This is a genomic window from Pseudomonas sp. BF-B-26, assembly GCF_019956495.1.
Lineage (GTDB): Bacteria > Pseudomonadota > Gammaproteobacteria > Pseudomonadales > Pseudomonadaceae > Aquipseudomonas.
The window spans coordinates 55,434-108,334 of the sequence record NZ_JAHBDP010000056.1 but is presented as its reverse complement, the minus strand read 5'-3'; the positions used below and the strand labels follow the sequence as shown (position 1 = coordinate 108,334).

The 52,901-nt window shown below is 50.8% G+C and carries 49 protein-coding genes, 1 tRNA gene and 5 pseudogenes (1 of these 55 only partly in view); 21 read left to right on the top strand and 34 right to left on the bottom strand.

Annotation, left to right across the window (positions count from 1 at the left end; translation table 11 throughout):
* Window positions 1-81 precede the first annotated feature (81 nt).
* Window positions 82-1,764 carry a mercury(II) reductase gene (gene merA / locus KGB03_RS06305; protein WP_003425044.1) on the top strand — a complete coding sequence of 561 codons (1,683 nt, stop codon included), beginning with the start codon at window positions 82-84 and terminating at the stop codon, window positions 1,762-1,764.
* 12 nt (window positions 1,765-1,776) lie between these two features.
* Window positions 1,777-2,415, top strand: coding sequence for an organomercurial lyase MerB (gene merB / locus KGB03_RS06300; protein WP_003425042.1), 639 nt, complete (start codon window positions 1,777-1,779; stop codon window positions 2,413-2,415).
* 92 nt (window positions 2,416-2,507) lie between these two features.
* On the opposite strand, the gene KGB03_RS06295 is transcribed toward merB, so the two are convergent.
* From KGB03_RS06295 to KGB03_RS31300, 4 genes and pseudogenes are all read right to left on the bottom strand, one after another.
* Window positions 2,508-2,807 (bottom strand): plasmid pRiA4b ORF-3 family protein, encoded by a 300-nt coding sequence (locus KGB03_RS06295; protein ID WP_003425039.1) that lies wholly within the window; start codon window positions 2,805-2,807, stop codon window positions 2,508-2,510.
* 3 nt (window positions 2,808-2,810) lie between these two features.
* The gene (gene tnpC, locus KGB03_RS06290) at window positions 2,811-4,316 is read right to left on the bottom strand and encodes an IS66 family transposase (RefSeq protein ID WP_003425038.1); all 1,506 of its coding nucleotides are present in this window, start codon (window positions 4,314-4,316) and stop codon (window positions 2,811-2,813) included.
* Window positions 4,317-4,353: 37 nt separating this feature from the next.
* Window positions 4,354-4,698 (bottom strand): IS66 family insertion sequence element accessory protein TnpB, encoded by a 345-nt coding sequence (gene tnpB, locus KGB03_RS06285; protein ID WP_003425037.1) that lies wholly within the window; start codon window positions 4,696-4,698, stop codon window positions 4,354-4,356.
* Window positions 4,695-4,991: pseudogene (locus KGB03_RS31300) on the bottom strand (transposase); the annotation flags it as partial. The gene tnpB and the pseudogene KGB03_RS31300, both read right to left, overlap by 4 nt.
* 123 nt (window positions 4,992-5,114) lie before the next feature.
* On the opposite strand from KGB03_RS31300, the gene tnpC (KGB03_RS06275) reads away from it, so the two are divergent.
* Both tnpC (KGB03_RS06275) and KGB03_RS06270 read left to right on the top strand, forming a co-directional pair.
* Window positions 5,115-6,590: an IS66 family transposase gene (gene tnpC / locus KGB03_RS06275; RefSeq protein ID WP_411739963.1), complete on the top strand. Its 1,476-nt coding sequence runs from the start codon at window positions 5,115-5,117 to the stop codon at window positions 6,588-6,590.
* A 38-nt stretch (window positions 6,591-6,628) separates the two neighbouring features.
* A pseudogene (locus tag KGB03_RS06270) lies at window positions 6,629-6,751 on the top strand (hydroxyisourate hydrolase); the annotation flags it as partial.
* Window positions 6,752-6,801: 50 nt separating this feature from the next.
* Here KGB03_RS06270 and KGB03_RS06265 read toward each other — a convergent pair.
* The gene (locus KGB03_RS06265) at window positions 6,802-8,094 is read right to left on the bottom strand and encodes a PAS domain-containing protein (protein ID WP_223526585.1); all 1,293 of its coding nucleotides are present in this window, start codon (window positions 8,092-8,094) and stop codon (window positions 6,802-6,804) included.
* Window positions 8,095-8,184: 90 nt separating this feature from the next.
* Between KGB03_RS06265 and KGB03_RS06260 the strand changes: the two are divergent.
* The 3 genes and pseudogenes from KGB03_RS06260 to KGB03_RS06250 form a co-directional block, all read left to right on the top strand.
* Window positions 8,185-8,334: pseudogene (locus tag KGB03_RS06260) on the top strand (transposase domain-containing protein); the annotation flags it as partial.
* 31 nt (window positions 8,335-8,365) lie between these two features.
* Window positions 8,366-8,575 (top strand): annotated as a pseudogene (locus KGB03_RS06255) (type II toxin-antitoxin system RelE/ParE family toxin); the annotation flags it as partial.
* Window positions 8,572-8,853: an addiction module antidote protein gene (locus tag KGB03_RS06250; RefSeq protein ID WP_056788879.1), complete on the top strand. Its 282-nt coding sequence runs from the start codon at window positions 8,572-8,574 to the stop codon at window positions 8,851-8,853. The pseudogene KGB03_RS06255 and the gene KGB03_RS06250, both read left to right, overlap by 4 nt.
* Before the next feature lie 82 nt (window positions 8,854-8,935).
* Here the strand turns inward: KGB03_RS06250 and KGB03_RS06245 are convergent, their stop codons facing one another.
* The 7 genes from KGB03_RS06245 to KGB03_RS06215 form a co-directional block, all read right to left on the bottom strand.
* The gene (locus tag KGB03_RS06245) at window positions 8,936-9,721 is read right to left on the bottom strand and encodes a hypothetical protein (protein ID WP_223526584.1); all 786 of its coding nucleotides are present in this window, start codon (window positions 9,719-9,721) and stop codon (window positions 8,936-8,938) included.
* A gap of 56 nt (window positions 9,722-9,777) precedes the next feature.
* Window positions 9,778-10,098, bottom strand: coding sequence for a hypothetical protein (locus KGB03_RS06240; protein ID WP_223526583.1), 321 nt, complete (start codon window positions 10,096-10,098; stop codon window positions 9,778-9,780).
* An 85-nt stretch (window positions 10,099-10,183) separates the two neighbouring features.
* Complete coding sequence (locus tag KGB03_RS06235) at window positions 10,184-10,747, bottom strand: hypothetical protein (protein ID WP_223526582.1); 564 nt, start codon at window positions 10,745-10,747, stop codon at window positions 10,184-10,186.
* Window positions 10,748-10,818: 71 nt separating this feature from the next.
* Entirely contained in the window at window positions 10,819-11,511 is a 693-nt protein-coding gene (locus KGB03_RS06230; protein ID WP_223526581.1) for an SOS response-associated peptidase, read from the bottom strand.
* A gap of 114 nt (window positions 11,512-11,625) precedes the next feature.
* Complete coding sequence (locus KGB03_RS06225; RefSeq protein ID WP_223526580.1) at window positions 11,626-12,774, bottom strand: hypothetical protein; 1,149 nt, start codon at window positions 12,772-12,774, stop codon at window positions 11,626-11,628.
* Window positions 12,775-13,066: 292 nt separating this feature from the next.
* Complete coding sequence (locus KGB03_RS06220; protein ID WP_223526579.1) at window positions 13,067-15,706, bottom strand: DEAD/DEAH box helicase; 2,640 nt, start codon at window positions 15,704-15,706, stop codon at window positions 13,067-13,069.
* 2 nt (window positions 15,707-15,708) lie between these two features.
* Window positions 15,709-17,220, bottom strand: coding sequence for a site-specific DNA-methyltransferase (locus tag KGB03_RS06215; protein WP_223526578.1), 1,512 nt, complete (start codon window positions 17,218-17,220; stop codon window positions 15,709-15,711).
* Between the two features lie 184 nt (window positions 17,221-17,404).
* Between KGB03_RS06215 and KGB03_RS06210 the strand changes: the two are divergent.
* Both KGB03_RS06210 and KGB03_RS06205 read left to right on the top strand, forming a co-directional pair.
* Window positions 17,405-17,646, top strand: a pseudogene (locus KGB03_RS06210) (hypothetical protein); the annotation flags it as partial.
* Between the two features lie 8 nt (window positions 17,647-17,654).
* Window positions 17,655-17,879, top strand: a complete 225-nt coding sequence (locus KGB03_RS06205) for a DUF2188 domain-containing protein (protein ID WP_124356295.1) — start codon at window positions 17,655-17,657, stop codon at window positions 17,877-17,879.
* A gap of 88 nt (window positions 17,880-17,967) precedes the next feature.
* Here the strand turns inward: KGB03_RS06205 and KGB03_RS06200 are convergent, their stop codons facing one another.
* From KGB03_RS06200 to KGB03_RS06190, 3 genes are all read right to left on the bottom strand, one after another.
* Complete coding sequence (locus KGB03_RS06200) at window positions 17,968-18,555, bottom strand: hypothetical protein (RefSeq protein ID WP_124356296.1); 588 nt, start codon at window positions 18,553-18,555, stop codon at window positions 17,968-17,970.
* Window positions 18,556-18,649: 94 nt separating this feature from the next.
* Window positions 18,650-18,979, bottom strand: coding sequence for a hypothetical protein (locus KGB03_RS06195; RefSeq protein WP_223526577.1), 330 nt, complete (start codon window positions 18,977-18,979; stop codon window positions 18,650-18,652).
* A gap of 45 nt (window positions 18,980-19,024) precedes the next feature.
* Window positions 19,025-20,029, bottom strand: a complete 1,005-nt coding sequence (locus tag KGB03_RS06190; RefSeq protein WP_223526576.1) for a DNA adenine methylase — start codon at window positions 20,027-20,029, stop codon at window positions 19,025-19,027.
* A gap of 651 nt (window positions 20,030-20,680) precedes the next feature.
* Here KGB03_RS06190 and KGB03_RS06185 point away from each other — a divergent pair.
* From KGB03_RS06185 to KGB03_RS06175, 3 genes are all read left to right on the top strand, one after another.
* The gene (locus tag KGB03_RS06185; RefSeq protein WP_223526575.1) at window positions 20,681-23,353 is read left to right on the top strand and encodes a hypothetical protein; all 2,673 of its coding nucleotides are present in this window, start codon (window positions 20,681-20,683) and stop codon (window positions 23,351-23,353) included.
* Between the two features lie 59 nt (window positions 23,354-23,412).
* Window positions 23,413-25,989 (top strand): hypothetical protein, encoded by a 2,577-nt coding sequence (locus tag KGB03_RS06180; RefSeq protein WP_223526574.1) that lies wholly within the window; start codon window positions 23,413-23,415, stop codon window positions 25,987-25,989.
* Between the two features lie 932 nt (window positions 25,990-26,921).
* Window positions 26,922-27,173 carry a hypothetical protein gene (locus KGB03_RS06175; RefSeq protein ID WP_160049665.1) on the top strand — a complete coding sequence of 84 codons (252 nt, stop codon included), beginning with the start codon at window positions 26,922-26,924 and terminating at the stop codon, window positions 27,171-27,173.
* Here KGB03_RS06175 and KGB03_RS06170 read toward each other — a convergent pair.
* On the bottom strand, window positions 27,170-27,568 hold the full coding sequence (locus tag KGB03_RS06170) for a hypothetical protein (RefSeq protein WP_160049666.1): 399 nt from the start codon (window positions 27,566-27,568) through the stop codon (window positions 27,170-27,172). The genes KGB03_RS06175 and KGB03_RS06170 overlap by 4 nt on opposite strands.
* 283 nt (window positions 27,569-27,851) lie before the next feature.
* Between KGB03_RS06170 and KGB03_RS06165 the strand changes: the two genes are divergently transcribed.
* The 3 genes from KGB03_RS06165 (at window position 27,852) to KGB03_RS06155 (ending at window position 31,769) form a co-directional block, all read left to right on the top strand.
* A complete protein-coding gene (locus tag KGB03_RS06165) occupies window positions 27,852-28,115 on the top strand; it encodes a hypothetical protein (RefSeq protein ID WP_223526573.1) in 264 nt (87 codons plus the stop codon).
* Between the two features lie 108 nt (window positions 28,116-28,223).
* A complete protein-coding gene (locus KGB03_RS06160) occupies window positions 28,224-30,122 on the top strand; it encodes a hypothetical protein (RefSeq protein WP_223526572.1) in 1,899 nt (632 codons plus the stop codon).
* Between the two features lie 906 nt (window positions 30,123-31,028).
* Window positions 31,029-31,769, top strand: coding sequence for a hypothetical protein (locus KGB03_RS06155; protein WP_223526571.1), 741 nt, complete (start codon window positions 31,029-31,031; stop codon window positions 31,767-31,769).
* A 79-nt stretch (window positions 31,770-31,848) separates the two neighbouring features.
* Here KGB03_RS06155 and KGB03_RS06150 read toward each other — a convergent pair whose 3' ends face one another.
* The 8 genes from KGB03_RS06150 to dapA all read right to left on the bottom strand — a co-directional run bounded on the left by KGB03_RS06150 (window position 31,849) and on the right by dapA (window position 38,260).
* Window positions 31,849-32,742, bottom strand: a complete 894-nt coding sequence (locus tag KGB03_RS06150; protein ID WP_223526570.1) for a hypothetical protein — start codon at window positions 32,740-32,742, stop codon at window positions 31,849-31,851.
* Window positions 32,743-32,789: 47 nt separating this feature from the next.
* Window positions 32,790-33,281 (bottom strand): hypothetical protein, encoded by a 492-nt coding sequence (locus KGB03_RS06145; protein WP_020301998.1) that lies wholly within the window; start codon window positions 33,279-33,281, stop codon window positions 32,790-32,792.
* 57 nt (window positions 33,282-33,338) lie between these two features.
* Complete coding sequence (locus KGB03_RS06140) at window positions 33,339-33,650, bottom strand: hypothetical protein (protein ID WP_156890635.1); 312 nt, start codon at window positions 33,648-33,650, stop codon at window positions 33,339-33,341.
* Between the two features lie 920 nt (window positions 33,651-34,570).
* A tRNA-Ser gene (locus tag KGB03_RS06135) sits at window positions 34,571-34,660 on the bottom strand.
* An 83-nt stretch (window positions 34,661-34,743) separates the two neighbouring features.
* The gene (gene purC, locus KGB03_RS06130) at window positions 34,744-35,457 is read right to left on the bottom strand and encodes a phosphoribosylaminoimidazolesuccinocarboxamide synthase (protein WP_223526569.1); all 714 of its coding nucleotides are present in this window, start codon (window positions 35,455-35,457) and stop codon (window positions 34,744-34,746) included.
* Between the two features lie 28 nt (window positions 35,458-35,485).
* Complete coding sequence (locus KGB03_RS06125) at window positions 35,486-36,244, bottom strand: MBL fold metallo-hydrolase (protein WP_008153089.1); 759 nt, start codon at window positions 36,242-36,244, stop codon at window positions 35,486-35,488.
* Between the two features lie 4 nt (window positions 36,245-36,248).
* On the bottom strand, window positions 36,249-37,364 hold the full coding sequence (bamC, locus tag KGB03_RS06120) for an outer membrane protein assembly factor BamC (protein WP_218536398.1): 1,116 nt from the start codon (window positions 37,362-37,364) through the stop codon (window positions 36,249-36,251).
* 17 nt (window positions 37,365-37,381) lie between these two features.
* On the bottom strand, window positions 37,382-38,260 hold the full coding sequence (gene dapA, locus KGB03_RS06115) for a 4-hydroxy-tetrahydrodipicolinate synthase (protein ID WP_008153085.1): 879 nt from the start codon (window positions 38,258-38,260) through the stop codon (window positions 37,382-37,384).
* Window positions 38,261-38,589: 329 nt separating this feature from the next.
* Between dapA and KGB03_RS06110 the strand changes: the two genes are divergently transcribed.
* Both KGB03_RS06110 and KGB03_RS06105 read left to right on the top strand, forming a co-directional pair.
* Complete coding sequence (locus tag KGB03_RS06110) at window positions 38,590-39,150, top strand: glycine cleavage system protein R (protein ID WP_008034925.1); 561 nt, start codon at window positions 38,590-38,592, stop codon at window positions 39,148-39,150.
* A 10-nt stretch (window positions 39,151-39,160) separates the two neighbouring features.
* Window positions 39,161-39,634: a peroxiredoxin gene (locus KGB03_RS06105; RefSeq protein WP_008153083.1), complete on the top strand. Its 474-nt coding sequence runs from the start codon at window positions 39,161-39,163 to the stop codon at window positions 39,632-39,634.
* A gap of 129 nt (window positions 39,635-39,763) precedes the next feature.
* Here KGB03_RS06105 and KGB03_RS06100 read toward each other — a convergent pair whose 3' ends face one another.
* Together KGB03_RS06100 and KGB03_RS06095 are read right to left on the bottom strand one after the other, a co-directional pair.
* Window positions 39,764-40,834, bottom strand: a complete 1,071-nt coding sequence (locus KGB03_RS06100) for an AI-2E family transporter (RefSeq protein ID WP_046055715.1) — start codon at window positions 40,832-40,834, stop codon at window positions 39,764-39,766.
* Window positions 40,835-40,865: 31 nt separating this feature from the next.
* Entirely contained in the window at window positions 40,866-41,105 is a 240-nt protein-coding gene (locus KGB03_RS06095) for a sulfurtransferase TusA family protein (RefSeq protein WP_007930235.1), read from the bottom strand.
* Window positions 41,106-41,203: 98 nt separating this feature from the next.
* On the opposite strand from KGB03_RS06095, the gene KGB03_RS06090 reads away from it, so the two are divergent.
* A complete protein-coding gene (locus KGB03_RS06090) occupies window positions 41,204-42,637 on the top strand; it encodes a M48 family metalloprotease (protein WP_111450827.1) in 1,434 nt (477 codons plus the stop codon).
* Window positions 42,638-42,714: 77 nt separating this feature from the next.
* On the opposite strand, the gene KGB03_RS06085 is transcribed toward KGB03_RS06090, so the two are convergent.
* The 4 genes from KGB03_RS06085 to rpoE all read right to left on the bottom strand — a co-directional run bounded on the left by KGB03_RS06085 (window position 42,715) and on the right by rpoE (window position 46,488).
* Entirely contained in the window at window positions 42,715-44,142 is a 1,428-nt protein-coding gene (locus KGB03_RS06085) for a DegQ family serine endoprotease (protein WP_111450828.1), read from the bottom strand.
* Between the two features lie 181 nt (window positions 44,143-44,323).
* On the bottom strand, window positions 44,324-45,280 hold the full coding sequence (locus KGB03_RS06080; protein WP_192406625.1) for a MucB/RseB C-terminal domain-containing protein: 957 nt from the start codon (window positions 45,278-45,280) through the stop codon (window positions 44,324-44,326).
* Between the two features lie 8 nt (window positions 45,281-45,288).
* A complete protein-coding gene (locus tag KGB03_RS06075) occupies window positions 45,289-45,876 on the bottom strand; it encodes a sigma-E factor negative regulatory protein (protein WP_111450832.1) in 588 nt (195 codons plus the stop codon).
* 30 nt (window positions 45,877-45,906) lie between these two features.
* Window positions 45,907-46,488: an RNA polymerase sigma factor RpoE gene (gene rpoE / locus KGB03_RS06070; protein WP_007944079.1), complete on the bottom strand. Its 582-nt coding sequence runs from the start codon at window positions 46,486-46,488 to the stop codon at window positions 45,907-45,909.
* Between the two features lie 558 nt (window positions 46,489-47,046).
* Here rpoE and nadB point away from each other — a divergent pair.
* The gene (nadB, locus tag KGB03_RS06065; protein ID WP_008153071.1) at window positions 47,047-48,663 is read left to right on the top strand and encodes an L-aspartate oxidase; all 1,617 of its coding nucleotides are present in this window, start codon (window positions 47,047-47,049) and stop codon (window positions 48,661-48,663) included.
* Here nadB and KGB03_RS06060 read toward each other — a convergent pair.
* Window positions 48,632-49,084, bottom strand: a complete 453-nt coding sequence (locus KGB03_RS06060) for a protein YgfX (RefSeq protein ID WP_218536397.1) — start codon at window positions 49,082-49,084, stop codon at window positions 48,632-48,634. The two genes, nadB and KGB03_RS06060, sit on opposite strands and share 32 nt — an antisense overlap.
* Window positions 49,068-49,322 carry a succinate dehydrogenase assembly factor 2 gene (locus KGB03_RS06055; RefSeq protein WP_007944081.1) on the bottom strand — a complete coding sequence of 85 codons (255 nt, stop codon included), beginning with the start codon at window positions 49,320-49,322 and terminating at the stop codon, window positions 49,068-49,070. The genes KGB03_RS06060 and KGB03_RS06055 overlap by 17 nt, the downstream gene beginning before the upstream one ends.
* A 149-nt stretch (window positions 49,323-49,471) precedes the next feature.
* On the opposite strand from KGB03_RS06055, the gene KGB03_RS06050 reads away from it, so the two are divergent.
* Together KGB03_RS06050 and KGB03_RS06045 are read left to right on the top strand one after the other, a co-directional pair.
* On the top strand, window positions 49,472-50,413 hold the full coding sequence (locus KGB03_RS06050) for a YgfZ/GcvT domain-containing protein (protein ID WP_218536396.1): 942 nt from the start codon (window positions 49,472-49,474) through the stop codon (window positions 50,411-50,413).
* A gap of 34 nt (window positions 50,414-50,447) precedes the next feature.
* Window positions 50,448-51,269: an HDOD domain-containing protein gene (locus KGB03_RS06045; protein ID WP_111450836.1), complete on the top strand. Its 822-nt coding sequence runs from the start codon at window positions 50,448-50,450 to the stop codon at window positions 51,267-51,269.
* A gap of 115 nt (window positions 51,270-51,384) precedes the next feature.
* Here KGB03_RS06045 and KGB03_RS06040 read toward each other — a convergent pair whose 3' ends face one another.
* Together KGB03_RS06040 and KGB03_RS06035 are read right to left on the bottom strand one after the other, a co-directional pair.
* Window positions 51,385-52,770 carry a sensor histidine kinase gene (locus KGB03_RS06040; RefSeq protein ID WP_218536395.1) on the bottom strand — a complete coding sequence of 462 codons (1,386 nt, stop codon included), beginning with the start codon at window positions 52,768-52,770 and terminating at the stop codon, window positions 51,385-51,387.
* On the bottom strand, window positions 52,763-52,901 hold the 3' end of the coding sequence (locus tag KGB03_RS06035; RefSeq protein ID WP_218536394.1) for a response regulator. It continues 533 nt past the right edge of the window; 139 of the gene's 672 nt are visible here — the last part of the coding sequence; its start codon lies beyond the right edge, outside the window; it ends in the stop codon at window positions 52,763-52,765. The genes KGB03_RS06040 and KGB03_RS06035 overlap by 8 nt, the downstream gene beginning before the upstream one ends.

Below are 52,901 nucleotides of genomic sequence, written 5' to 3'. Positions count from 1 at the left end.
CCCCCGTTGCGCCCCGGGTGCCTGCCCACCACAGCCAAAACAGTAATGCCGCAAAGAGACCCATTTGAGGAAGTAAACGCTATGACCACACTGCGAATCCACGGTATGACCTGCGCCTCCTGTGCCGACCGCGTCAGAGATGCTCTGGAGGGAATCTCCGGCGTGCACCGGGCGGACGTCTCCTACGCCGGTGGGAAGGCCGAAATGACGGCCGACGCGGCTGTCAGCCGTGAACAAATGCAAGCCGCCGTCGAGGCCCTTGGGTATCAAGCGTCGTTCGAAGTCGCCTCGCTACAACCGCGCCCCGGCCAGCTCGATAAGGCGCTGGGCTGGTTGCGCAGCGACACCGAGGTCGGCAAAAACGGCGACGCGCTACACATTGCAGTCATAGGCAGCGGCGGTGCGGCAATGGCGGCCGCCTTGAAGGCGGTGGAAGCCGGCGCCCGCGTCACTCTGATCGAGCGCGGCACCATCGGCGGCACTTGCGTCAACGTCGGCTGCGTGCCGTCGAAAATCATGATTCGCGCCGCGCATGTGGCTCATTTGCGCCGCGAGAGTCCGTTCGATGACGGAATGCCCGCCACGCCGCCGACCGTCCTGCGCGAGCGGCTGCTCGCGCAACAGCAAGGCCTTGTCGACGAACTGCGTCACGCCAAGTACGAAGGCATTCTGGAGAGCACACCAGCCATCACCGTGCTGCGTGGCACCGCTCGCTTCCAGGACGGCCACACGCTCAGCGTCGAACTGGTCGAGGGGGGCGGGCGCGAAGTCGCGTTCGACCGCTGCCTGATCGCTACCGGCGCCGGTGCGGCCGTGCCGCCGATTCGCGGGCTGCAAGACACCCCCTATTGGACCTCGGAGGAGGCACTGGCCAGCGCCAGTATTCCGCAACGGCTCGCCGTGATCGGCTCATCCGTGGTGGCCTTGGAGCTGGCGCAAGCCTTTGCCCGGCTGGGTAGCCGCGTCACCATCCTGGCGCGCAACTCGCTGTTCTTCCGCGAAGATCCGGCCATCGGCGAGGCGCTGACCGCAGCCTTCCGCATGGAGGGCATCGACGTGCTTGAGCAGACACAAGCCAGTCAGGTGACCCACGCCAACGGCGAATTCGTACTGACCACCAACCACGGTGAACTGCGCGCCGACCAACTGTTCGTCGCCACCGGCCGCACGCCCAACACCCAAAGCCTGAACCTGGAAGCGGCGGGTGTACTGTTGGATGAACGCGGCGCCATTCAGATCGATCAGGGCATGCGCAGTAGCGCAGTGGATATCTATGCAGCCGGCGACTGCACCAACCAGCCGCAGTTCGTCTACGTCGCGGCGGCGGCTGGCACCCGTGCGGCGATCAACATGACCGGCGGCGAAGCTACGCTTAATCTCGATGCCATGCCGGCGGTGGTGTTCACCGATCCGCAGGTGGCCACCGTCGGTTACAGCGAAGCGGAAGCACAGCGCGCAGGCCTCGAAACCGACAGTCGCACGCTGAGCCTGGACAACGTGCCGCGTGCGCTGGCCAACTTCGACACGCGAGGGTTCATCAAGCTGGTCGCCGAAGCGGGTTCTGGTCGGTTGCTCGGCGTGCAGGCGGTGGCCCCGGAAGCGGGCGAGCTGATTCAGACGGCGGTGCTGGCTATTCGCAACCGCATGACCGTGCAGGAGCTGGCCGACCAGTTGTTCCCCTACCTAACCATGGTCGAGGGCCTGAAGCTCGCGGCGCAGACTTTCACCAAGGACGTAAAGCAATTGTCCTGCTGCGCTGGATGAATGGAGAGCACCATGAAATTTGCCCGCTACATTACCGAGATCGCCGAACGTCTCACCCCGACCAACCGGCCCAAAGGTTTTGCGGAGTTCTTGGTCGCGCTACTGGGTGAACTTGCCAAGGGACGCCCGATTTCGCGAACTACGCTTGCCAGGACTCTTGGCTGGCCCGCTGAGCAAGTGGCGGCTGTGCTCGAACAAGCCACCAGTACCGAATACGACAACGATGGGAACATCATCGGCTATGTCCTCACCTTGCGCGAGACGTCGCATGTCTTGGAAATTGACAACCGCCGGCTGTATGCCTGGTGCGCGCTGGACACCCTGATGCTCCCGGCGTTAATCGGCCGTACAGCTCGCGTCTCGTCGCATTGCGCTGCAACTGGAGCACCCGTTTCGCTTACGGTTTCACCCAGCGAGATACAGGCTGTTGAACCTGCCGACGTGGCAGTGTCACTGGTATTGCCGCAGGAGGCGGCCGACGTTCGTCAGTCCTTCTGTTGCCATGTGCATTTCTTCGCATCTATCCCAGCGGCAGAAGATTGGGCCTCCAAGCATCAAGGATTGACTATCGTAAGCGTCCAAGAGGCGTTCGGCGTGGGCCAGGAGCTTAATCGACATCTGTTGCAGACCCTTCCAATGAGAACATCGTGATTGGATTTCGACTCAATGTCCTACGGAGTGGGCATCGGATTTCTCTTTCCGACTTTGATCCGGTGATCCCAGCCATCGCCAAAGTCATAGACCTAGCGGAATGTCCTTTTCCCGTTCAACGCTTTGATCAGAGTCTTGCGGGTCTCCGAGTTCACGGGAGGCCCCCATCCATCGGAGTCGGGAATACCGTAACTCTCACCAGCTATTTCAAACTCATGCAGATGGTCATCGTGCCAGCCCATTGCGATCTGGATCACCGCGTGCAATTTGCCTAAGGTGATGTTCTCGGGCACCGCCACACGGCGCCAGATGGCAGGTTCGATCCACTTCAATTCAATGTGCAGTAGCAACAAATCAGGTTCGGGTTTTGGCAAGCGAACAGTTTTGACCATGGATCAGGCGGCCTCGCAGAGTTCCGTGGAGGCGAGAGAAACGTTCCAGGGCAGCAGTTCGTCGACCCGATTGATCGGGTGGTCGGCGATGCGCTCCAGCACGTGTGTCAAATAGGCTTGCGGGTTCAGGTCGTTGAGTTTGGCTGAACCCACCAGGCTGTAAATCGCAGCCGCTCGTTCGCCGCCGGCGTTGGAACCGACGAACAGATAATTTTTTCTGCCTAGCGCGACAGCACGTAGCGCGCGTTCGGCAGCGTTGTTGTCGATCTCAATTCGCCCGTCATCGCAATAGCGCACCAAGGCCTGCCACCGATTGAGGGCATAGAGAATCGCACCGCCCAATGCCGATTTTTTCGACAGTTGAGTCAGCGTCTGGTTGAGCCACGCGTGGAGTTGTTCCAGCAGCGGACTGGCTCGGCTTTGCCGAACCACTTTTCGCAGGTTGGGCGGTTGCCCTCGAATCTCGCTTTCGATGGCATACAGGGCCGCAATCCGTTGCAGCGCCTCGGCGGCAAGTGGTGAAGCCAGGTCTTTGTAGACCTCGTAAAACTTGCGCCGGGCGTGAGCCCAACACGCCGCTTCCTCAATGGTGCCCGTGGCATATAGTTGAGCAAAACCGGCATAGCCGTCCGCCTGCAAGATCCCGCTGAAGCGCTTGAGATGCGCGCGGGGATGTTGCCCCTTGCGATCCGGCGAGTAGGCAAACCAGACCGCCGCCGGTGTCGCGTCCCCCGTAGGTCGGTCGTCCCGCACGTACGTCCACAGGCGCGCCGATTTGGTCTTGCCGTTGCCCGGCGCGAGCACGCCAATCGGCGTGTCGTCGGCATGGACTTTGTGTCCGCTCATGACGTGGTGCTCAAGGGCGTTGATCAGTGGTCGCAGCAACTGACTGCTCTGGCCAACCCAGTCGGCCAGGGTTGAGCGCTCCAGCTCCACGCCCTCACGGGCGTAGATCTCGGACTGCCGATACAACGGCAAATGATCGACAAACTTCGAGACCAGCACATGGGCCAACAACCCTGGGCCGGCAAGACCTCGGGCGATCGGGCGACTCGGTGCCGGCACCTGGGCGAAGTGCTCGCAGCAGCGGCAAACCCACTTCGGACGGACATGGCGAATGACTTTGAAACGTGCCGGAACGTACTCAAGCACTTCGGACACATCCTCACCTAAATGGCGAAGCGTCCCACCGCAGCCAGTGCATTGCGACTCGGGCTGATGAACGTGGGTTTCGCGAGGTAGGTGTTCAGGCAATGGTTTACGGCGCGAAACTGCGCGAGGTGCCGGCTCGACTGGAGGTGTCATTTCGGCTTGGCTGATTTGCAGCTCATCAAGGCTCAACTGGAGCTGGTCGATCATCGCTTCCAGTTGCTCGGAGCTGCGACCGAACTGCGTACGACGCAGCTTGGCGATCATCATCTTCAAGCGCTCAATCTCTGCGTGCTGGGCAGCGATCAGCGCCTTCAAGGCTTGAAGATCATTCGGCAGGGAGTCGGTCACGAGGGTCATGCCCGAATATTACTGGGGATTTTTTCAGCGCGGCAAGTCAGACCGCGAGGACGGGTGCTGTACGAATTGGCCGGCGCCAATCAATGCCCTCCAACAGCATCGACAACTGCGCGGTCGTCAGCGACACGCTGCCGCTGGTTGCTTGCGGCCAGACAAAGCGTCCTTGCTCCAACCGTTTGCAAAACAGGCACAAGCCGTCGCCATCCCACCACAACAGTTTGATCCGGTCACCACGCCGTCCGCGAAAGGCGAAGATCTGACCGGAGAAGGGATCGGCTTCCAGTTGAGTCTGCACCATGGCCGCCAAACCGTCGAAGCCACGACGCATGTCCGTGACGCCAGCGGCGATCCAGATACGGGTTCCAGCGGGAGGGGCAATCATCGCACTAACTGCTGCAAGACGAGTTGCAGCGTCTGCGGGTCTGGTGCTCCGGTGATACGCAACTTGGCTTTTCCTACCTCAACTGCGATCTCGGAATGACACTCTGCCTGTGGCTGGAAGACTGGCGGCAGATCCATTGGCGCCTCGATCACCTGGACTGGCAAAAACGAAGCACTCTGGCTGACCGGGCCGAATAGCCCTTCTTGGTATTGCTGCCGCCAGCGAAAGACCAGATTGGCATTGACGTCATGTTCGCGAGCGATCAATGACACGGAGGCGCCAGGCTGGAAGGTGGCCTCGACGACTTGGCGTTTAAAGTCCAGCGGAAAGTTGGGGCGGCGACCGGCTCGACGGGCTGGGGCAACTGTATCCAAGATAGTGTCCACTAAAAAATGGTGTCCACTATCTTGGCCAATTTGGAGGGCTGTCAGGAGAGGGTGCTGGCCGGACGGTTACAGAAAATCCACCGTGATCAAACCATCATTGAGCAGCTCACACACGAAATCGCTTGGTACAAACGGCACAAGTTTGCCAAGCGTAGCGAGCAACTGAGCCCTGACCAGGGTAGCTTGCTGGACGACCTGCTCGACACTGACATCGCCGCCATCGAGGCGGAGCTGAAAGCTGTCAATCCCCCGGTTGCTCCAGCCGAACCCCGCCAACAGCCCAAGCGCACACCGCTGCCGGCACAATTTCCGCGCACCGTGATCCGCCACGAACCGGAGAACACCCAATGCGCCTGCGGCTGCCAGCTGCAACGCATCGGTGAAGACATCAGCGAAAAGCTGGATTACACGCCGGGCGTTTTCACCGTCGAACAGCATGTGCGTGGGAAATGGGCCTGTCGCCAGTGCGAAACACTGATCCAGGCCCCCGTGCCGGCCCAGGTGATCGACAAGGGCATCCCCACCGCCGGCCTTCTGGCTCACGTGATGGTGGCCAAATTCGCCGACCACTTGCCGCTATATCGGCAAGAGAAAATCTTTGGCCGTGCCGGCCTGGCCATCGCTCGCTCGACACTGGCGCAGTGGGTCGGACAAACCGGCGTGCAGCTCCAGCCGCTAGTCGATGCCCTGCGCGAAGCCGTGCTGGGCCAACGCGTGATCCACGCTGACGAAACCCCGGTGCAAATGCTCACCCCAGGCGAGAAGAAAACCCATCGGGCTTACGTCTGGGCCTACAGCACCACACCCTTCGCCGATCTGAAGGCCGTGGTGTATGACTTCAGTCCCAGCCGTGCCGGCGAGCATGCGCGCAATTTTCTTGGTCAGTGGAATGGCAAGCTGGTCTGCGACGACTTCGCTGGCTACAAGGCCAGCTTCGAGCAAGGCATTACCGAAATCGGCTGCATGGCCCACGCCCGCCGCAAGTTCTTCGATCTGCACGCTGCAAACAAAAGCCAGTTGGCCGAACAAGCACTGCACGCGATGGGCAGCCTGTACGAAATCGAACGGCAAGCACGGGACATGAGCGATGAAGAACGCTGGCGAATACGACAGGAAAAGGCTTCACCGATCCTCGATACACTGCATGACTGGATACTGGCCCAGCGTGATCTTGTGCCCAACGGATCGGCCACGGCGAAAGCCTTGGATTACAGCCTTAAACGCTGGCAGGCACTGACTCGCTATGTCGAGGATGGTGCTGTGCCCATCGACAATAACCAGGTCGAGAACCAGATTCGTCCATGGGCCCTGGGGCGCTCGAACTGGTTGTTTGCCGGGTCGCTACGCAGCGGCAAACGCGCGGCGGCGATCATGAGCCTGATCCAGTCGGCCCGCATGAACGGGCATGATCCGTATGCCTATCTCAAGGACGTGCTGACACGCCTGCCGACGCAACGGGCGAGTGAGGTCGGCCAACTGCTGCCGCATCAGTGGGCGCCTGCCTGAGTCGCGCAAGGTGAGTTCGGCGTACGCTTACCAAGAAGCATCAGTCGGCCACCTTCTTCCCTGAAGTGCCGGTGATTTTCGAAGCCGATGGCAGCGTGCCTCACTACCACATTCCGCTCCTGCTGAGCCCGTACGGCTTTTCAACCTATCGCGGCAACTGAGCATGCTGCAGCCTTGCCCCTGCTATGGGGCAAGGCTGGATTTATGCAGGCTATATTCCCACTGCAGGCGGCTCTTCGGCGGTTGATACCTGCGTCTGATTACGGCCAGTCTTTTTCGCCCGATAAAGGGGCTGGTCAACACGCTCGATCAGATCCGCCAGCGCCTCATCCGGCCGCAGCTCGCCCAGACCAATCGATAACGTGACAACTCCGACATTCTCGTGCTGGCTGTCCGCTACAGCCTGGCGACAGCGCTCGGCCAGCAGCAGGGCATGACTCAGATCGCAGCCGCCAAAGATCAGTAAGAACTCATCACCGCCCCAGCGAATGACACTGTCATTGGCCCTGAGCGCGGCAATCAAATTTCCCGAAACCGTTTTGAGTACCACATCACCCGTGCTGTGACCCCACTGATCGTTGACCTGCTTGAAGTGATCGATATCCGCCAGGGCAATCGACATGGGCAGTTTGCTGCCGCGCGACTGCATAAAGGCATTCTCCAGCGCCAGCTCTCCAGCCGTCCGGGTCAGCGCCCCAGTCAGGCCATCAAAACGCACCATCTCGCGGAACATCTGTTCTTCCAGAACCCTTGTGGTCAGGTCGCGAAAGATGCTGACGTAATGGGTGATGGTGTCGTTCTCATCGGTAAGCGGAGTGATGGTCTCGTCGCAGTAGATCAGCTGGTCATTCTTGCCCCGGTTCACAAAGGTGCCTTTGTATGAATGCCCCTGCTTCAGGGTGTTCCACATCTCTGTGTAGAAATCGGCATTCTGCTCCCCGGACTTGAGCATGCTGGGATTGCGACCGAGCACCTCGGTCAGGCCGTATCCGGTGATTTCTTCAAAACCCTTGTTAACAAACTCAATGGTGCCGCGACTGTCCGTGATGACGACACCATCATCGGTAGCGTTTAGTACACGGTCGAACAGCTGTGTGGCCTTCTGTGCGGCGATCAGGCCACTGATGTCCTGCTGAAGCGATAGAAAATGAGTGATCTCACCGGACGCACCGCGCACAGGCGAAACACTCCACTCGACAACGTACGGGCGACCGTCCTTGCGATAGTTGATGGTCGAACCCTGAAAGAATGTGCCGTCCGCCAGGCACTGACGAAGGCGCCTGATGACCTCGCCGCAAGTATCAGGCCCCTGAAGGATGCGCGGGTTTTGTCCCAGAATTTCTTCTTCGCCATAGCCAGTCATGCGCAAAAATGCGGCATTGGCATATACGATACGGTGCCCACCCTCGCCCTCGTGTGCCTCGGTAAGCAAAACGGCATTCACTGACTGATCCAGTGCCTGGGCAATCACGCTGGCTTCGATATGACTGGCGATACTCTTCATGCTGGACACAATTCATCCTGAATGGTCTCTGGAGTATGGCAGCCCGCCCATGCGCATGCATAAGCCTTTGCGCAGAAGCTTCTGCTCATACGCGCGGCAGCAATCATGAGCCTGATCCAGTCGGCCCGCATGAACGGGCATGATCCGTATGCCTATCTCAAGGACGTGCTGACACGCCTGCCGACGCAACGGGCGAGTGAGGTCGGCCAACTGCTGCCGCATCAGTGGGCGCCTGCCTGAGTCGCGCAAGGTGAGTTCGGCGTACGCTTACGAGGCGGGTAATTTTGGTGACTGTGAGCCGGTGGGCGAAGGCATCAGCGAAATGCGGATCTTCGTCGGGCCGGGATACCGTGTGTACTACACGCGCCGTGGCGAGGTCGTTTACCTGCTACTGTGTGGCGGCAATAAGTCATCACAGAAACGAGACATCAAGCTTGCCAAATCCATCCTCGATGAGATCGAGCAAGGAGACGTAAAATGAGAGAACTCAAAGCATTTGATGCATCCCAGTACCTCACCAACGAGGACGAGATTGCTCAATTCCTGACCATTTCTTTGGAAGACCCAAACCCTGACGTGTTCCTTCGCGCTCTGCAGGAAGTCGCCAAGGCTCGTGGCATGAGCCAGCTTGCCAAGGATGCTGGTATCAATCGTGAGAGCCTGTACAAAGCATTGGCACCGGGCGCAAAGCCCCGTTATGACACAGTGTTGAAGCTTGTGAATGCGCTAGGTGTGAAGCTGACAGCCCAGCACGTTTAGGCCCAATCCCTTCCGGACTGACCGGGAGCATGAGTAAATATAAAACCTCCTAAAAGGAGGCTTATTTTTTAATATAAGATTGTTATTTATACCTAATTTTACAATCCTCGTATATTTTATTATTTAGCCTCTCATAACTTAAAAGAGAAACTTCAGCTACATCTAGAGTACGAATGGATTCCTCATCGCACTTTATCAAATTATTGTTACACGAATTATCATTATACAGACCCTCTATGAATGCCGGAAACCTCCATGCGAGGTGCCCATAGCTTATAGAAATATCTAAAAAGTTTTTCAGCGACCTTCTAAAGCAGCAAGAAAAAACAAACGAACCATCCTTTCTTGATAAAATCAGATCTTTACGAAACCTAATAACATCCGAAGTGACATTTTTATCAGGCTCTTTGATTTCCAGCTCTGAAACTTCTGCTTCAAATCCATATTCTTCAAGCAGCCTCAAAAGAAAACAAGGAACATAAAAGGACTTAGCATATATATATTCAGAGTACCCTAAAACCCGATCCTTCTTAACCTCAAATTGATAACCATAATTTTCAGCTTTGATCCTTCGGATACTAGCAATTACCTCTACCAATTCTTCTCTTACTGATTCAGAATATGAGCTAAAAAATTCTGTTTTCAATTTAGTATATTCTTTAACTGAATTTTCTAACCAGTCATATTCAAGACCGTTTATAGCAAAATCATCATTTGAATCAATGCAGTCATCCTTATTATTCTTTGCGTCTATTAGATCTTCTTCAATAAGGAATGAAAAATCTAGATCGTCATTTTGCATTTCAGCAACTGGCTGAGAACCTTCAGGTAACGCACCTTTATTTTTTGTAGCTTTTCTTTTAGTCATAAATGGATAAATTGTTATACACACAATTATACCACTTTATAAAACCAAACTTCAATCTAGGAGGCTTGTAATTCAATTTCTTTTAAATATTTTATCTGCTTATGAGTTATTACTGTCTCGCCACGAAAAAGCAATACCTCTTTGTTCTTGAATCTTCGAACAGCAACCCCTACTTCTTTGACCAGATCCCAGCTCACCATCGAATCTAGTTTTACATCATAGTAGTCCAGAGAAATTACAGTTCTTCCTAAATAATCTTTGTAAGATAATCCATATACGCAATAACCGTAATCACGGGCTATATGCCTTAAAGAATCAATCAACCCTTCAAAATACCTAAGATATTCTTCATCAGATTTGAATTTAATTTTAGCCATAGTAAATATAGTTTTGTTTATGAGTCAAATTATACCAAACGGAATTAGCAAAAATCACCGTTAAGGATTTTCACTCAAAAATATTTCAATCTTTAGCAACACCAACTAGCAAGGTTAGATCGAATGCTAATCGTTGAAACCCTTCCTCTACCATTTTATAACCGCTGGTAAGCTCACGGTCGTAGGAAGTGTTATAGGCTATAAATCGACACTCATCGGTTTGGAAGCATTCAGAAAAGTTAATCTCAAGATTATGCTTAACAAATTCAGCTTCATCTTTTGCCGTATTTTCTTCAATACTGCTAAACACATCGATCTGAGCCATTAGCTCAACAAAGGTAAATGAATGAGGTAGGCAGGACCGCTTCTGGCAAAGCTGAATCATTTTCTTCTGTGCTTTTTCGGTAAGCACTTCGCCTATATTGAAGAAATCTAATTTACCGAGACACTCATAGTGCATCATTGAGTGGTATAGATTTTCACTTTCGAGAGTTTCAATGTTCAGCGCACGGAATAACAGCGAACCATCAGGCTCCATGTGCGTATTATTGGTATTAATATAGACTGGATAGGTTGCAGACTTCACCATCAAAATATAGGCAAAATCCAAAGCGGCTTTTTCCACAGGTGAATTGAATTTACGATTCATCTGAAAATTCCTTTTATGCTTCAATCACCTAGGCTTCACTGTTTCCGCTACACAGCCCTGTCTCTACTTGTTCATGTAATCGACTTAATCAGATACTCGCCTTTATTCTTCACATTGCCAACGTCTTTTGAGACGGGATACCACTCAAAATCTTCTGCAGGTTGCCCAAGGTCTCTTGCGATTTCCTTGGCGCGTTCTTTCGTCAGATCTTGGGAAAGCCATTCCCGCGCAAGCTCGGGAGAAAGAACCACGGGCCTACGATCATGTACGTCTACCATCCCGCCATCAGCATCCGCAGTGATGATTAAAAAGCCCGGTGGCTCATCAGGCGATGGACCTGGCTCTACCTGGGCCAGTCCAGCGAAGAACATAGGCTTGTGGCTCTTCAACCTGATGAAGAAGGGTTGCTTCTTCTCATCACCCGGTTCTTTGACCCATTCGTACCAGCCGTCAGCCATTACCAAGGCCCTGTGGTCAGGGAACAGATCCTTGTAGAACCTACCCTTCGCAATGGTCTCTATGCGTGCGTTGATAGGCTGCACAACCTTGGGCTTCGGCCAAGACACCTCCCTCTTCCAACCCCAATGCACTGGCGAGATCTGCGGGCCGTCAGGCTCGGCATGGATGATTGGCACATCAGTTGAAGGGGCGATGTTGTATCGCTCAACAGGCGTGGTGTCAGCGCTTGTGAAGAGGTCGCGTTGTGGATCAAGCTCCTGCACATACTCATCAAGGCTTCTAAACATCACGAATCGACCACACATAAACCTTTTCCTGATATTAGAGGTTAGGTCACTCACCCTTCCCCCATCTGACTGCAGATAGAAATTTGGATGACTCCAATGCTGAGAAATTCATTAAAAAATGAAGGCACCAAACTAATATTTTAGTGAAGGTGGAACGGTCCAAGAAGGGTTAACCCGGCCTTCGCCTAAAATGATCGCGAGTTCTTCTAACTCCGTCTCGGAAACTGGCAATAACTTTTGGTGAAGGCCAATCATCTGCTGACCAGGGCTTGATGGATCTGCAAAGGTAAGCCCCATCCAAAAGAAGGCCAAATTTTTATCGCGAGTGACAAGAGTGACCTTTAGCTCTGGGGCTTGTGTCTGGAGAACGTTAGTAAGCATAATCAAAAAAAGATCATACATAGAGTTGTACGCATCTTCTTCTGTGTAACCTACTTTCGGCTTAATAAGCTTCTGTGCTGGATTGAAGCTTTGATTAGCAGATGAAGCGCTTAAACAAGCAAGGAACGCAATATTGTTGACTGAAATATTTTCAGCTTTAGCTATTGCAGCCATAGCTTTCCATTTTTCCACCTTTCTATTTCGAGCAGGTGAATTCACAATTAAGGGTGCTAATTTTATAAGTAACCGTACCCCTTCGGAGAAATACACACGGTACTTATCAGCAATATCCAGTAAGTACTGTAGATCAGCATCAGATTTCGGCCAGATTTTCACATGGGGCAAAGCTTCGGAAAGAGTCTTAAAAGCTGCTTTATGTTGCTCAATAATTTTCTCAGGCGATGGTAATTTACGTTCATTACTTTCCAGCGCATAAGATATTGTATGAATAGTGCATGAACAGTTCTTGTCACAGATGTAATCTAAAAAATCGTTATGCTCCCTTTCAGAAGACATTTCACCATTTGAAAATCTAGCTTGAATATCAGAAACCAAATTTCTGTCGGCAATTATATTCCCTTTAGAAAAAGCATAAAATATAGGCACCCATCCGCCTTTAACCAAAGCAAAACAAGAATTTTTTAAACTTGGCCCGACCGCAAAGTCAGCTTGGAATCTATTGCCAACGGGAGGAAATGTTTTATCCCAATCAGGTTTTCCAGCAACGACACCAGCAATTTTAATCTTTAAGTCTTTCGAATCAGAAAAAACCAACCAATCATCGAGTGTAAGTGGATGGGGTTGAACGTCCTTGAAATATACGATTCCATTAGAACCAGTTTCATCACAATGAATAGGCATTTTCATGAAAAGCTGGGTGTCGAGAGCGGCGCTATGCATTTCTATCCCTTTAAATGTAGTGGCTGGAAGTCGATAGTAGCCTATCCTCCCTTACCTCCACCGGTTAGCACTGACCAATAATTTTATGCTGCATGTACGACCTCTCAATGCCCCGTCGAATGACGCCGGGGCATGTTGAAGGTGGAACCTATGAATAGCTCTAAGAGGTGCTTTCAGCTCGGAGGGTGCGGATTCAGAAGGAGCTGTAAGGACAGGGACCGACCAAGACGAATTTATCAATGTCCATCGATAAAAAATCTTTGAACAGAATCTTGAACCATTTCAGGAATGATTAGCCTTTCCGGATCGCATCCAACAGCTGATCTCGCAACCCTCGACCCTGATCGTCCTTTTTCTGCGCCATAAGGTAAATCCCCTTACCCCCGGATTTTTTAGCCCAAAGCTCACCGATGAGGCGCTTCTCTTTACTGTCATCATTGCTCACACGGTCGCCTCCCTTGTACTCAATCACGAACAGGCGTCCGTCCTTGAGACGAGCTACAAAGTCTGGATAGGTCCGTTGTGTCGCTGTCGGCATCCAGAACTGGGTAGCGTGAACAAGATTCCTTACCCAAAATTCGACTTCATCCAGAAGCTCAATTGCCTGCGCACAAAGGTATTCCTCTGCATCCTCCCCCTTCGACGTTTTCCAAGGAAGCATGCCGGGGAACGGGTAGTAGTGCTTCTTGAACTTGAATGATCCAGAGTAGTACGAGGTAGCAGGATACAACGCCATGTCAGCAGGATAAGTAAACGCATGGTCGGGTTCTGAGGACGTTACCAGCTCCAAATCATCATGGAACAGTGCCTGTTGAAAGCCCTTGTCGTAGGCGATTTTCTTCGCAAGCAACAGTTGCTCACCAAGCTTCCTACGAAGGATGAACTGTCCTTTCAACAGTTGGGATAGCGAGAATCCACGATCATCAATCAGTCCCATTACTGCACGGCGTAACCACTCGCGAAGCACAGGCTGTTTGATAGATGGCTCACGGATTTCTTGATCCAACCAACCAATCAGGTCCGAAACGGTACGGTCCTGCGCAAATCCAGGAAGATAAGTACCGACATCGTCTTTCACATTCTGGAACTGAACTGTTTTGTCATCGAGATAAACCTCAAAAGTCATACTCGATTCATCAAACCGGAAAGACGACAGGTCTGGTGGTGACGACAGCAGATCCCAACTGAATGAGGCAGAGACAGCACCACGGTCTACAAGCTCAAGCTCCCCCTGCTCAACTGAGTAAAGGCGTGGAACCTGAAACACGACGCCCCGCTCACTAGGAGCTTTTGCAGCGACGGTCATTTGTTGGTGCCGTTCAACTTCAGCGGCAATTGCAGCCTTTTTTTCCTTGCCAGAAACGCTAGAAACGATGGCTTCAACAGTCAGTAAATCCAACTCGTCCGTCAGCTCAATCGTCCCACCAGGTCCATCAGATGAAAGCACGAAAACGACTCGCTCGTGGTCGCGCTCTGGGATCTTGGTGAAATCAGGGGCTTTGGAGACTTCAACCTTCGTGACCGGTAATTCTGGCGTACCGACTTGCCCACCTTGCAGAGGAAGTTCTGCAGTCTTTTCCTTACGGATTGCAGCCGCCGCTTCCATCGGATTGAAGCCGATACTGATGAGCGATTGGGTCAATTCGCCAGCAGCACGGCCAAACGTATCTGTAGTGACATGAGCATAGGCTTTGCTCATTGCTTCCTGACGCCGAGGTACTGCATATGGCATGCGCAGGACACGACCAAGAAGCTGCTGAATATCTTTGTCAGATTTCACCTGCGCGACGGAACAGAAAACGTAGGCAAACGAGCAGTCCCAGCCTTCTTTCAACGCCTGTTTGGTGATGATGACTTCTATGGGACAGTCTTTGGCAAATAGGTCAATCCCATCAATTTCCCGCTGTGTGCCGGTCGCGATAGCAATAGCTTTTTCGTCCACCCCATCAGTGTCGATGAGGTGCTGCTTTACCTCTTCAACCGTCGCTTCGCTCTTAGCATTTTCAGCCTGGATCAGCAGGATTGGACGAATGTATTCCGGTTCACCGAGTGCGGTCTTCGAAAGGGATTTGCGCCGAGCTACTGCACTGCTCACTGCAACCTGCCATTCCCCATTATGTTCCTTCAGGATCACAGGGAATTTGATCATGTTTTCTGCTTTTAGCTCGAATGCAGAAACACTGACCAGTACGTTCGAGCTGGACACATCAGGGGTAGCTGTAAGCTCTACCACAGCCTTTGGACCTAGACGCTCATACACAGTGTACGAAAGCGGTGTTGTGGCGTTGTGCGCTTCATCCATGATGACCAATGGACCATGAAGCTTGAGAAGGTTAGCGAAAGAGGCAACGGCTTTCCCGTCTTTCCCTTTATCAAGATGTTCGAGCTGTTTGGCAGATCCTGTGAAATGCCCCTCAAGATCCTCGTGATGCTCGTAGACCTTTCGCCCTTCTTCTTTATCGACACGTAAAGCAGCCACTGTGGAGATCACCACGCAGACCTTCGTGATCAAATCTGCCGGACGTATACGGGTGAATTCTGCCACATCGAAAACCGCGACCTGCCCACCAAAAGCATCATCAAGTTCCTGGCGATACGGGTGGCGATGGTCACGAAAAGCTTCAATCGTTTGATTCTTAATCTGTGTAGTCGGCACCATCCAGAGAACAACTGGGTATTGGCGCTCGAGGTAAGACGAACCGCAGATTTGGATGATATGGGCACCCATCACCGTCTTGCCGCCACCGGTAGGAATCCGCAGACAAACGTAAGGTATTTCAGGCAAACCAGGCATCAGTTTGTATTCACTGACAAGCCCAGCATCAACAGTTTGCTCAAACGCCTTCGATGGTCCTTCTAAACGAGCCGCGTCGAGAAATTTTTCAAGGCTAGACAATGCGCGGTTTTGATACAGCTTTAGAGTTAGAGCCATGGTCAGCGAGCCTTAATGTCGTATGGGGTTTGCCGGAAAGTAATCTTCGATTCCAAAAGAAGCTCAGACGGAATTGCGCACGCCTCCCCGTAAATCACCATAGGACCATCAGTCTTTGGCAAAGCTTTGAGTATTCGCTTGGTCAGGACATTGCCTCCTGCCGCAGTCAGATCACCGAGTATGCCGTTGAACAGCAGAAAATAAGACGTGCCCTGATGCTCACCAAGGAAGGGAGATTTTTCAGCGGATGACGACCGAGCCGTGCCTGTTTCAGCAAACCATACGTGAGCCGCTAACTGCTCAAAGGAAATACCTTCTCTGATGTGACCAGCGTCATCGAAAACTGGAACACCCAACTTGTAGTAACGGTAGCCTCCGCCGCCATTCCAGCCCAAGGCTTCTGAGATACCACCCTGTTCCCCGTTCACAACCTGAAGCAAGCGTGGACCGCAGAAAAGCCTAGCGTTTGCGGACATCTCAATGCCAATCCAATTGCGCTTCATTTTGTGCGCCACTGCAGCCGTGGTGCCGGAACCAAGGAAGCTGTCGAGTACCAAATCACCAGGCTTGCTCGCCACTTCCAGAACCTGTCTTAGAAGGCGTTCAGGTTTCGGAGTATCAAAGGCTTCAACATCCTGGAACAGAGCCAAGATTTCCTTTTTTGCTTCCTCTGTAGTGCCAGCGTCCATGGCATGCCAAAGCGTCATGGGAACAAGTCCTTCGTCCTCCCAGGGAAACCGCTTCAAGCGGGGTTTACCCTTACCGTCCTTTGGGAAATAGACGCGGTTTTCGGAACGATACCGATTGAATTCTGGCTCAACCGATCCCCAGCAACGGCCTTTCGGAGGCAAGTGAACATCACCTGAATCGCTGGTGATTGGATACATTTGGTTGGGTCTGAAACCTTGAGCCGAGAACGGAATCGACCGCCACGGACCACGCGGGTCATTATCTGGATTTCCGTAGCCCTTGTCGTTGGATGGAAGCAGGTTCCGATACTTCTTCCACTTGGAAGCTTCCATTTTTGCGTAGACAAGCATCGTGTCATGAGACGAGCCTACAGCGGCACGGTTTTCGCGAGACGTGCGTTTCTGCCAAATGATTTCAGCAATGAAATTTTTACGACCAAAAATCTCATCGCAAATGACTTTCAGGTAATGGGCTTCGTTATCGTCAATTGTTATCCAGATCGAGCCTTCTTGACTCATCAGCTCACGTAGAAGCTCAAGCCGTGGATAGATCATCGACAGCCATTTCGAGTGTTCTAGGTTGTCATCGTAACGTTCGAAGGCGGATTTCGTGTTGTAAGGCGGATCGATGAAGATGCATTTCACCTGACCAGCGTAGTACGGAAGAAGCGCCTTGAGCGCGTCGAGGTTATCGCCTTCGATCAGCATGTTCGGAGAGTCAGGCTCTCCATGAGACAGTTCAGCAACCGGCTCAAGCAGACGGTAAGGCGCTAGGGCAGCTCTCGTCAGGTCGGCATCACGGTTAAACCAAGACAATAGAGGCATTCGAAAAGGGTTCCAGGGACGGCTAAATCAATCCCCTACTTTACCTTCTTTAGATGACGGCTAGCCATCGCATCAGCCCCAAGATAGCGGAATGCGGGTCGGTTAAAGACTGCATGTTGATACAAACCCTGAAGGATCAACCAGCCCCCAGACTCGTTCTCGCCGCCAGGGATGGGCGGCCCCCAAGGACGACTGGGACACAGTGAAAGGGTTTAGCTCAGCACATGGCCAAGCTCATTCCTGATCGCTTTTCAGCCGTATCAGGCCCGAAGAATCGTGTAGGCAATAAAGGGCGCGAACATGTGGAACATACATAACCTCCATGAACGGCTTGGCGAGCTGGGTGAAGACCCATGGAAGGACTACGGCAAAATAAAACAAACGATCACTGCTGATATGCGTCGAATGATTGGACTCAAAAAATAGGAGGCTTCATGGATAACTACCACATCACAAAGTCTGGCGACCATTGGATTCTTAAGAAGCAAGGTGCTGAAAGGGCGTCGAAAACTGCAGATACCAAGGCAGAAATCATCAAGCTAGCGGTTGAGTTTTTAGAAGGCAAAACCGCATCCCTGAAAATCCACAGGGAAGATGGCACCATCCAGGAAGAACGCACGTACCCGCGTAGCGCTGACCCTACGAGAACGAAAGGTTGAAAAGTCGATCACAGCCCGTTTTTGCGGGCTTTTTTAGACAAAAAAAACGCCTCTAGGAGGCGGTCGTTTCCTTGTACAGCATGATTCATCACATTTTGAGCCTAGACTTTTTGGTTGGCTTAGCATCTACACCGAAATTCTTTTCGACGGACTCAACGATTCCTTGAGCCTCTAAAAGGCCGCTCATCAAATCTGGAACAAATACATCTTGTCTTCCAAAATTGTGCTTAACAAAAACATTTGCACCTTTTCCTAATAATCCTTTTGGGCCATCACTTGGAATCAACTCCAAAATAGAGTCTCCCAAAGATTTTGAGAAATATATGTTGCTTTCGAATTTTACAGTTGGATAATACTCCGTAGTCCCGTCAACTACAATAACACCTGATGCAACTCGATCCTTTAATACCTTTAGCGCGGGTTTATTTATAATCAAGTCAAGAATTTGAGCCTTACCCAAGGCACGATCAACCACCCAATCAGACGGGTGAAAATTACCCATCAAACTAGCATTCAACCCTAACCCTTTTAATATTTCTCCCTTTTCTTGAACATACGTCTCTGAAAATGTTCTCTTAAAGTAATCATCATACTCAGTCGCATTTAATTCCTTTGTTCTTCTCATCACCTCCACCAAAACAGCCGTAAATTTATCATCGTCATTTTTAAATTTCATCTTTCTTCACCATATGATATGAAAGCGTAATTGCCTTCATAGAGTTAATTATAACATTTAAAAAAACCAGAAATAACGATAAGCACTATTCAAATCAATCCAAATAAAAAGATAGAGTCTTGAATTCATCCTCATACTCCAGCTCATATCTTTTACTACCCACACTCCACTGCTTTATACCATCCGATCTCAAATTGGACACCTGCCCAAAAACCCAATCAACATAAACATATTCAATAGTATCTAAATAAATGAAGACACAGGTTTCTTCTGTTAAATAGATTTGTACACATTCACTATCTATCACATCAACTCGCGTAACCTTTCTCTCAAATCTTCCATTATCAACCATCAACCGAAATTTGTTCTTTTCGACAAACAGGCAAAATTCTTGAAATTTATCCTCAGCAGTTTTAACACTCATAGTGAATACCTCATTACCACCAGCCGAATTACTGATGGGCGTTCCTCAACAATTCTTATGCAAGACGTGAAGATATTCAGTCACGTAAATTTCATTAGCAGCTTCTTTACGTGATTTGAATTTCTTGTACTGCATTTCCTTTCTTTGGTATTTGCCGTAACTACTCATCACATCAGCAATCAGATCCATCGGCATGATGCTTTCGTTGGAATAGCTCATGACCAGGTATTCGAAATTGGCCGAATCAACAAGCTGCCTGAATTCGGCTTCCACCTTCGGCCTGCTAGCCCATGGAGAAACGTTCCGGCCTTCAGGCCGACCGCTTATCCCGTGGATCGTCGGGCGCTCGTTCTGCGAAATGGTGTTAAGGACGTGATAAGCATTGCTGTATTGCATGGACGTGTAGGGTGGATCGAGGTAGAGAACATCACCACTCACCCGCTGCAACAGCTCGTTAGCGTCTCCCAGGTACACCTCATTGCTTGCCACTGGCTCTTTCAGGTCGAAACCTCTGAACTCGATGGGCTTGAGCGAAGCACCAGTGAATTTCTTTATGAACGATGAATACAATCCGGTCGTGTTGCTTACCCTGTCAGCAGCCTCTATCACGGAGCAGAGGCAATAGTAGAACTGCCCATCAGTCAGCTCCCCATTGCCATACAGCTCGTACACAAGCGCAACCCCAGCATCGATCTTCATGGCGTTGCCATTAGTAAAGAAGGTGCGGCCACCAGACTCGCTGTAGTTCTGAAAAATGAAGCCTTCCACACCATCCATACAGTGATTCATGTAGTCGATGATCGGCTGACATTCGAAGACGGTCGAAGGGTCATTGTTCAGCAGATTTTCAAGCGTCGCATAGGAGTAGTACTCCAGGTCATTAGCTACGACCTTAAAACGATTTTTGAAATGGTTCGCTACCCTGCCCGACCCTGAAAAGAGGTCACACAGAACAATCTCATTTGACGGCTTTGAAATGGTTGAAACACATTCATTAACAACTGATTCAATGATACCCAACAGCTTTGTTTTAGACCCAAGATATTTCACAAGCGCACAGAGCGGCGCACTGATTCAAAATGAAAGCAGTGGAAAAGACTTTAACTTTTCGGGTTCGCACTGCTGAAATCAATCAGCGTTTAGAAATTGGCTATTTCAGATAGTGCGATTGGTACAATTAACTTACTAGAAGATTCGACGAAGCAAACTTTAATGATTTTAAAAATATTGTCAAACAGCCAGAACCTAGAAAAAACAGATTTTTATTTAGCCAAAAAATATTAAATACAAAATGATGATTTTGATTAATAACACATAGATGCTCACACATCGCTGCAGCTCTTAGCTTCTCGGGGCTAGAGTTCATTTAAGTAAATGGAAATGACTTTTTTGGAAAAAATTATAAATCGGATTTTTTGGTAAATGCTGTTCACCCCTGCCAATTCTGATAGTCAAACACGATCAGGTACAGGGAAGTCGATTAAAACGATTTTGAAAAAAATATGTGGATCACAGCATGAGAACAGAGAACAAAGCAACCTAACAACGTCTGATGTTTCGCACAGCGAGAGCTACACACTGCCTATCCAAGGAGGATGGAAGATCCACCAGGAGAATGGCAAATGGGTAAAAAGGCAATCGGCTTATCAGCCGAAATCACGAAGCCAAATGGTATAATTTAGAAAACCAAACCTATTACTAATGCGTCAATTAGCTCTCGCCTTTCTTCTATTGCCTTTCCTGTATATGTCACAAGCATCTGCAGCAGAATGTGGATTCAAATCAGATAACAAAACAGTAGATCCTAATTCATCAACGCTTTGCCCAGAAAACATCGCCATGAAACTAATGAGCAGTTCCGTTGGCGAAGGGGTTCTTCTTCTGGGCAATGATCAAGACGCCCAATACGCAAAGATTCAAGAAACAAAAACAGATTCACAGTTACGTTTTGATGAAGCGAACCAAGATCATTTTATAAGAGACAAGCAATACACAAGGGATTTAGCCTCATACCTAATAATTGCCATATTTATCATAATATGGTTAATCATGGCGCTCAAAGCTTGGAAAACGGGTGAGTTTCATGACTCAAAAAATGATCATGGAGAACAGGTAAAAGCCAGATATAGCTTCTTAAATAACCTATTCATAGCAATAGCGGCAGTAGGGATATTTGGGCTAGGGATGGTCGGACAGAAAAACTCTTTATCCATAGCAGACGCAGTAATTATAAGGCTTGACGTAACATCTGAAATCGCAAAGCAGAAATTCATACAAATGGTAAGTTGGGTTAGACAGAAAGGATATTTGGAAACAACGGTTAAAGACTCTGAAACAGACGTAGTAGATGATGTGACAAAGGGACAAGCCGCTTTTACGGCTTCGGCATTGTCAAATCAGTTAATTTCAAAAGCCATTGTCGCAAGGCTTTCCAGCCAACTCTACAACGACATTTTCAACAAGAGTGACTCATCGAATTGGGTTGTATCGAATTCGCTATCTGACATATCAAAAAAGGAAAACAATACCTTCACATTTAAGAAGTTTAGCGATAACGGAGAGCTATTGTTCAAGCTTGATCCAGTGACCGTATTCAAATCAGAGCTTGATGCAGGTGCAGCAACACCTTACCTAAAGGAAGTCAGGTACAACGAAAGGTACAGGGACGAAGCTGACATTCGCACAGTAGAAGCAACTGCAAACCAGTTAAGAAATGAACTGCGTAACGGCCCGTTTGAAAACAAGAAGGCTGAATACGAAGACATCAAAAACAACGTAATGGTGATGTTTTATAAAGACACGAGAGCAAACACCTATCTCAAAGAATTACCAAACGATTTTAAGCTAGCTGACGATGTGGCTGTAACAGTTTTGAATCTGGTATGTGCCGAAAATAAACAACTGCGCCTTTCCGCAAAGACCTACATCGATGCACATAAAGGTATTGGGACAAGAGGCACAGGTTCAATTGAATGCGTCGGAAACGACTGGCAAGTGATGGGTGAAGACCCAATAGCGACATACAAAACAAAGCTATATGAAACAAGAAAGAAACTAGAAGACACTTATCGAGACAGAATTTTAGCCTTCAACGATGCGTTCAGCACGGCTTTGGAAAGTCCTTCGATCCTGGACCAGTTGAAAAAAATGATTAAAGAGGGTGAGCTAAATTTCTATTTCAATTACCAGAATCTTGTTGAAGAGACTACTTTCACGAGCATCAATCAAAACCTATTCAACACCAAAGTCTTGCAAATTTCAGAAAGAAAGGCAGTGGATTTCTTCATAGATGATGAATGGGCAAGAGCGCACGGATTTGAAGCTGACTATAATAACCGGGTCAACATTAGCCAATACGTCAGAAATTATTTCTTAAAGACTGACCGTGCAACATTGCCAACTATCACTGATGCAGAAGCTATTACTCAGAAACTGATCTTCGATAATGGTACGTCTGCCGGAATGCACAATGACTTTGAACAGGGCGCAGGAATAGGCTTTGAATTGCCTTCCACTGCCTTAAAACGCTGCAAGCTTTCAGTTACCCACCCAATCAAATGTTATCAATTGTACGCAACCAGCTTAAGCAATACGGCTAGCGATTTGAGAGCCTTCGGACTGACCCTTGCTATTACAGGGCAAATTGCTAACGATTATGCCAAGTCAAAAATTGAAATGCCTAAAACTGATAGCGCAGCTAACATTGGTAAACAGAATAAAATCCAAGCTGGAAGCTCATTAGCACAGACCGTAACTTTCATAGCAGCAGGTATTGGTTCAAGCATTGTGTCTTTGAGCCTGACACTTGACATGATTAGTAATGGTTACAGATTTTTGCTTATCTCAGTAACTATATTGCCGTTCTACACAATGGCGGTCACACAAAAATACTTTGTTATTGCGCTCATCAAATTCTCACCATTTTTCCTTTTCGCTTTCGTGAGGCTGAATGACGCTGACAATTTCGCCGCAATGCGCAGGAATATTTTTGCGTTTGCAGTGAGCATTGCAGTTTTCCCTATACTGCCTCTTATTGCATATACAATAAATTGGGAGGTAATCAGGGTCGTTTTAGTATTCACAGATGCATCGTTCTATTATGAAAGAGGCGGTATCTTTGACAACATTGTTGGATTCTTTATTGAGTGTATAAGACCGTTCATAGTGACATTGGTTTCGACAAGCATTTGTCTGCACATTATGCAAAACACCCTTAAATTACTCGGAGGACACATGATGTTTGCAGAAGCGGGAATCAAGGTTATAGGTTGGATGATGACAATCGTAAACGTTTTATCAATCGGCTCAATAGGTATGATTAACAAGTTAAGCACAGGCTTTATTTCTTCTTTAACATCTTACAAACGAAGCTGATTACGCGTCATTAGGAAGGGCTTGAAATGGTATAATACTTTAAAACAAGCCCACTCTTAATGAAATTCTCAAAATATGCATTTCTGCTTATATTAACCCTATGCCCTCAATTTGCTAATGCAGAGTCTATTGGCTCTAAAGCAACTGCATACATCCAATCTCAAACAGATGAAGAAAGAAGGTCTGGATTCACAGAGCCAGTATTAGACTCATTGTATGGCTGTGAAATGACACAGAGCATTGCTCAAGGGACAGAGACTGGCAAATATAACTGCATAGGAAAGAACAACAAGTTTAATAGCGGCGTATCCAAGATAGTAAATCAGTCTATCTGGAAAATGCTCACAGTGATTACCACTCTTGCGTTTTTAATTCTTAGCAGGTGGTTTTATATTAAAGTATTTGCCGCAGCCTCTCAAAAAATGAACGAGAAAAACTCTGCATTAACGGCCACATTAATCACCTTACTATTTTATGCTTTTGCTTTTCCCGTTTTCGTGAATGAACAGGGGATTAGATACAACATATTTACAAAGTTAGCGATAGGGACGTTTTACAAAGCTCACTCCATAGCGGAATATTATTTATTCAACGATGCTCAACAAACCAAAATTGAATACCCAAAGCGCTTTATCCCCGCTGTGAATTCAGGTGGACCAGCTAACGAGTACAACGCGATTAGCTTTCAATTGTGTACGTCGAGTATGTCAGAGCAAGAAGCCTCAAAAAAACAAAAAATCTTCTTCAACTTTAACGAGTCTACAGGTGAATTCTCAGCCTTTCACCAAGTGGGGAGCTGCATACTTGATGTCAGCTTCACTATCGACATGAATACTGAAAGCATTGCAAAACGTTATGGCTTACCCAGCTATGTGGATAATTCGATTGAGACAATGAAACAAATCATTGAGAAAGAATATATTCAGAAGGCACAAGGAATTGCTGAGAACGTAATCAAGGCAGGTAAACCTAGATTGGGAGTACCTGACACATACACACAAGGTCAGCTCGTTTGCAGTGACGAAGAGAATTTCAATCTTAGCGGTATGAGCCCTAATAGCATCAAAGACTACGCCTACGATGCCGCAAAATGCATGCACGGGCGCGTGATTGATGACCTCAACAGGGTTCCAGGATACACAGAAGCGTTGATGCCCAAAGACCGAATGGTAAGAGTTTGCTCAACTGTTGACCACAGCGCCGGGTCAGAAACCAGTTTAGATCGTGATGCCAACTCAACCACCTTTACTAGCAATTCGACTCTTGAATCAACGTTGAGAGCTTGTGCAGAAAGGGCTTGTGCAAATGATTCAAGCCCAAAGAACTGTGCTGACTCACTGAATTTTTACAACCTTTATTTCAAAAACAGATACATGACCAATCCCAACATGGTTACTTTTTTGGCAAAGATATTGAATACCGATTTCAAAAACACCCTATTCTCTGGACCAGGTGAGCAATTAGCTTCAACGTTAAAATTAGACATGTATCAATCCTCAAGCATACTTACATCTGAAATTAAGGACAAAGAAGCCTTTACAGTTGAATACGAAAGGATTCAGTCGAATATTAATTTACAGTACTTCATAAACAATAGTCTTGATGCAAGCCAGTTATCACCAGTTGCAAAGGATTGGGACACAGCATTTTTGAAATCCATTACAATCGGAAATGACGGTCCTTTAAGTATAGATAGAGTTGTTGACTGCTTGCAGTACTCTAGCTCAACGTCGCCAAGTGGCAGAGAATGTGGTTCTGTGTTTTTAGAAATTGAAGGCTTTGGGCAAAACCTTCTTGCAGTAGGTATGATCATCAAGGCAGAACTCAGAGTAAATGATGCGATCAGAAAGAACACGTTTGGCAGAACTAAAGAGTCAGCAGGATTAAACGCTAGCAAAAACATAATCGACCTTGCATCAAGCTTCTTTGGATCATTCACAGGTAAGATTGCAATCCTTGCAACAGGCATAACAGCCACAACAGGCTTCAATGAGATCTACAACCCCGTAGGATTAAGCGTTGGCCCTGAAGCTCTCATAGCGCTAGCTATAATCGTCAAGGTTCCGCAAATGGCTGCCTTCCTGGACACTTTTGCAAACTCCCTAATTTTGGGTGGTAACGCATTGATTTGGGCAATTCCTATTGCAATTTCATTGAGTTTTATGAGCGTGATATATACATCTATCAAATCCATGATTGGTTTTTCTATCACGGCACCGACTACAATTCTTCAAAACATCAATGGAACAACAGTTGACAAGCATACGGATATGTTTAAATTCATCAAAGAATTGGTTTTACTTTTTCTTACAATAACCTGTTATGTCGTGATGCTGTACCACTCCTTATGGTACATAAAAGCGCTATTTATCTATAAGATTATAGACATAGAAAAGATAACCGGCAGTTTAAATATAGGATACAGAATCACTGGCATTGGCGACATTTATTCAACCCTGATGGGAATCAGCATCTACCTTTGTATTGTCTTAATGTTATGCATTCACATAATTCGCAGATCAACCCAAATCAAAGATTTCATAGGAGTGATACTGTATTCAACAGAAAGCAATCTCCCCGAACACGCCCAAGGAATAGAATTCTCTTCAAACAAATTCGGAAAAAACAATATATAAGTTGGCCTTATGGCCAATTTGAGATTGTGCAGATGCTATAATTAGGAAAACAACCTAACACTATAATGTCAATCAAATTATCAAAAAATGAATCTCAGTATTCAGATGAAGAGAAAAGCGCTATTCAGCAACAATTCGATTATGCAATGAGCCAATATTGTGAAGTAGACAACCTCTACAAAATAGCTAAATTGACGGCGCTATTTTTCCCATATGGATTATTAGCGACTTTCTTTCCAATACGAAGGCTAATGCAAGCAGATCACAGTCTTTTTAGGTATTGGATGATTCTGCCAACTTTATTGGTTATCACGTTCATTTCAGCAAACATCTATGTTTGGTATGCTTACTTTTCTGTTCGCAGCACACCAATCTCCGACATGTTCCCCTTCCACTTAGTAATCATCTGTTCGATTTGTTTATGGACAATCGGATTGTTCGCACAGAAGATTTCAAAAGTAGCGTGGCTAATCAGAGAACTCATCTATTACAAACAAGTCAATCGGTACAATCACTATAAACGAATCGTAGCTAGCCGCTTCACCACGTCAGGAATGAAAGGTCTATTCAATAAATTTGCAGGTAGGATTAAATAAAGCTCAATGCCTGCGGCGAATGTAGATCCAGAAATGTCGGGCCATTTTCCATAGCTATCCCTTTTGTGAATATCTCTTACAGAAATTCATAAAAGCTTTGGATTTTTCACGGTTGATTCAAGCAACGGGCAGTACCCCCAATTCGTTCGTAAATCCGTACCAGACACTTCTCGCGTCAGCGAATGCTCCACCAGGTACTCAACCTTCCCTAGAACGTTCCTAGGCCATTCCGAACAGAATCCGAAGCCTCTATTACGCCGATAGAATATGTCCAACTCCAGGGCACCACACCGCAGCGTATACTCATCCATACAGTAGGTTCAGGGAGTTGACCAGATGGACAAGGAATTCAGCTACAACCCTCAAATTCCGTGCATTGTGCTGCACAATGGCCAAGACGTTGGGGCCATGGTGGACGGAAAGCTCTATAGGTTCGATTCTAGCCTCACTGCGCAGAACCAGCATGCAGAGGCCGGAATCCTTATTGATAACGTTCTGTTCCATTACGGAGAGCCCATAGGCCACCTTGAAGGTCGAAGGCTCATCATTGATAGCGGTAGTGAAATCCTAGAACTGGTTGAAGCCTAATGACCCTTCTCTGCTCCACCGGCAAGCTGACTACGAGCAGCATTGAGTGATTCCAAAAGGCTCTGTGAATAGCTGACGGCATCAGCTAGAGCTACTTCTGCAAAGCCCTTATCAACGTCTACAAATTTCTCCATAAACGCCCTGCAGTACTCCTGCCATTCCCCATCCTCACCCAAGCCATAAAGCCCAAACCAGCAGGCGATGATCTGGTGTACGTGCATAGCATTCCTTGCAGCCTCTCCTAATGTCCGTAGAAAGGTTTCGCGGTCATCAGAGACCGAGAACTCACGGAAAGCTTGTAGGTGCTGATTCAGGGTCAGGACACACGCAGCAACGTCAAAATCTAGCTGAATGCGCTCCCTAGGGTTGTACCTGTTGCGGATCGGTCGAGACATGTCAGTGCAGCCCTGGAGGAAGTCGATCTGATCCTAACTCCAGATCTCGCAGCAAAGCCACTTAGTAATCACAGAAAGCGAAAAGCCCGCAAGATTGCGGGCTTCTCTAAAAACAAACCTAACTACAAGCAGCGGACTTTACTACAAGAAGAACAACATGCTGCTTGCTTTTATAGTTTACCATTTAAAACCTAAAACGAAGCCTTAACGAAGATTCTTTTTCAAAAAATTAGATTTTAGTTTTGTAAATGCTATTATCTAATAACAACAAACCTTTACTAAAATGAAAATCAGATTATTTACCTTTGCAGCTTTAGCGTTGCTTTCGAGTTTATCCCATGCGATTGACTCAACTCAAAACAAATCAGGAAAACAGAATATAGATGAACAAAACCTGATTGAGGCCACGAGACAAATTGTTGACTCAGTGGGTTTCGTTGATATTGATGCACAGTCACGTTCTTTTTTAAGCACAGACTTCAAAGGAATTCCTATTGAAGATTATGAAGACACAAACGATTACGACGCCCATATAGACGCTTCATGATTAACCACTTATCAATTAGTGCCTCATCAGAGGCTTTAATTTTGCCCAAAGGAAAAGTATGCAAACGGCAAAATGGTATAATTAAGCTAATAAACAAACCTTTAAATCATGCAAAAATCACTAATAGCCATATCAACACTTTCTGTTTTGTTGATAGCAAACACAGCATCAGCAATTACATGGCCTGCTGAACAAACATACGAAGAATCGCTAGGCGCAGAAGAATGGTCAACAGGCGGGGGGTGTAAGTCGGGGCAACAAATCAGTATGAGAAGAGTCTTTTTTATGAATAAAGATGGTAGTAAAAACTATGTAAATAAAGGAAATGGGGTTTTTGTTAAGGGCAGTGAATCCTACGGAGACGGATTTGAGATTTTGTCAAAATGCTATGATTCGACAAACACAGGAATTGAAGAAGCCAAAATATCTCAAGTTGTATCAGAAGTAATTTCTCAAAAATGCGAAAACCCATTAGAAACCGGTTCAATAAATAAGCGTCGTGCATATACGTTATGGAGTCCTGATAGAGTAAATAGCAACTTCAAAACAGGTTTTAACGTGATGGTTACTAGCACTTGTCAATTAAGAGAAACAAAGGTTTTTGATAACCCTGTTTGTGCGACTAAAAATCCAGATTATCCACTTGGCGCAATTTATGGAACGTGGACTAGAACTATAAAAGACGGTGTGCCGAGCGAATGGGCTTTAAACCAATTTTACCCTAATTCAAATAATTGTTTCAAACCCGTAACTGAAACTAATAATCTTGTATGCCCTACGGGATACGCGGGGAAAAAGGTAGAATCAAGAACATACGACCTTTGGACAACAGGCAGCAAAAAAAACGATTCAGGGTATGTAATAACCCAAGACACTTGTTCAAAAACTGAAAGCAAACAGCTTGTTCAAGAAAATTGTGCAGTTGTGAATCCGGCTTACCCTTTGGGAACAACGAACGGACTTTATTCAAGGACGGTGACACCATCAGGAATTGCCAGCGATTGGAAATTAACTGTGCTTATTTCTAATGCCTGCTACTACATGAAAGACACAGTAACAAGCACAAATGAGGTTTCATGCCCAACAGGCCAATCAGGAAAAATCATAAGAGAAACGCACTTAAAATTAAAACAATACATCTCTTGGTCACAAAACGATTCTTCATACATTGTTGAAACTGAAAATAGCTGCAAAGCGTCAGGCCCCGTCACTGTTGAAGTAAAACCCGGTAGCGAAACCGTAAGCTGTGATTCGTATTATGGAACACAAGCAGGAACGTACACAGGAAACGTTACCAAGACTGGAGACAACATCACAATCTTTGACCCTATAAGCGGAGCGACAAACACAACGTTCCAAACGAAAAGCGAAGACACAACATCGTGCATAAAAGAAATCACAACGACTACGAAAGAAATCATTGAAGAAGAATGCCCAGCCGGATTTATAGGTAAAATCACAAAGTATTTAGTAAAAGCTGAAAGCTCCACTGGTACTGTTTATCCATATGGAACCACGCCAATTCTTGATTCAAATACCTGCACTGCTGTTTCGGTCAGCGATGAAATAAACGCTCCTAGCACTGAACATTTGCAAGATTCAGTTCTTTCAAACTTGAGTTTCACTACAACCTCTATTTCAAAAAGCGATTTGATAATCGACCAACTCAACAAAATAGACACATCAAAGCTTGAAGGCAAAGCCTATGTAATGAATATTAATGCTGACAATTTAAGTGCCGGAGCTTTCGATAAAAACAAAATAACCAATCTTGTAAAAACATTTAAAACGAAACTGGGTCAATCAGCTAACGTAAAAGTATCGTCAGTGCCAGTGACGTTGGATAAATACATTAATCAAGATGGCTTAACACAATCTAGAATTCGATTAGAAAGATTATCGCTTTCTGGCACAAGCGTTAACAATGGCACAGTCACTGTTAAGTACGTTTCCCTTGCAAAAGCAACACCAGAGCATTTCAGCTTCACAGTCAAAGTCTTTGATTAAGATAAGCCACCAACAGAAGCCCTATGGGGCTTTTTTGTTCCTTGAAATCACCGCCATGAGCCGTCCTAACCTTACCCACCACAAAGGCACCCTCCAACCTTTGAAGCTCTCAAATCAATCGACAGCCATCCTAAATAGGAACTCTGCAATTTTCATTGCTTACGGGCTAATTTGCAAAACCAAAATGGTATAATTCGATTAACAAACAACTCTTTACTAAAAATGAGAACAACACTGTTTCAAACAATAAAAAGAATAAATCTAAGAACTACGAACCACCCCATCCATATGATAATAAACTTTTTTATATTCATATTATTAGAAACCCTGACTTTTTCATTCATAAAAGAAGCCATACAATCAGGAGACACAAACTCTATATATGTATATACCCTTCATCACATATTCATGTTTAGCCTCGTTATGGCGATTTATTATCACGTCCGTTGCTTAATCTACTTATTCAATTTGTATACCTTATTTCTAAAGACTCGCACACATGAAAATCGTATCTTAAGAGGACTAGCAATATCAGGAAAAAACCTAAAAGACCCAAAATTAATATTAAAAATCTCGCAGGATTTTAGAAAGCACAATACCAAAACCGATGCTTTGTTTATAGCAAACAAAAAATCTGAACATAAGAAACAATTTAAAAAGCGAATAGAAGACAGAGAACACTTGAATAAGCTTCATGACGACTTAAGAGAACAAGAACGCCTTAATATCCGTGAAGTCAAAAGGATTCATGATGAGTACAACAATTCAGTAAACAAATAATTTTGTCACTACAGAATCAATGATAACGCCAAAAGGCGTTATTTTTATTGTCAAAATCCTTTCTTAACTCTCAATCGGTATCTTGCCAAATGCTATAATTCGATTAACAAACAACCCTTTACTAAAATGGACCAAACCTACCAGAAACAAACAAAAAAAAGCAAGCTGTATAAATTCCTAATATTTACGTTAAGCTTTATAGGTGCAAGTGTCTTTTTTCTATCTGCTTCATATCTTATTCTTTTACATAAAAGCCTTGATCGACAAGGCTATTACCTTCACCATTACATAAAAGATGAATATCTAACACCAATGCTTTACGCCTCTGTTGCGGCGGGTTTAACTTTTTTCATTTGGCAAAGCATTACAAACATTATCAACACAAAAAATAGTAAATTCGATAGGGAAGGTTTTCATTTATCATATTTAGTGGTTTTTCTGATATTCACTATGACATTTTTAACTTTAATAACCACACAGATTAGATTTGAGCTTTTGAAAACCCAAGATATCAGTGTGATACTCGAAGATGCAACCTTGGAAAAATATGGAGCATACAGCGCGTCACGCGCTCCATATTATGAATACAAAAATGCCCAGTTCAGCTTCATAAAAGAACAAGGAGCCAGCTTACTAAAAACACAGAACATTAGTGCTTTATATGCCACCAGCATGCTCATTAAACCAATCGAACCGCCTTACTATGATTTACATAACTTATCTAGGGTTGAACTGGAAGCAGGTTTATGGCCACTATTTTTATTCTATTACTTGGTCGCTTTACAATTTTTCTTGGCAATATTATTAAATCTGTGCGTTTATTTAACATCTAAAATGTTACCTACTACCAATCAACAAGAGAGGTAACGATTTCCTGTGTTATTTAAGATTGATGCTTGCTTACAAAAAATGCCTCTTATGAGGCTTTTTCTTTTGTGGTCAGTCATCAGAAAGTCATGAGCTTCACAGCATGCTCAAATGCATTTTCCCTCGCTTTGACGTGACCCTGGCTCATCAAGAAGGCCAACACGTCATCACCGCTGTAATGCTCTGCAAATGCTTGTCTAGCCACTCTCCTGTCGATCACATCATCGATCACGGCATCACCAAGAAGCCTAGATTTGTACACCAGCGTTTCACGTAAAGCCTTTAGGTAGAAAGCGGTGTCATCAGGGCTACCAGCTCGAACAGCAGGCGCTGTGAGCTTCAATCCCCTTACCTTCTGTATCTGAGCCACACATTCAGTGCAGGAACGCTTTAGAGAGCGATTGCAGGTCACGAATGACCCGGTGCCATGATGCTTGAATCCAGCGGCGTGGATAGGAGCTTCAAGGCTCTTTGGGCGCGGTACGCGCAAGGTGCTGGCACTCTTGTTCAGAGCCCAAACGAACATCTGCGCGTTGTAGGCGTACTGGTCATCAGCTTTATCCTTGTCGATCCTACACACCAGGTCGTAAAGCTTGCTGTGCAGGCTTCCCTTGATAGTTGTTACCAGCGTTGGGGCAAAGCCAAGGCTAGCCAAGTCTTTGAGCTTCAAGGTAGTGACAGAACTGATTGTGAGGTAGTGGAAGGTCTTTGACTTCGGGACAATCGTTACGTCATACCCTTCGATGTTTTTTGCGCTCATCAGCTTGAAAAGCTTGTCGGTCAGCAGGTCAGCAGCAGTGAAGAACTGATCCTTCACACCCTGCGCATTGAATGCTTTCAAGCAGAAAGCCGCCTTGCCTTTCTCAATCAAGGTTTCTGTAGCTGGGTTGAATATGACTTGGAACTTGTCAGCTTCAAAGGATGCTAACTGGTTTGAAAAATGGTCGATTCTAGCTATTTTTGTTTTTGTCATGTTGTTCTCGTTTTTTGTTATTTCTCCTTGCGGAATATTATTGCCAATTAGAATGGGATAAGCCCATCAACACCCTCTTGCTTCATATCATTATTAAATTGCTTATATTTCTTGAATTTCTCTTTACAAATATGCCCATTGACCAACGCAGCAGATCTAAACGATTTGTTCAATGCGCTAGGCATTTTCATCTTCTCTTCAATACTACCTTTACAAGCAAACTGAACATTTACCTTAAAGGACGTTTCCCCACCGGTTCTATTACTGTTTTTAGTTTCAATGAAATTCATATACCTCAAAACGTTAAGGGATTTCTTACGAGTATTTTCAGAAACGTCCAAGTATTTATCAAGGTCATGTAGATTAACCTTGCACTCATTAAATCTATCCATATTTTCGACTGCAGCCATCAGGATTTGCCCAGCCACTTTATCAAAACCAACCACCGCAATATAATAAGGCATAGCGCTCGTAAGAATCTGCGCGTAAAAATTCTTTTCTAATTTATTAAATGTTATACTATTAAAAGGGTTCTTCATCTCAACCTCAACTCATTAATTAGACTGTTTGCCGCAGTCTTTTTATTTTTCTATCAATTAAAGGTTAAGGAACTTAACTTCAATCCACATCATTCCATGGGCTTTATCATGCTCAACAGCAATTAATTTCTGCTCAATTAAAACGTTCATGCATCTGCGTACATTTTCGCTTGTGCAATCCATCCACTTCATAATCTCTGCTTTGTCCGTATAAACGACATGCAAGCCAGTTTCTGTTTTATCAGCAGCAGTGCAGAGTTTTATCAATAATGTATGCGCGGAGTGTTTTGTCAAAGCCACTTTACAAAGAGCTTCCAAGGCTTTTTCAGAAGTAGGCAGTTTTATATATCTTCTATTCTCAATGTTCATGTTGATTAATATTTAGTTTGTTTTAATACAATAGCATTTGAAAAACACAAAATTGTGTTTTAAGCACAAATTTGTTGATAAATATTATAGTATGAGAAAATAAAGCAAACTTTGGAGTACAATTTTTTGTACTCCAAAAAGAAAAATTCCACAAATATGTTGCAAAACACCGTTTTAGAGTACAGTTTTTTGTACTCTAAAATACCTTTAGAGTACAATTTTTTGTACTGTAAAGTCTCTACAGGCCACGGAAATCAAGGACTGAAAACCTATAGCGCGCGCGTATAATTTTAGATCTCATTAAAAGCCCAAAGGCGTCAGCAAACCAGCTATCGATAACTGGGTATTGGATCATGTATTAACCATTGAAATGCATTAGACAGTGCAATGTCTTTGGTTGATCCTTGAAGCTCATTCTTTTGTTTACCGTCCGGGCACTCGCTGCGCGAAATTGTTCAGCGCTGCAAGCTCAAAACTTTGGATCATGCGTTTGTCGTTCAGCTACCCGCCAAGATACTTTTTTAATTAAAGCTATTCCTGCATTTCTGATGGTGGATTATCTGGCCTTGCTGGTTGGTCCATTGGGCTGAATCTCGTTCAGCTCAACACGATCAGATTATTTTCCCATGAGAAGGGCTGTGAAGCGTTTTTGAGACGCTTACGGCCCACCAACCTACCCTTCTGTCGTTTTCCGTACAGACTTCCCAGCACAGGCGTCCTAGGACGGAAAAACGTGGGTGACGAAAGGGAATCGAGGGTAAAAGCCTTACCAGCTCCGTAGGCACAGCAACTGAACAAATTTTGGTCAAAAAAAAGCCCCAATCCGAAGATCAGGGCTATTTATTTTGGTACAAAGCGTTGGTACAAAACGCTTTATGTGACCTCTCGTAAGTGCTTGATTTACAAGAGCGTCAATAAAATGGCGGAGAGATAGGGATTCGAACCCTAGGTACCGGTGAAGGTACAACGGATTTCGAATCCGTCCCATTCGGCCACTCTGGCATCTCTCCAACGGCGCGCATCATAACAACACTTTTGCCGGAAGCGAACCCCCTAAGCGAAATTTTTCCGTGCTATCAGATGCTTGCGTCGATTAAAGCGGTACGCCCAGACGATTGGCGACTTCTTCGTAGGCTTCGATGACGTCACCGAGGCCCTGACGGAAGCGGTCCTTGTCCATTTTCTTGCCGGTGGCCTTGTCCCACAGACGGCAGCCGTCCGGGCTGAATTCGTCGCCCAGGACGATAGAGCCGTCGGAGAACACGCCGAACTCCAGTTTGAAGTCGACCAGCAGCAGGCCGGCGTCGTCGAACAGTTTGCTCAGGACTTCGTTGACCTTGAGCGACAGTTCTTTCATGCGAACCAGTTGCTCGGCGGAGCCCCAACCGAACGCCACGACGTGGGATTCGTTGATGAACGGGTCGCCCTTGGCGTCGTCCTTCAGGAACAATTCGAAGGTGTAAGGGTTGAGCTTCATGCCCTCTTCGACGCCCAGGCGCTTGACCAGGCTGCCGGCGGCGTAGTTACGCACGACGCACTCGACCGGGATCATGTCGAGCTTCTTCACCAGGCATTCGTTGTCGCCCAGCAGTTTGTCGAATTGGGTCGGCACGCCGGCTGCTTCGAGTTTCTGCATGATGAAGGCGTTGAACTTGTTGTTCACCATGCCTTTGCGGTCGAGCTGCTCGATGCGCTTGCCGTCGAACGCCGAAGTGTCGTTGCGAAACAGCAGGATCAAGCGGTCAGCGTCGTCGGTCTTGAAAACCGATTTGGCTTTGCCGCGGTAGAGTTCTTCACGTTTTTCCATGATGGGCTCCGCTTGCTAAGTAGGTGGGCTAGGCGATGTGTCGCCAGTCGAGCCCTGAATCTTGATCGGCCAGTTGCAGCCAGTCCGGGTCGCACCCGAGGGTGTCGACAAAACATTGCCGGGCCAGCTGCGGCAGGTTGTTCTTGCTGCTCAGATGGGCCAGGACCAGGTGTTGCAGGCCTTGCCAGCCCAACTCGGACACCAGGAATGCCGCCTGATGGTTGTTCAAATGCCCCAGTTCACCGCCTACCCGTTGCTTGAGAAAGTACGGGTAGTGACCGCGAGCCAGCATGTCACGGCAATGGTTGGACTCGATCATCAACGCATCGAGATCCCGATAGCCGTCCAGCACCTTGTTGCAATACGAGCCCAGGTCGGTCAACAGGCCGAAACGCCGCTCACCGTCACTGAAGACGTATTGCGTCGGTTCCTGTGCATCATGGGCCACGGCAATGACGCCGATGCTCAGTGCGCCGATCTGCAGTTGCTCGCCGCCGGCCAGAAGGCCAGCCGGTTCAATTGGTTTGCGCATCCCGCGCAGGGTACCGCGACTGAGGTAGACAGGCAGATTGTAGCGCCGAGACAGCAAACCCACGCCATGCACGTGGTCGGCATGTTCGTGGGTCACGAGTATCGCGCTCAACTGCGCCGGGTTAACCCCCAGGCGCAGCAGACGCTTTTCGGTTTCCCGCAGGGAGAAACCACAATCCACCAGCACATACGTGTCAGCGCTGGCTATCAGCGTGCCGTTCCCTTGGCTACCGCTGCCGAGAACGGCAAAACGCATGTGATCAGCCCAGGTTGTCCTGAATCACGCTCAATACCTTGCGCGCCACATCGGCCGGCGCCACGGTGTTGATGTTTTTCTCGACGGTGACCTGGACGTTTTCGCCAACCTTGCTCAGGCGAACCTGATAACGCTCGGCACGGGCTTCAACTTCTTCCTTGTTCGGCTTGCTGCCGAACAGGCCACTGAAGAAACCTGGCTTCTCGTCCTTCTTCTCGGCTTTTTCGGCCAGGTTGATGTAGTACAGGCCCAGGCTGCGGTTGATGTCTTCAACGCGCCATTCGCCCTGTTCCAACGCACGACCAACACTCGACCAGGCACGATCCAGGTCGGTGCCGACGTTCAGGACAGGGTTACCGCTGCCGTCTTCGCTCAGGCTGACACGACTTGGCGTATCGGAGTCACGCGAAGCCAGCATGGAGACCGAACCGCCCTTCTCCGAGGTGCGGCTCATGCTCGCGAGCATGTCGTCGACCAGTGCCGCGTCCAGGCCAGTGTTGACCGAACGGTTGGTGAAGGCCACGTCGGAGGTGCTACCGGCAGGACGCTCGGCGCTGACCACGTAGATTTCACTGGTGTTGCGCTGCACGCCTGGCTCGATGCGGACCCGCACGCGGGTTTCGCTGTTCGCGCCGACACCGGCTGCGCTCAGGCGCTTGGCCATTGCAGCGGACAGTTCGTCGGAATGCTGCCAGGTGGTAGTGAATTCGCCGGTTTGCGGACGCTGTTCGTCCAGACGGAAACCGTTGTCCTGAAAGAACTGCACGGCCACTGGCCAGACTTCGGCCGGCGGGTTCTGAGCAACGATCCAACGCGAATCACCGGTCTTTTGCAGGGAGTAGGCGCTGGCGTCAGCCGCTGCCGACAACGGCTGCGGACGAGGAACGATGTACTCGCCCTTGACGGAGTCATCGGCCACGTTGCGCGGGATCGGCAACAGCGGATCCAGACGTTTGGCAGTGCTGACATCCGGCGGCAGTTGCATGGGTGCAGTCTGTTGCGCTTCCAGGTAATCGCTACCGCGGTCACGGAAATAACCTTCCGGGCCCCAGACCCATCCGCAGCCACTGGTGCTGGAGATGATCAAGGCAAGTGCGGAAAGTCCGGCCAATCGCTTCATGCGTAGTACTTCCTCAATTAAACCAGGACGCCGCACTGGCGCAGGGCCGTGCGAAGCGTTTCATGACAGGGTGCGCTCAGCCAGGTCAGCGGCAGGCGAATGCCTTCGTGCATCAGGCCCATTTCGACCAAAGCCCACTTCACTGGAATCGGGTTGGCTTCGATGAACAGATCCTTGTGCAGTGGCATCAATTTTTCGTTGATTGCCCGTGCAGTCTCGGCGTCGCCCTTGAGCGCTGCCTCGCACAGGTCAGCCATTTCGCGCGGGGCGACGTTGGCGGTGACGGAGATGTTGCCCTTGCCGCCCATCAGGATCAGCTCGACAGCGGTCGGATCATCGCCGGACAGCACGATGAAGTCCTTGCTCACGCCATCAAGGATTGCCTTGGCACGCTTCATGTCGCCGGTGGCTTCCTTGATACCGATGATGTTCGGCACAGTGGACAGGCGAATCACGGTCTCGGCCTGCATGTCGCAGGAGGTGCGGCCAGGAACGTTGTAGAGAATCTGTGGAATGTCGACCGCTTCAGCAATGTGCTTGAAGTGCTGGTACAAACCTTCCTGAGTCGGCTTGTTGTAGTACGGAACGACCAGCAGACAGGCGTCGGCGCCGGCCGCTTTGGCGTTGCGGGTCAGTTCTACGGCTTCGCGGGTCGAGTTGGCGCCGGTACCGGCGATGACCGGAATACGGCCATTGACCTGCTTGACCACGGCCTTGATGACAGCGATGTGTTCGTCTACATCGAGGGTTGCCGACTCGCCGGTAGTACCGACCGCGACAATGGCATGGGTGCCGTTTTCAAGGTGGAAGTCCACGAGTTTGCTGAGGCTGTCCCAGTCAAGACGCCCTTGTGCATCCATGGGTGTGACCAGTGCCACCATACTGCCCGCAATCATGAAACCGCTCCTGCCGGAAAAAGAGAGCGGTAATGGTACTGGCGCCAAGATGCTTGCACAAGCAAAGTACTGCGCTGCTGCCATTCCCCTTGGCGTCGCTTTTCGCTACCCTTCAGACTTTGATCGGTACTGATAAGCTCGTACGCCGGGTTCCAGCCTCCATTTTCGGCATCACAAGCCCCGATCCAGCGTTGCCGCCCCTCGCTCCTGCCTCACTGGAGCATGTTGCAACCTTGTGGCTCGGGTTTTTTGAATTCGCATCCGCAGGCTCGCTCCCGGTAAAAAAAGCCCGTAGAAGTATCGACCGCTCATCGCTTTAGGAATGCTGCATGTCCACCCCCACAGTTCGCGAACAATTCCTTGTCATCAGTGCCCTCGGCGCCAACCCCATGGAGCTGACTAACGTCCTGTGCCGCGCCAGCCATGAAAACCGCTGCGCCGTGGTCACCTCTCGCCTGACGCGTCATGGCGAGTGCAGTGCGTTGATCCTCGAGATCTCCGGCAGCTGGGATGCCCTTGCGCGCCTCGAAGGCAGCCTGCCGAGCCTCGCCAAGAAGCACGCCTTTACGGTCAACGTGGTGCGCAGCGCAGCGCTGGAGAATCGTCCTCAAGCCCTGCCTTACGTCGCCTATGTCAGCTCGGCTTACCGCTCGGACATTATCAACGAGCTGTGCCAGTTCTTCATGGACCACAACGTCGAGCTGGAAAACCTGACCTGTGACACCTATCAGGCTCCGCAAACCGGCGGCACCATGCTCAATGCCACGTTTACCGTGACCTTGCCGGCCGGGGTGCAAATCAGCTGGCTGCGCGATCAGTTCCTGGATTTCGCCGACGCGCTGAACCTGGATGCCCTGATCGAACCGTGGCGCCCACAAAACCCAATGTAAGGAAGCTTTCATGGCCGTTGCCATCGATCAACCGGTTGCCGACTTCGAAGCACCCGCCACCAGCGGGCAGACCGTCAACCTCGCAAGCCTCAAAGGCAAGCAGGTGGTGATTTACTTCTATCCGAAGGACAGCACGCCAGGCTGCACCACTCAGGGTCAGGGCTTTCGTGACCAGCTCGACGCCTTTAAAGCCGCCAATACCGAAGTCTTTGGCGTGTCACGCGACAGCCTTAAATCACACGAAAACTTCAAGGCCAAGCAGGCGTTCACCTTCGAGCTGATCAGCGACAAGGAAGAAGCGCTCTGCCAGCAGTTCGACGTGATCAAGCTGAAAAAGCTCTACGGCAAAGAATATATGGGTGTTGATCGCAGCACGTTCCTGATCGACAAGGATGGGGTGCTGCGTCAGGAATGGCGTGGTGTGAAGGTGCCGGGTCATGTGGATGCTGTTCTGGCTGCCGCTCAGGCGCTGAACAAGGCCTGATTTTCAGCGCCCTTTCGGACGCTTTCGCGAGCAGGCTCGCTCCCACAGTTGACCCGAGCTGTCCAGACAAACGCGGTTTAATGTGGGAGCGAGCCTGCTCGCGAAGAGGCCTTATGCCTTACCCGGCAGTTAAAGCAGCGGCGCCACCACCGGTTCCTTGCGTGGCCAGGCATCCAGCACAGCCTTGAACAAGGTCGCCAGGGGGATCGCAAAGAATACCCCCCAGAATCCCCACAATCCGCCAAACAACAATACCGCGCAGATGATCGCCACCGGATGCAGATTGACCGCTTCTGAAAACAGCAACGGCACCAGCACGTTGCCGTCCAGCGTCTGGATGATCCCGTAGACCGCCATCAAATAGATGAACTGATCGCTCCAGCCCCACTGGAACAACGCAATCAGCATGACCGGCACGGTCACCACCACAGCGCCGACGTAAGGCACCACCACCGACACGCCCACCAGCAATGCCAGCAGCGCCGCGTAGTTCAGGCCCAGAACAACGAAACCGATGTAGGTCACGCCACCGCAAATGAAAATCTCGATGACCTTGCCACGAATGTAATTGGCAATCTGCCGGTTCATCTCATGAGCGACGCGGGTGATCAGCGCCCGCTCACGAGGCAAGTAACCACGCACCCACTGACCGATCATCTCCCGGTCCTTGAGAAAGAAAAACACCAGGATCGGCACCAGCACCAGGTAGATCATGATGTTCACCAGCAACGGCAGACTCGACAGCGAGAACGTCAGCGCCCACTGGCCGAACTTGCCAATCTCGCCCCGCGCCACTTCGATGGCCTGCAGCACCTGCTCATCGGATACCAGATGCGGGTAGCGCTCGGGCAGCAGCAATAACAGCGACTGCCACTTGGCGAGCATGCCGGGTAACTCGTTGAACAGCGTAATCAACTGATGCCAGAGCAACGGCACCACAACCACGATGAACACCAGCAATAGCCCCATGAACAACGCAAAGACCAGTCCCACCGCCACCCCGCCCGGCATGCGCAGGCGTTCGAGGGTGACGACCAACCCTTGCATCAGATACGCCAGCACCATCCCGGCCAGCACTGGCGCAAGCATGCCGCCCAGCGTCAGCACGGCGGTAAACGCCAGAAACAGCAGGACCGCCAGCACAACAGCCTCTTCGTCGGAGAAGTAGCGCTGAATCCAGTCGCGTAACACTTTGAACATCAATAATCCTTAGAAACGAACGCAGCAGAATTCAGGCTTTTTTCAACCAGTAGCGGTAAACACCCGCTTCATCTTCTTCACGAAGCAGCGTATGACCCGCCAATCGGGCAAAGGTGCGGAAGTCGCGCTGCGAGCCCGCATCGGTGGCAATGACCTTCAGCACTGCGCCGCTGGCCAGTCGATTGAGTTCCATCTTGGCCTTGAGCAACGGCAAGGGGCAATTCAGGCCGCTGGCGTCGAGCTCGGCGTCATGGGCTACAGCGTCGGTCATTGCATCACTCCGGGGACAGGTGGTCGAGCGGCTAGAATATCTGGTCCGAAGCGTAGTGTCCGGCTACAGTAAGGTCTTTGTCGACTAAGGCTTTGTGCATGACTTTTTTGCGCCCTACCCTGCTGACGCTCGCTTGCCTGCTCGCCTCACCGGGCTTCGCCGACGACCTGCCGTCACTCGGCGACGCCAGTTCTGCCATCGTCTCGCCGCAACAGGAACATCAATTGGGCCGTGCCTGGCTGGCGCTGTTGCGCAGCCAGGTTTCGCAGCTCAACGATCCACAGCTCAAGGACTACGTCGAATCCAGCGTCTACAGGCTGGTAGAGACCAGCCAGGTCAATGACCGGCGCCTGGAGTTCATCCTGATCAACAGCCCGCAACTCAACGCCTTCGCCGCACCGGGCGGTATTGTCGGGGTTAACGGCGGCTTGTTCCTCAATGCCCAGACCGAAGGCGAATACGCCTCCGTACTCGCTCACGAATTGGCTCACTTGTCGCAGCGCCACTTCGCCCGTGGCGTCGAAGCCCAACAGCGCATGCAAGTGCCGATGATGGCCGCGCTGCTGGCCGGGATTGTGATTGCCGCAGCCGGCGGCGGTAACGCCGGGATCGCGGCCATTGCGGGCACGCAGGCGGCAGCCATTCAGGAACAACGGCGTTTCTCTCGCCAGAACGAACAGGAAGCTGACCGCATTGGCATCCTCAATCTGGAAAAGGCCGGTTACGACCCGCGGTCGATGCCGACCATGTTCGAGCGATTGGCGCGCCAGTACCGTTTTGACGCCAAGCCACCGGAATTTCTGCTGACTCACCCGGTGACCGAGTCGCGGATCGCTGACACGCGCAACCGCGCCGAACAGGCAAAACCCGGCGGCATCGAAGACACGATGCGTTATCAGCTGATTCGTGCACGGGTCCAGTTGATCTATGAAGAAACCCCTGGCCTGGGTGCCAAACGCTTTCGCGCCCAGCTTGATGAAAACCCGAAAAATGATGTCGCTCGCTATGGCCTGGCCATCGCGCAGATCAAGGGCGGCCAGCTGAATGAAGCACGGGAAAACCTCAAGCTGCTTCTGGCCAAGTCGCCGAACGAGATCATCTACAACCTGGCGCAGGTCGATCTGGACATCACCAACAATCGTCTGCCGGACGCCCAGTCCCGGGTTGACCGAATGTTGACGCAGTATCCCGGCAACTATCCGCTGAACTCGGTGCGCGTTGACCTGCTGCTCAAGCAGAACCGTGCGCCCGAAGCGGAAAAAGCACTGGAGAATCTGCTCAAGAGCCGTCCTGACGATCCGGACGTCTGGTACATGGTGGCCGAGACTCGCGGTCTGTCAGGCAACATCATCGGCCTGCATCAGGCTCGCGCCGAGTATTTCGCCCTGGTCGGGGATTACCGCCAGGCCATTCAGCAACTGGACTTCGCCAAGCGCAAGGCAGGCACCAACTTCCCGCTGTCATCGCGGATCGATGCACGGCAACGTGAGCTGATGGAACAGGAGCGCATGATCAAGGACATGATGGGCTGACCTGCTGTTCAAACAAAATGACAGGCACAAAAAAACCGCCTCTTTCGAGGCGGTTTTTTATTCAGCCAACAACCGGATTATTCAGCCAGTTTGAAGGTGATGAAACTGGCGCGACCTTGACGCAGAACCCGCATCGACACCGAGCGGTTCTTCGGCAGCGCCTTGGCGATATCCGTGAACTCCTTGGTGGAACCGATTGCCTGATTATTCAGGTGAGTGATCACATCGCCTGGCTGCAGGCCAATCAGAGAAGCAGGACCGTCCTGGACTTCCTTGATCACGACGCCGCCTTTGAGGTCGTAGGTTTTCTTCTGCTCATCCGTCAGCTCGACCACGGAAACACCCAGCCGGTTGCTGCTGCGCTCGGTGGTAGATTTCGGCAGCGAATCCAGCTCTTTGCCTTCTTCCGGGATAGCGCCGACCGTCAACTCGACATTCTTGCGCTTACCTTCACGAATCACTTCCAGATCAGCTTTCGAGCCGGCCTTCAGCGCGCCCACCAGGTGTGGCAGATCGGCGGACATGACGATCGGTTGGCCGTTCATGCTCAGGATCACGTCCCCTACTTGCAGGCCACCCTTGGCAGCCGGGCCGTCATCCTGGATCTGAGCCACCAACGCACCGGCTGGCTTCTCCAGACCGAACGATTCGGCCAGATCCTTGCTCACTTCCTGAATCACCACACCCAACCAGCCACGGCTAACTTTGCCACCGCTTTTGAGCTGATTGGAAACGTCCATGGCGACGTCGATCGGGATCGCGAACGACACACCCATGAAGCCGCCGGAACGGGTGTAGATCTGCGAGTTGATGCCAACCACTTCGCCGGCCAGGTTGAACAGCGGACCACCCGAGTTACCCGGGTTGATCGGCACGTCGGTCTGGATGAACGGCACATAGTTTTCGTTTGGCAGGCTGCGACCGATGGCGCTGACGATACCTTGGGTCACGGTATGGTCGAAACCGAATGGCGAGCCAATCGCCACGACCCATTGGCCGGCCTTCAGGTCCTGGGATTTGCCGAGTTTGAGGACCGGCAGATCCTTGCCCTCGATTTTCAGCAGAGCCACGTCGGAACGCGGATCGGTGCCAATCAGTTTGGCTTTCAATTCGCTGCGGTCAGCGAGGCGGACGAGGATTTCGTCTGCATCGGCAATCACATGGTTGTTGGTCAGGATGTAGCCATCAGACGAGATGATGAAACCCGAGCCCAGGGATTGGGCTTCACGCTGACGATCACCGCGGGGCGTACGCGGCTGTGGCGGCATACCGCGCTCGAAGAACTCGCGCAACATGGGCGGCAAGCCTTCAAGGTCGGGCATCTGCTCGCTCACTATGCGATCAGGCAGTTTCTGCGTGGTACTGATGTTTACCACCGCGGGCGAGGCCTGCTCGACCAACTGTGTGAAGTCAGGCAACTCAGCCGCTTGAACAGCGACCGCCTGACCAAGCACCAGCACGGTGGCAAAAATAGAGAGATAAGACTTCAAGCGTGGTATCGACATACGGCTCCCGTTACGACGAGCATGGTTAAGCGATATGGAGCAAGGAACACCGGGAACGATACGCCGGTATTTTTGTTCCGGGAACAACAAACAAGGCCAGAGCCGAGAGGCTCTGACCTATAGAAAAAATCGGGGATATTTGCAAGTTGAAATGCTCACCAAACATTTCGATTTCAGCTCACTACTTGGTTGCAGTGGCGTCGCTGCGCATGGATAGCGCAATCCGTTCAGCGGTGCCAATCGGAATCTCACCGACCACGGTCACCATCATCTCGCCTTGCGGGGTAGTCAAGCGTCGGGAAACTGCAACGGTCGGCCCCAACTGGGTGCGAGTGTCAGTAATTGTTGCGCCATTCAACGGCTCTAGGAAAACCGAGAAACGCGCCAGACCATCGTCATACATCAGACTGTTGACTTGGGTTTTGGTCTCTGGATCCTTGCGGGACGTACTGCTGGTCAGCTCGAAACCAGGCGGTAACCAGTCCGAACGCCATACTTGCGCCGCCTTGGTTGCAGAAGCCTTGTCACTGTCGAGGGCAATAGTTTTGCAATCGGCACTAGGCTGCAAGTCGCTGTCGGACGGAAGATCGGCGGTATCCAGTTGCGTGAACTGGAATCGCTCCAGCAACTGCCCTCGTTCATTCAGAAGCAATGATTTGAGAGGCAGGCCGGTTTCTTTATCCAGATGCAATTCAAAACCGTAGCGGTGTTGATCGCGAGGTGTCAGTGAAACGATTACTGCCGCACGCCCAGCCACACGCGACTTGCCAATGACGGCAAGGTCGTACCAATTCTTTAACTTTTGTGGATCGAGTGCACGAGCAGCGGAGCTGGGGGAATCTCCAAGCCCTGCTATCAGAATGCCGCTAACGCATTGAGTACGTCCATCAATGCGCACGACTTCCTGTGCCGAGCCGTCGAGCTGGAGTAAACGCTCGCGGACCTTGCCATCCTGGACGCGGTGCCAAATGTTGTGGGTAGAAAAACTACCGTTACGCTCGTAGACGAATGTACCGTGAAAACTTTGCTGTTGCTCGGCTTGGCCCAGACGGGTCAACCAGTTCTGGGCTTCATCAGCATGGGCTGGAACAACAAACCAGCCACCGAGCAGAAGCGTAAGTAGAGGGATGGCGCGCATGATCCTCCTTAACGGTTTTCCAGACTTGCTGCACGAGCGTAAGGCAGAGCGCTCTCAGTACCTTTCAGTGCAGCCTGTTGAGCATGTTGGCGCAAATAGCCTGGCAGACGCTGATCGTGCGAGCCTTGCTGACCTTGCAACACGCCGTTGGCCATAGGGCCAGTGGCTTCCGAACTCTCATTGTAGCCTGCTAATACAGCTGGACCCTTGACCTGAGGAACGGCCAGACCTGGTTGACTGGATTGTTGAGCCAGTTCGACCCCAGCGATTTCGTCCTGGTTATATAGACGAACACCTGCCAGTACGGCGAGGGTTACCGAAGCAGCGACCGCCAGACGACCCAGGCTGCGCCATGGACCACGGGTGGCTTTTGCAGGTACGGCTTCGTCAGCCAGCGCAGCAGAAACTGCCGCAGCGATATCCAGACGTGGAAGCAGCAAATCCTTGTGCATAACTGCCCGAGCGATTTGATAACGAGCCCAGGTATCACGGGTTTCTACATCGTCAAAGGCATTCAATACCCGACGCAATTCCAATTCGTCCGCTTCGTTATCCATCACTGCGGACAGCGATTCCTGCAGGGCTTCACGACTCATGGCGTTCCTCTCTTGGCTGTCGCCGCTGTCTCAGTTTTCCTGCAACAACGGCTGCAGGGCTTTATCGATGGCTTCCCGAGCGCGGAAAATCCGGGAGCGCACGGTACCCACCGGACACTGCATGACGGCCGCAATGTCCTCGTAACTCAGACCATCGAATTCACGTAAAGTTAAAGCCGTACGCAAATCTTCTGGCAGTTGCTGAATGGTTCGATGGACGGTGCCTTCGATCTCATCCCGCAGCAATGCACGTTCTGGCGACTCGAGATCCTTGAGGCCATGATCGCCATCGTAGAACTCTGCATCCTCGGAACTGACATCGCTATCCGGCGGCCGACGGCCGCGTGAAACCAGATAGTTTTTCGCCGTGTTGATGGCGATGCGGTAAAGCCACGTATAAAACGCGCTGTCCCCGCGAAAATTTCCAAGTGCACGGTACGCCTTGATAAAGGCTTCCTGCGCCACATCCTGGGCTTCATGGGTGTCGTGCACGAAACGCACGATCAACCCGAGAATTTTGTGCTGGTATTTCAGCACTAGCAGATCGAAAGCTCGCTTGTCGCCGCGTTGAACGCGCTCGACCAGCTGCTGATCCTCTTCCTGGGTTAGCATGAACACTCCTCGATAAGCTCGAAGGAGGCTTGCATAACTAAACAACCAGACTTGCAAACATAGACTCGGGCTTTTCGCAAAAGTTCTCCCCCTCCAAGCAAGTTTCCTGCGGGCTCTGATTTGGCACGCACGAAAAGCGCAGCGCGGGTTAACCCGGCTGCGCGAATAATCTTGTCATCGGATTCGCCGGCAAGGATCAAATCACAGATCCCGCGTTGAAGCCGACACTGTCCCTTGAATCAGGCAACGGTCTATTGGTCTTGGGCCTTTGGCAAAAGTTCCAAATATTTATAGCTGCGCAAGAGCGACATTGTGCAATCGTGAATGGAAAAAAACTGTTAAATCGTTGATACAGTCGTCTTGTCGCCGAAGCGGCCGAAAAACCATCCGACGAAGCGTCAGGTATTTTCCGTCACAGTAGTTTCACAATGCCATGTGCGCTCGCTATTGTGCCGCTCCCCCCCTCTATATACTAGTGGGCTGTGTGGCTGTCTTGACTCGCCGATCCAGGTGTCTTGCGCCAACCCCGACCCGGGTCGCTTTGAGCGGAATCCTGAAATGAGCCAACAGTTTCAACACGATGTTCTGGTAATTGGCAGCGGTGCTGCCGGCTTGAGCCTTGCGCTGACCTTGCCCGGTCATTTGCGCATCGCCGTACTGAGCAAAGGCGACCTCGCCAATGGCTCGACTTTCTGGGCCCAGGGTGGCGTCGCTGCCGTCCTGGATGACACCGACACCGTTGAATCACATGTCGATGACACCCTCAATGCTGGCGGCGGCCTGTGCCACGAAGACGCCGTGCGCTTTACCGTCGAGCACAGTAAAGAGGCGATTCAATGGCTGATCGACCAAGGTGTGCCCTTCACCCGCGATGAACAGTCCGGTACCGAAGATGGCGGATTCGAGTTCCACCTGACCCGCGAAGGCGGTCACAGTCATCGGCGTATCATCCATGCCGCCGATGCCACGGGCGCCGCGATTTTCAGAACCTTGCTCGACAAGGCCAGGCAACGACCGAACATCGAACTGCTGGAGCAGCGGGTCGCGGTCGACCTGATTACCGAAAAGCGCCTGGGCCTTGAAGGTGATCGCTGCCTCGGCGCCTACGTCCTCAATCGCGGGACCGGTGAAGTCGACACCTACGCCGCTCGCTTTGTGATCCTCGCATCAGGCGGCGCCGCAAAGGTCTATCTCTATACCAGCAACCCCGACGGTGCCTGCGGTGATGGCATTGCCATGGCATGGCGCTCGGGCTGCCGGGTGGCGAATCTGGAGTTCAACCAGTTCCACCCCACTTGCCTGTATCACCCGCAAGCCAAGAGTTTCCTGATCACCGAAGCCCTGCGCGGCGAAGGCGCACACCTGAAGCTGCCTAACGGCGAACGCTTCATGCAACGCTTCGACCCTCGCGCCGAGCTGGCGCCACGGGACATCGTCGCACGTGCCATCGACCATGAAATGAAGCGCCTGGGCGTCGATTGTGTCTATCTGGACATCAGCCACAAGCCGGAAGCGTTCATCAAGACTCACTTCCCGACGGTGTACGAGCGCTGCCTCGAATTCTCCATCGACATCACCAAGCAACCGATTCCAGTGGTTCCTGCGGCGCACTACACGTGCGGTGGTGTGATGGTCGATCAGCAGGGTCGCACCGACGTGCCGGGACTGTATGCCATTGGCGAAACCAGCTTCACCGGCCTGCACGGCGCCAACCGCATGGCCAGCAACTCGTTACTCGAGTGTTTCGTTTACGCGCGCTCCGCGGCGGCGGACATTCTTGAGCAGCTGCCGCAGGTTTCGATTCCGACCGCCCTGCCCGTCTGGGATGCGAGCCAGGTCACCGACTCCGATGAGGACGTGATCATTGCGCACAACTGGGACGAACTGCGGCGATTCATGTGGGACTACGTCGGCATTGTGCGCACCAACAAGCGCTTGCAACGGGCACAGCACCGCGTGCGTCTGTTGCTGGATGAAATCGACGAGTTCTACAGTAACTACAAGGTCAGTCGGGACTTGATCGAACTGCGTAACCTGGCCCAGGTGGCCGAGCTGATGATCCAGTCAGCCATGGAACGCAAGGAGAGTCGCGGCCTGCATTACACCCTCGACTATCCGAACATGCTGCCGGTGGCCCTGGACACTATTCTGGTGCCGCCCACCTACGTCGACTGAACGTGAGCCGAACCCGCAGGCGCCGGTGCATATCCGCCGCCTGCGAGTCGCGGGGAACGCAGATTGATCTGACCCGCCGCTCGTCTCGCAGTCGAAAACGCAGCACAACGAGCAAAGGGAGCGCCAGGCTGTCCGGTCGTAGCTGCACCGATTGCCAACCCTCCTCCTGATTCCACAATTGCCAACCATCGGCATTGCGACGCAAGCCGCGAAATGCTCTTGGGTGTGTCAGCAGAATTTGCCGCGGTAACGCCCAAGCACCGTGAGCCAGACAGCAAAAAGCGCCGAGCAGACTGGCCCAGACCGGTATAGAGAGAAGACACAGCGAACCCAGCGCGAACAGCTGGGCCAGAAGATACGCCGCCAGCAACTGCCGTGAGGCATGCCAGCGGCATTCGAACGCATTATTTGGGCTGGACACGATCCAGAATCATGCGAACCATGCGCTGAAGCTCCGGATCTTCAGATTCGGCGCGTTCCATGAACCAGCCGAACATGTCCTGATCTTCGCATTCGAGCAGCTTGCGGTAGCAATCGCGGTCGACATCATTGAGGTGCGGATAGACCTCCTTCACGAACGGTACCAGCAACACGTCAAGCTCAAGCATGCCGCGGCGGCTGTGCCAGTAGAGGCGATTCAGTTCAACATCTTCGACCATGGAGCGCTCCTCAAATAGGCGGCAAGTATACAGCCCCAGGCGGAGTCGAACACTCGGCTTTGGTCGGCCACCAACGATCCTTTGTGAACTACCCATTTCAAGAGCGCCCCCTTATGATGTCCCCCAGACTCTTTATCCTGCGATGACCCATGGCCGATTCTGCTTTTTTCTGCACCCTGTCTCACGAAGGCGTTCTCGCAGTACGCGGCGCGGACGCCGGCAAATTCCTGCAAGGCCAATTGACCTGCAACCTCAATTACCTGAGTGACACCCAGGCCAGCCTCGGCGCCCGCTGCACGCAGAAGGGCCGGATGCAGTCGAGTTTCCGCATCCTGCTGGAAGGCGACGGCGTTCTGATGGCCATGGCCACCGAACTGCTGGAACCGCAACTGGCGGACCTGAAAAAGTACGCGGTGTTCTCCAAGTCCAAACTGACCGACGAAAGCGCTGCCTGGGTCCGCTTCGGCATCGACCATGGCGATGCGGCGCTGATCAGCCTCGGTCTTGATCTTCCGGCTGACACCGACAGCGTCGCGCGCAATGACGGCTTGATCGCCATTCGCGTCTCGCCGGACCGCGCCGAACTCTGGGTCGCCGCCGACCAGGCCGACCTTATCAAGGGCAAGCTGTCCGCCGTATTGGCCGAAGGCGATCTGAATCAATGGCTGTTGGGCCAGATCCGCGCAGGGATCGGTCAGGTCATGCCGAGTACTCGCGAACTGTTCATCCCGCAGATGCTCAATCTGCAAGCCGTAGGTGGCGTGAGCTTCAAGAAAGGCTGCTACACCGGCCAGGAAATCGTTGCGCGCATGCAGTACCTGGGCAAACTCAAGCGCCGCTTGTATCGCCTGACACTGGATGCCAACGAGTTGCCTGAACCTGGCACACCCTTGTTTTCCCCTACCCACGGCAGCTCTATCGGCGAAGTGGTGCTGGCCGCCAACGCCGAGCAAAACATTGAACTCCTGGCCGTGCTGCAAGCCGAAGCAGCAGAAGGCGGTGATATCCATCTGGGCGCGCTCGAAGGGCCAGCCCTGCACCTGCTCGACCTGCCTTACGAACTGGATCGCGATCGCGAAATCCAGCGTTAACAGCAGCATTTGTCGCAATACCTAGAGAAACGAAATGAGCGAGCTGGCGGAAAAGGTCCAACAGGATTTGGTTGAGGCCATCGATAACGATGACCTGGTTCTGCCAACGTTACCGGAAGTGGCCCTGCAGATTCGCAAGGCCGCCGAAGACCCGGAAATCAGTGTCAGCACCCTGAGCAAAGTGATCGGCCGCGATACCGCGCTGTCGGCGCGTCTGATCAAAGTGGTCAATAGCCCGCTGTTGCGCGCGACCCAGGAAGTCACTGACCTGCACACGGCAATCACTCGACTGGGCATCAATTACAGCAGCAACCTGGCCATCGGTCTGGTCATGGAACAGATTTTCCATGCCCGCTCCGAGGTGGTGGAACAGAAAATGCGCGATGTCTGGCGCAAAAGCCTGGAAATCGCCGGGATCAGCTATGCGTTGTGCCGCCGGTACACGCAACTCAAGCCCGACCAGGCAGCCCTTGGCGGACTGGTGCATCAGATCGGTGTGTTGCCGATCCTGACCTACGCCGAAGATCACTATGAACTGCTGGCTGACCCGGTCAGCCTCAACCATGTGATCGATCACATTCATCCACTGCTCGGCGACAAACTGCTCAGGGTCTGGGAGTTTCCGGAGATGCTGGTACAGGTGCCGGGGCTTTATCTGGACTTCAATCGACAGTCCGAGCGGGTCGACTATGTCGATCTGGTGCAAGTGGCCAGCCTGTATTGCCACAAGGACACCGATCATCCCCTCGCCCGTATCGACGCATTCAGCGTGCCGGCGTTCAAAAAGCTGGGAATTGATCCGGAGAACGAGGCAGTATGCCGCGATCTGGAAGAGTCACGGTCGATGTTTTACTAATCTAGACCGCGTCGCGCCCTTCGCGAGCAAGCCCGCTCCCACATTTGATCTGTGTTCACAGGACCAATGTGGGAGCGGGCTTGCTCGCGAAGGGGTCAGCCCTGACACCGAAAAACTATCCGGCGATAAAACTCACCCGCACCTTCAACCCCGCCTGCTCGCCATCGTGCAGGCTGATTTGAGCCAGGTGTGCGCGGCAGATCTCGCCAACAATCGCCAGTCCCAATCCCGAACCGGCCACCTGCTGGTTGCGCCGATAAAAGCGCTCGAACACCCGATCGCGCTCTTCAAGAGGAATGCCTGGGCCGTCGTCCTCGACCTCCAACACAGCCGGTGCCGTGACCCGAAGAATCACGTTGCCACCCGACGGCGTGTGCGCCAGCGCGTTATCCACCAGATTGCTCAACAGTTCGTTCAACAGCGTTGGCTCGCCGCGCAACCACACCGGTTCGTCCGCTTCCAGCGCCAGCGCCACACCGCGCGCATGGGCCAGCGGCGCCATGGCCATGCCGAGTTCGCGAGCCAGCTGACTGAGGTCAAGCAACTGCGCGCCGCCCTCGGCGATGGCCCGGGCACCGTTTTCGACCCGTGCCAGCGAGAGCAATTGATTGGCAAGGTGAGTCAAACGGTCCGTACTTTGGGCGACCGTTTCCAATGTATTGCGCCAGGTTTCAGGTTCGGTCGAGCGCAAACCCAGCTCCAGTCGTGCCTTGAGCGCCGCCAGGGGCGTACGCAACTCATGGGCGGCATCGGCGATGAACTGCGCCTGACGCTCGAACTGCCCGCGCAAGCGCTCGGTAAAGTGATTGAGCGCGCGCACCAGCGGCCATAATTCGCGTTGCACTTCCACCAACGGTAATGGCCGCAGATCGTCCGACTGACGCTCTTCCACCGCGGTGCGCAAGCGTTCCAACGGACGCAACGCGGCGCTGACCGCAAACCACACCAACAACAACGCACCCATCGCCAACATACCCAGACGCAGCAACGTGTCCGCCGCCAGGCTGCGGGCCATGCTGACCCGCGCCTCATCGGTTTCCGCCACGCGGATTTCCGCCATGCCGTTCATGTTCGGCTCGCTCACGGGTTTGAGCAGGCTCACCACGCGCACGTTCTGCCCCTGGTACTTGGCGTTATAGAAGCGCGCCAGTGCCGGATAGTCATCGGTGCGTGGCGTTCCCGGCGGCGGTGGCGGAAGGTTTTCGTAACCGGAAATCAGCTTCTGATTGATGTCGTTGACCAGGTAAAAAATCCGTCCCGCACTGTCGTAGGCGAAGGTGTCGAGGGCCACGTAGGGCACGTCGGCGCTCAGCGTGCCGTCACGCTGGGAGACGCCCGCAGCGATGGTCCTCGCCGAGGCCAGCAAGGTCCGGTCATAGGCGGTGTCGGCCGCTTCGCGACCGTTCCAGTAAGCGCTCAAACCACTGGCCAACATCAACACCACCAGCAACAGCGCCAGATTCCACAGCAACCGCCAACGCAGGCTGCTGGGCTTATGCATCGCGGCTTTCCAGCAAGTAGCCGAGACCGCGGAAGGTCACGATGACGACCGGTTGACCGTCGAGCTTTTTGCGCAGGCGATGGACATAGATCTCGATGGCGTCGGGGCTGGCCTCTTCGTCCAGTCCGAAG

Excerpts from the sequence above, each read along its gene's own strand:
- dapA (WP_008153085.1), bottom strand. The coding sequence starts at position 38,260 with ATGATTGCGGGCAGTATGGTGGCACTGGTCACACCCATGGATGCACAA.
- KGB03_RS06125 (WP_008153089.1), bottom strand. The coding sequence starts at position 36,244 with ATGCGTTTTGCCGTTCTCGGCAGCGGTAGCCAAGGGAACGGCACGCTG.
- KGB03_RS06050 (WP_218536396.1), top strand. The coding sequence starts at position 49,472 with ATGGCCGATTCTGCTTTTTTCTGCACCCTGTCTCACGAAGGCGTTCTC.
- KGB03_RS06140 (WP_156890635.1), bottom strand. The coding sequence starts at position 33,650 with ATGAACATTGAGAATAGAAGATATATAAAACTGCCTACTTCTGAAAAA.
- KGB03_RS06170 (WP_160049666.1), bottom strand. The coding sequence starts at position 27,568 with ATGTCTCGACCGATCCGCAACAGGTACAACCCTAGGGAGCGCATTCAG.
- KGB03_RS06245 (WP_223526584.1), bottom strand. The coding sequence starts at position 9,721 with ATGACTAAAAGAAAAGCTACAAAAAATAAAGGTGCGTTACCTGAAGGT.
- KGB03_RS06095 (WP_007930235.1), bottom strand. The coding sequence starts at position 41,105 with ATGACCGACGCTGTAGCCCATGACGCCGAGCTCGACGCCAGCGGCCTG.
- KGB03_RS06055 (WP_007944081.1), bottom strand. The coding sequence starts at position 49,322 with ATGGTCGAAGATGTTGAACTGAATCGCCTCTACTGGCACAGCCGCCGC.
- KGB03_RS06155 (WP_223526571.1), top strand. The coding sequence starts at position 31,029 with ATGGACCAAACCTACCAGAAACAAACAAAAAAAAGCAAGCTGTATAAA.
- KGB03_RS06200 (WP_124356296.1), bottom strand. The coding sequence starts at position 18,555 with ATGAAATTTAAAAATGACGATGATAAATTTACGGCTGTTTTGGTGGAG.
- KGB03_RS06250 (WP_056788879.1), top strand. The coding sequence starts at position 8,572 with ATGAGAGAACTCAAAGCATTTGATGCATCCCAGTACCTCACCAACGAG.
- KGB03_RS06295 (WP_003425039.1), bottom strand. The coding sequence starts at position 2,807 with ATGGTCAAAACTGTTCGCTTGCCAAAACCCGAACCTGATTTGTTGCTA.
- KGB03_RS06220 (WP_223526579.1), bottom strand. The coding sequence starts at position 15,706 with ATGGCTCTAACTCTAAAGCTGTATCAAAACCGCGCATTGTCTAGCCTT.
- KGB03_RS06105 (WP_008153083.1), top strand. The coding sequence starts at position 39,161 with ATGGCCGTTGCCATCGATCAACCGGTTGCCGACTTCGAAGCACCCGCC.
- bamC (WP_218536398.1), bottom strand. The coding sequence starts at position 37,364 with ATGAAGCGATTGGCCGGACTTTCCGCACTTGCCTTGATCATCTCCAGC.
- KGB03_RS06075 (WP_111450832.1), bottom strand. The coding sequence starts at position 45,876 with ATGAGTCGTGAAGCCCTGCAGGAATCGCTGTCCGCAGTGATGGATAAC.
- KGB03_RS06185 (WP_223526575.1), top strand. The coding sequence starts at position 20,681 with ATGCGTCAATTAGCTCTCGCCTTTCTTCTATTGCCTTTCCTGTATATG.
- KGB03_RS06205 (WP_124356295.1), top strand. The coding sequence starts at position 17,655 with ATGGATAACTACCACATCACAAAGTCTGGCGACCATTGGATTCTTAAG.
- KGB03_RS06195 (WP_223526577.1), bottom strand. The coding sequence starts at position 18,979 with ATGAGTGTTAAAACTGCTGAGGATAAATTTCAAGAATTTTGCCTGTTT.
- KGB03_RS06225 (WP_223526580.1), bottom strand. The coding sequence starts at position 12,774 with ATGCATAGCGCCGCTCTCGACACCCAGCTTTTCATGAAAATGCCTATT.
- KGB03_RS06080 (WP_192406625.1), bottom strand. The coding sequence starts at position 45,280 with ATGCGCGCCATCCCTCTACTTACGCTTCTGCTCGGTGGCTGGTTTGTT.
- KGB03_RS06150 (WP_223526570.1), bottom strand. The coding sequence starts at position 32,742 with ATGACAAAAACAAAAATAGCTAGAATCGACCATTTTTCAAACCAGTTA.
- KGB03_RS06100 (WP_046055715.1), bottom strand. The coding sequence starts at position 40,834 with ATGTTCAAAGTGTTACGCGACTGGATTCAGCGCTACTTCTCCGACGAA.
- tnpB (WP_003425037.1), bottom strand. The coding sequence starts at position 4,698 with ATGATTGCCCCTCCCGCTGGAACCCGTATCTGGATCGCCGCTGGCGTC.
- KGB03_RS06215 (WP_223526578.1), bottom strand. The coding sequence starts at position 17,220 with ATGCCTCTATTGTCTTGGTTTAACCGTGATGCCGACCTGACGAGAGCT.
- rpoE (WP_007944079.1), bottom strand. The coding sequence starts at position 46,488 with ATGCTAACCCAGGAAGAGGATCAGCAGCTGGTCGAGCGCGTTCAACGC.
- nadB (WP_008153071.1), top strand. The coding sequence starts at position 47,047 with ATGAGCCAACAGTTTCAACACGATGTTCTGGTAATTGGCAGCGGTGCT.
- KGB03_RS06265 (WP_223526585.1), bottom strand. The coding sequence starts at position 8,094 with ATGAAGAGTATCGCCAGTCATATCGAAGCCAGCGTGATTGCCCAGGCA.
- KGB03_RS06230 (WP_223526581.1), bottom strand. The coding sequence starts at position 11,511 with ATGTGTGGTCGATTCGTGATGTTTAGAAGCCTTGATGAGTATGTGCAG.
- KGB03_RS06110 (WP_008034925.1), top strand. The coding sequence starts at position 38,590 with ATGTCCACCCCCACAGTTCGCGAACAATTCCTTGTCATCAGTGCCCTC.
- KGB03_RS06240 (WP_223526583.1), bottom strand. The coding sequence starts at position 10,098 with ATGGCTAAAATTAAATTCAAATCTGATGAAGAATATCTTAGGTATTTT.
- KGB03_RS06145 (WP_020301998.1), bottom strand. The coding sequence starts at position 33,281 with ATGAAGAACCCTTTTAATAGTATAACATTTAATAAATTAGAAAAGAAT.
- KGB03_RS06160 (WP_223526572.1), top strand. The coding sequence starts at position 28,224 with ATGCAAAAATCACTAATAGCCATATCAACACTTTCTGTTTTGTTGATA.
- KGB03_RS06165 (WP_223526573.1), top strand. The coding sequence starts at position 27,852 with ATGAAAATCAGATTATTTACCTTTGCAGCTTTAGCGTTGCTTTCGAGT.
- merA (WP_003425044.1), top strand. The coding sequence starts at position 82 with ATGACCACACTGCGAATCCACGGTATGACCTGCGCCTCCTGTGCCGAC.
- KGB03_RS06175 (WP_160049665.1), top strand. The coding sequence starts at position 26,922 with ATGGACAAGGAATTCAGCTACAACCCTCAAATTCCGTGCATTGTGCTG.
- KGB03_RS06180 (WP_223526574.1), top strand. The coding sequence starts at position 23,413 with ATGAAATTCTCAAAATATGCATTTCTGCTTATATTAACCCTATGCCCT.
- KGB03_RS06090 (WP_111450827.1), top strand. The coding sequence starts at position 41,204 with ATGACTTTTTTGCGCCCTACCCTGCTGACGCTCGCTTGCCTGCTCGCC.
- KGB03_RS06235 (WP_223526582.1), bottom strand. The coding sequence starts at position 10,747 with ATGAATCGTAAATTCAATTCACCTGTGGAAAAAGCCGCTTTGGATTTT.
- KGB03_RS06045 (WP_111450836.1), top strand. The coding sequence starts at position 50,448 with ATGAGCGAGCTGGCGGAAAAGGTCCAACAGGATTTGGTTGAGGCCATC.
- KGB03_RS06040 (WP_218536395.1), bottom strand. The coding sequence starts at position 52,770 with ATGCATAAGCCCAGCAGCCTGCGTTGGCGGTTGCTGTGGAATCTGGCG.
- KGB03_RS06085 (WP_111450828.1), bottom strand. The coding sequence starts at position 44,142 with ATGTCGATACCACGCTTGAAGTCTTATCTCTCTATTTTTGCCACCGTG.
- tnpC (WP_003425038.1), bottom strand. The coding sequence starts at position 4,316 with ATGACCCTCGTGACCGACTCCCTGCCGAATGATCTTCAAGCCTTGAAG.
- purC (WP_223526569.1), bottom strand. The coding sequence starts at position 35,457 with ATGGAAAAACGTGAAGAACTCTACCGCGGCAAAGCCAAATCGGTTTTC.
- merB (WP_003425042.1), top strand. The coding sequence starts at position 1,777 with ATGAAATTTGCCCGCTACATTACCGAGATCGCCGAACGTCTCACCCCG.